Consider the following 57,671-nt stretch of genomic DNA (forward strand, 5'->3'; position numbering starts at 1 on the left):
ATTTTGGGCTCAATGGGGTAATGCGATTATTGCTATTGTGGTGCTATTGGCAGTTTTAATGATTGGTTCAAACGTATGGAGCGATTCAGTTCGTAAAAGCAAAGAAACGGTATCAGATGAATATCAATTAGTTGTTCAGTTATTAAGTGAAAATGCCCAATTAGATTCTGCTCAACAATTAGCGTTATCGGAACTTTCTAACGGTATGAAACACAAATACCCAGACAGCATTTATACTAATTTAGCAGCTTTAAATGTTGCTCAACAATCTGTAGTTGCTGGAAAATTAGATAACGCATTGATTGAGCTGGATTATGTAATTGCTAAAAGCGGTGATCAAAGCATGATTGAAATCGCAACTGAACGTAAAGCTAAAATTCTTCTTGAAAAAGGTGACTTTGATGCTGCATTAACCGCCATCTCCCTTAAAAAAGTAGAAACTATGACGGTTCAATTTTTAGAAACAAAAGGGGATATTTTAGTGAAACAAGGTAACGTTGAAGATGCGAAAGTTGCGTATCAATCGGCGATTGACCAATCTGTTGAATTAAGATTGAACTCTAAAAATATTAAACAAAAATTAAACGATATCACTATCGCTCAATAATTATTTTAAGGTAGAACATGAACATAAAAGTATTAGCATGGGTTTTCAGTTTTTTTGCATTTTTCTTGCTAATCAGCTCATGTTCTTCCGGTAAAGTGAAACGTAAACCTACACCATTAGCAGAAGTTTCGTTAATTGGTGCAAAGTTTAAACTTAATTGGTCTGTAGATTTGGGCTCAGAGTCCACCTTTCAAAGAATCCAACCTGATATACATGACAGTTATATATTAACCGTAGCTACAAATGGCGATATCAGTAAAATTGATCGTCAAACTGGTGATGTGATTGAGCGTTTTTGGTTGGAGCCAATTTCAACAGGTGTTAAACAAACCAGTCTTGGTTTCAGTTATGTCAATCAAGATGGGTTTTTGAAGCATCGTAAAAATAATCGTGAATTACTATGGTCAAGTGAATTAAAATCCTTAGCATTTCATGCTCCTATTGAAATTGATGGTCAGTTGGTCGTGCAAACCATTGATGGGCGTTTAAGTAGTTTTGATATTAAATCAGGGCAGTTGCAATGGGTTTACCAAATTGTACAGCCAGAATTAACCATTAAAGGACAGGCAGAGCCTTTAATTTATAAGAATAACATCGTTACCGCATTTGCTAATGGTCGTGTGGTTAGTGTTGATGCCGCAACAGGTGACGTGAATTGGGAGTATTCACTTAAAGGTGCTGTCAGTTCAAACGTATTAGAAAACTTGTTAGATATCGATGCGCCAATGCAAATTTTTGGAAATCAATTATTTGTGATGGGTAATCATGGAAACATGACAGTCTTAGATTTGGAAAGAGGTTCGCCACTTTGGGAAAAGGATGTTCAAAGTTTAAAAGCATATGCATTAGATACAACAACAAATCGTTTATATATCGTGTTAACTGATGGGTCAATTACTGCTATGAATATGGCAAGTGGAACCTATGAGTGGCATGAAAAATTCTTACTATATCGTAACCCAACGGGCATTATTTTAGTGAACGGTGTTTTGCTTGTAGGGGATTATGAAGGGTATTTGCATGTGATATCGACAAAAAATGGACAGCCATTAAATAGACGATTAATAGACAAAGCAGGCATCCAAACACAGTTAATTGAATATGACGAAACCGTTTATATTCAAGGTCAAAGCGGCCATATAATATCTTTAAACGTAAGCGAGCTTTAATCGCTTACGTCTCTATCTGGAAAAAAACATGTTACCCGTCATTGCCTTAGTTGGCCGCCCTAATGTGGGCAAATCTACATTATTTAACCGATTAACCAAAACCAGAGATGCGTTAGTAGCCGACTACCCCGGCTTAACACGTGATCGTAAATATGGTGATGGAAAAACAGGCGAAGTACCTTATATTGTTGTTGATACTGGTGGTATCAGTGGTATGGAAGAGGGGATCGACTATGAAATGGCCGAGCAATCTTTTGCTGCCATAGATGAGGCGGATATCATTTTATTTTTGGTAGATGCAAAAGCAGGCATGACTGCCTCAGACCAAATGATTGCCGAGTACCTTCGCAAAGAAAATAAAAAAACCTATTTAGTCGTTAATAAAACCGACGGATTAGATGCAGACATCGTTACTGCAGATTTCCATGCATTAAGTTTGGGTGTCCAGCCTATGCCAATTGCTGCATCACAAAATCGTGGTGTGACAAAGTTAATGGAATTGGTGTTAGAGCCGTATCTTGAAGCTTTTGCAGATTATCAAGAAGAGCAAAACAATCATAAAGGCATTAAAATTGCCGTGATCGGTCGTCCAAATGTGGGTAAATCTACATTAGTAAATCGTATGCTTGGAGAAGAGCGTGTTGTGGTTTATGACGAGGCTGGCACAACCCGTGATAGTATTTATATTCCTTTTGAGCGTGAAGGTGAAGACTACACATTAATTGATACAGCAGGTGTGCGTCGTCGCAAAAATATTGAAGAAGCGGTTGAGAAATTTTCTATTATTAAAGCGCTTCAAGCCATTCAAGATTGTAATGTAGCCATTTTGGTTGTGGATGCGCACGTTGGTTTGGTTGAACAAGATTTACATATGTTGGGGTTTGTGCTCAATTCAGGTCGTGCGTTAGTGGTTGCCATTAACAAGTGGGACGGCATGGAATTGTACGATAAAGAACGTGTAAAAACTGAATTAGATCGTCGTTTACCATATTTGGATTGGGCGGATAAACATTTTATCTCAGCAAAACATGGTACAAACGTAGGACACTTATATAAGTCGATTCATACAGCCTATGATTCAAGTACAGCAAAATGGTCAACGAATTATTTAACAGGTGTATTGCAAGGTGCGATTGAGACTCATCATCCTCCTTTAGTGCGTGGACGTCGAATCAAACTACGTATGGCGCATCAAGGTGGATCAAATCCACCAGTAGTTGTGATCCATGGTAATCAAACAAAAGAAGTCCCGGGTTCATACAAGCGGTATTTAGAAAATACGTTCCGTAAGGTATTGGGGATTCGTGGCACGCCAATTCAGTTTGAATTTAAAACCACCGTTAATCCATTTGCAGATAAAAAAGAAAAACTGCATTCAGGTCGTTATACTAAGCAAAAAGTGGATTATTCTTTAGAGGCTAAACCTAAAAAAGGTGAGGGTAAACAATCTAAGTCCATTTCTAAAAAGCGTTAAGTAGGATTGATTAGATTGAAAAAAATAAATGCGTCCCACCCATATGTTCAAGCATGGCACTTTATTTTATTATTAAGTGCGGTGCTAGCATTTTATATGTGGCCTCAAGCTATGATTGAGCATCGATTAAAATCTTTTTTTGCGGTTTTAATCGTATTGGGTATCTTTTTTGTGCATGTCGTGTTCGTTAATAACTATGATCTGTACAAAGCAAAAGAGCCGCTATTAAGTTTTGAAATCCCCATTCCCGGTTGGTTAAAAATTGTTTGGGAAATATTGTTGTTTGCAAGTGCGACTTGGATCTATGCTCAAAATCAATCGAGTTTATTTCTACAGTTTTATGTTTTTGCAATTGTATTGTTGTATCTATTAAGCTGGGATCGTACTTGGCATATGTTGATAGGAAAAAAGAAAAAAGGCAGTGAATAAGTGAAATATAAATTAATTACCACAATTGATAGGCCGATCAAGGAAATTTTTGATTTAATGATCAACCCTGAGTATTTTAATCAATGGCAAAAAACATTCATTGATTATGAGGTATTATCTGGAAAATTAGCTGAGCAGGGATGTCAGACACAATTAAATTATCGTTATGGAAAAAAAATATTACAAATGAAAGAAACGCTATTAACTATTGAGGCGCCACTTGCATATAGTGTGACATATGAAACCGACACAGTATGGAATCATGTGCAAAATCGATTTCATAAGTTGTCAGAAAATAAAACACAATGGACATTTGAAACCGAATTTAAATGCAAAGGTTGGTTGAAAATAATGGCTAAAATTATGCCGTTTATTTTTAAAGGTGAATCCAAAAAAGCGATGAAAAGTTTTAAAATTTTTGTCGAGTCTAAGCAAAATTAAATAGTATTTATTTAGAATGATAAAGCCAGTTTTAGCTGGTTTTTTTATATCTGTTGTCGCAGTTAATTAAAATTCAATTCAAAAAAAACCCAGCATGCGCTGGGTTTTTTGTGCTAATTAGAAAAACTAATTAACAGCTGTAGTACATATCAAATTCTACTGGGTGAGTAGTAGAGTTAACACGTTCTACTTCTTCCATTTTCAATGCGATGTAACCTTCGATCATATCCGCAGTGAATACATCACCTTGCATTAAGAATTCTTTATCCGCTTCTAATGCTTCTAAAGCTTGTTCTAAGCTAGATGCAACTGTTGGGATACCCGCAGCTTCTTCAGCAGAAAGATCATATAAATCTTTATCAGCAGCAGCGCCTGGGTGAATTTTGTTTTTGATACCGTCAATACCAGCCATCAACATTGCCGCAAAACATAAGTATGGGTTAGCTGTTGGATCAGCAAAACGCGCTTCAATACGCTTGCCTTTAGGAGACGCTACGTAAGGAATACGAATCGATGCAGAACGGTTACGTGCAGAGTACGCTAACATTACAGGTGCTTCAAAACCAGGAACTAAACGCTTGTAAGAGTTAGTTGATGCGTTAGCAAAAGCATTGATCGCGCGAGCGTGCTTGATGATACCGCCAATGTAGAACAAAGCCATTTCAGAAAGACCAGCATAATCATCGCCAGCGAATTGGTTTTCGCCATCTTTCCAGAAAGATTGGTGAACATGCATACCAGAACCGTTGTCACCAACAATTGGTTTAGGCATGAACGTAGCTGTTTTGCCATAAGCGTGAGCAACGTTATGTACGCAATACTTAAGTACTTGTACTTCATCGGCTTTTTTAACTAGCGTGTTAAATTTAATACCGATTTCGTTTTGGTTGGCTGTTGCTACTTCATGGTGATGCACTTCAATTTCTAAGCCCATTGCTTCCATTGCGTTACACATTTGTGCACGAATGTCATGTGAAGAGTCAACTGGTGGCACTGGGAAGTATCCGCCTTTAACGCCTGGACGGTGACCCATGTTGCCAGCTTCGTAAGCTTTGCCTGAGTTCCATGCTGCTTCTTCAGAATCGATCTTAACGAAACAACCTGACATATTTACGTCCCATTGAACGCTGTCAAAGATGAAAAATTCTGGTTCAGGACCGAAAAACGCAGTGTCGCCTAAGCCTGTTGTTTGTAAGAATGCTTCTGCACGTTTAGCAACAGAACGTGGGTCACGCTCGTAACCTTGCATTGTGTTTGGTTCAATGATGTCACAACGTACGTTAACAGTTGCATCTTCAGTAAACGGATCTAAAACCGCTGTTGAATCATCAGGCATCATGATCATGTCTGATTCGTTAATGCCTTTCCAACCTTCGATAGAAGAGCCATCGAACATTTGGCCGTTTTCAAAAAAGTCTTCATCTACAGTTTTCGCAGGAACAGTAACGTGATGCTCTTTACCACGAGTATCTGTAAAGCGAAGATCAACCCATTTCGCTTCAGTCTCTTTGATTAAATTTAATGTATTTTGTGACATTGTCGTCTCCAGTTTTAGATAGCCAATTAATTGGCCGATATACAAAGTGTAAAAGTTATAATTAAGCGCTCACTCATAAAATTAAGGCGAGTTTGAGCTAAAATAAACGGCGAATATAGTAACAAATAGAGCTTTAAAAGATAGCGTTATTTTGGTGCAATAAAAATTTTATTGGATTACGTGTTTTGAAAATGCAAAAAAAAGGAATATGGCACATATGTAGTGTGTCATATTCCTAAGTTGTTGAAAATTTGATCAAATTAATAGTCGTTTGATATAGTCGTTAAATATAGTAATTCAATATAGTTATTCAATAATAGTATCGCGACAAATTTTAAAACGTTCTTTAAGTGGTGCGCGCACTTCATCTGAAATAGGTCCCAGTGAATACCATTGTCTTGTCAGTTCATCTAATTGCTCGCGTACGGTATCAGACTGTCCAAAATCATTTTTTAAACGCTCAACCTGTAAATGCATTCTTAATGCTTGTTCAGCAGTTGGGGATTCAATATTGGCTAATATCTCCATACGTATGCAGATTTCATTTAACGTCGAGGCGCAGTGGTCAATTTCTGTGATGGAATTTTCTAAAACTCGATCCACACGAGACTGAAAACCAATAATATCATAAGGTAAATTTTGAATATTGTTGCTGTCTTGTTGTAGTTGTTCTTTTAAATGATCATAACTGGATTCATTTAGCCAAGCTTCTTCACAAGCTTCGACGTCTTTTGCCAGTTTTTCAAGATTGATCCATTTTTCTTCTTGTTTAGATAAACGTAATTGGCGATTCTTTTTAATGATTGCATCCGCTGCTGCTCGAAAGCGATTTTGTGTGGTTTCAATGGATGGTTTTGGAATCATTCCCACTTGCTTGTATTCTTCTTGTAGGGCTTCAGCTACATTTAAATCAAGAGTATCAGCGGCTAAAAGCGCTTCTAATTTGTCACAGATTTCGTTGGCTGCATTTAAATTGTCTTGTAGCTGTTTTTTAAATTCTTTTGATTGTGCATTACGTTTTTCAAATACAGCATCGCAATTTTTACGAAATTCTTCCCATAGTTTTTGTTCCGTTTTACGCTCAATTAACCCAACATTTTTCCATTGTTGTTGTAATGATTTAATGGTTTCAACAGATTCGCGTGCATTCTCGATTGTGATGGCTTCTTCGGCTTTTTTAATTAAATTTTCTTTAATTAATTGATTGTCTGCAAATTCCACGTCCAATTGTTTTTGAATATTTTGAATGCATTCATTAAATTGCTTTTGTACTTTTTGCGAAGCAGAGCGTTCAACAGGTGAGTAGGACTGCCATTGTTCTTTTGCTGCACGTAATAACTTAATAACCTGTTTGAAATCTGCACCTGACCAGTTCATACCAGCAATATATTCTTGTAACTGTAAAACCATCTGTTCGCGTTTTTCTAAATTGGTTTTACGTAATTGTCCAACTTCATCAAAAAATGATTTGCACGGAGCATAGGCTTTTTGTGCGTGTTCATTAAATTGCTCCCAAAGTTCTTGATGTTTATCAGAAGAGCCTTGGCTTAATTGTTTCCATTGAGTTTGTAGATCTTTTACTTTGTTGGCTAATAATTCTGGATTAATGCCGCAATTAATCAGTTTTTCCATTTTAGCAATTAACTCAAGCTTTTTAGGTTCGGTGGCGTATTCGTGCCAGTCCTGTAATTTAGCAAGCTTCTCATTAAATTCTTCAAGCTTTTTGTTTAACATAGCAGGGGCTTTATCAAGATCGATTTTTTCTAATTGATCTTCAATGCCTTTATTAATGCCAGCAGAACGACGAACTTGGCCGTTATTAATGGCAGAAAAGCCACGTCTAAATAAATTAAATAATTCATCAATTGCCGCTTTTTGTTCCGCTTTTTGCTCTTTGAAGGCTTTTTTGCGCTCAAAAATGGCATGTTGAGCTTTGACAATGCTTTCGTGGTTTGACTGTTTGATTTCAGCAGGTAAAGACTTAAACCAAGTTTCTAACTCGGCACTTGCTTGAGACTCATTAATGTTTTGTTCAACAAATTTTGAAACCAAACGAGAAAGTGTGTTTTCTGCTTCAGCAAAATTTTGCAAGCGTTGTAATTGTTTAACCGCCGATTCTGAAAGATTTTCTTTTAATGTGTCGACAAATAAATGTTGTAATGCTTCAAAAGCTTCGTCGTTTTGATTGTCTAATAAATCTAGGCAGGCGTTTTTGCATGTTTCAACTAATTGAGTTTCTTTTTCGTTATCCAAAGTCTCAACTTCTTCAATGACTAATTCAACAGGTTGTTGTGTTTGCTTGTCTTGTTTGGCTGTTTGTTTTTCTTCTAATTCAAAGATTGTATTTTCACAGATCAATTTAGCCTGTTCAAATTGTTCTAATTGTGAGGTGCTTGGATGAAAACGGGCATCACTATGATCGATATACTGCTGCCAAGTTTGAATTAATAATTCTAGTTTCGCTTCAAATTGAGGGGCATAAGTGCTGCTGGCTAATTTAGTTAGGGACTCTAAATTATGTGCAACTTGATTTTGTATTTCTAATAATGCTTGTTCAGCTTGAGTATGTAGGTTTACTTTTTCTTGAGCGGCACGGTAAATGGTTTTGTCTTTACCTTTAGTTGCGCTCAATAATGTTTCAAAGGATTTAATGTCAGTTAATTGATTAAACGCATGGGTTCTGGATTTTGCAGTCAATCCTTCTTGAGCAAATTGCAAAAATAATTTTTCATTGGCGTTCGGGCATAATTGGGTTAATGCCTCTTTGTTATCAAGTAATAATCCAATTTGTAATAATCGATCAATTTGAGAAATGTTTTGTTTGATGTCGCTGATGCTGATTTTGTCTTCATTGCATAATGTCACGATACGCAGGCATAATTGTTTTTCTTGTTGGGTGCTGCTTGCATGAATTAATTTAGAAAATAATTCCTCGCTGTTATCGATATCATTAATTGAAACTTCTTTAATAACAGGGGCTTTTTTTGCAGGGGTGTCTTTAGCGGTTTTACGTTTTCTAAAAAGTGAAAAAATCATGAAGATTGTCCTAAGTGTCCCAAGTCGTTAAACTGGAAATAATTTAAAATTAAATTGGCAGTGTTGCCATTGTTTTGAGTATTGAGCGTTGTTATAAATAAAAATATTCAAAATTAAGTATAAAAGTGCTTAAAAGCGCTTAAAAAATACTGAATGTCCCTAAAAACACAATAAATACGCAAGTAATCAAGTTTACCTTATTCCGATAAAAGGTAAAGACACCTGATGATAACTAAGTCTTTTTAGTGGGATATATTTAGTAAAACTAACTCATTTGGAGTATGCATGAACCAACCCACTATGTTGTGGTACGACTATGAAACCTTTGGTGCCAAAGTCAGACAAGATAAACCTGCACAAATCGCGATGATTCGCACCGATTTAGATTTAAATATTATTGAAGAACCGATTAATATTTTTTGCAAGCCCGACGCGGACATGGTGCCATCTCCAATGGCTTGTTTAATTACAGGTATTTCACCACAATTAGCCAAACAAAAAGGCGTTCCCGAGCCCGAATTTGCAAGACTGATTTACGAGCAAATGATGCGTCCACAAACCTGTGTGGTCGGTTATAACTCCATTCGTTTTGATGATGAAATCGGGCGATTTTTATTTTATCGTAATTTTTTTGATCCCTATGCACGCGAGTTTAAAAATGGTAATTCGCGCTGGGACTTATGATGCGGTAAGTGAGGTCAAAGGCACGATCGAATTTGCAAAAAAAATTAAACAAGCTCAGCCTAAATTATACGAGTTTGCATTTTCAAAACACAGCAAAGATAGCATTAGTGAATTATTAAATGTCGTAAGCTTAGAGCCAGTTGTGCATCTCTCTGGTATGTTTTTTCATCTTCTGCAAAGCTTTGTAAACTTTCAAGTTCTTTGATGGCTGAGTCTGATAAATTCTCTTTAAATGTCTCAACAAATAAAAGCTGCAGAGCTTCAAAAGCCTCGTCGTTTTGATTGTCTATTAAATCAAGGCAGGCATTTTTGCAGGTTTCAATTAATTGCGTTTCTTTATCGTTATCAAATTTGCTAACGGCTTCAGCTACCGGTTCATCTGGAGTATTGCTTGGTTGAATTGGTTGCGCTTCTTGTATTTCAAAAATGGTGTTTTCACAGGCTAATTTAGCTTGATCAAATTGTTTAAGCTGAGCTTGGCTTGGATGAAAACGAGTATCTTCGTGCTCAATATGTTGTTGCCAAGTTTGAATTAATAATTCCAGTTTCGCTTCATACTGAGGGGCATAGGTACTGGTTGCTAACTTGTTGATGGATTCTAAGCTGTGTGCAACTTGATTTTGAATGTCCAGTAAGGCTTCTTTTTCTTGATTATATTGATTGACTTTTTCTTGAGCGGCTCGGTAAATGGTTTTGTCTTTACCTTTGCTTTGGCTCATTAATGTTTCAAACGATTCAATTTGACTTAAACGATTAAACGATTGAGATCTGGATTTAGCCGTAAATCCTTCTTGGGCAAATTGTAAGAATAACTTTTCATTGGCAGTGGGGCATAATTGAGATAACGCGTCGGTATTTTCAATCAATAATGCAATTTGCAACACATGCTCGATTTGTGAAATGTTTTGCTTGATTTTAATGGTGCTGATTTTACCTTCATTGCATAACATAGCGATACGGATGCATAATTGTTTTTCTTGTTTCTGACTGTTTAAGTGAATTAATTTTGAAAATAATACATCGCTGTTTTCCATTTCATTTATGGATGGTTCAGCATTTATTGGTTTTTTTGCTGCTGCGATTTCTTTAGCTTGTTTAGGTTTTTTGAAAAGTGAAAAAATCATGTAGATTGTCCTAAGTGTCCCAAGTGGTTAAACTGGAAATAAAATTTAAATAATTTCCTTTAGTGCGTGTAAACTATTTCGATTTAATATTTGGCTAAAAAGCACTTAAAAGCTTTAAAAAACCACTGATTTTCCAATAAAATACACAAGATATCAAGTTTACCTTATTCCATTAAAAGGTACAGCTGAGACTGACTCTGTACAACTTTTTAGGCGGCAAAAACGCGCATTTCTAACTCAATTGGAGTATGTATGAACCAACCCACTATGTTGTGGTATGACTATGAAACCTTTGGTGCCAAAGTCAGACAAGATAAACCTGCACAAATCGCGATGATTCGCACCGATTTAGATTTAAATATTATTGAAGAACCGATTAATATTTTTTGCAAGCCCGACGCAGACATGGTGCCATCTCCAATGGCTTGTTTAATTACAGGTATTTCACCACAATTAGCCAAACAAAAAGGCGTACCCGAACCTGAATTTGCAAGACTGATTTACGAGCAAATGATGCGTCCCCAAACCTGTGTGGTGGGTTACAACTCCATTCGTTTTGATGATGAAATCGGGCGCTTTTTATTTTACCGTAACTTTTTTGATCCTTATTCACGTGAATTTAAAAACGGCAATTCACGTTGGGACTTATTAGATGTCACTAGATTGTGTTATGCACTTCGCCCAGAAGGCATCATATGGCCAAAAGGCGACAACGACTTAACGACATTCAAATTAGATCGTTTGTGTCCTGCTAATGGCATCGAGCACGAAAATGCCCATGACGCGGTAAGTGACGTAAAAGCCACTATCGAATTTGCCAAAAAAATCAAACAAGCTCAGCCCAAACTATACGACTTTGCCTTTTCAAAACGCAGCAAACATGCGGTAAGTGAATTATTAAATGTCGGCAGTTTTGAGCCAATTGTCCATGTTTCGGGTATGTTTCCTGTTGAAAATGGTTGTTTAAGTGTCATTGTGCCATTAGCGACGAATCCTAATAATCAAAACGAAGTGATTTGCTGGGACTTAACTAAAAACTGCGATGAATTAAAATCATTAACTATTTACGAATTAAAAGTGCGTCTGTTTCAAAAAACAAGTGAGTTGCAAGAAGGTGAGCAACGCATAGGTATAAAAGGTGTACACATAAATAAGTGTCCCATAATTGCGCCAATGAATGTGTTAAACGAACAATCGGCATTACGCCTAGGCCTAAATTTACCTGCTATAAAAGCAGAGCTAGAAAAATTAAAATCCTTAAAAATTCAAAAAAAGATCATTGAATTATATTCAACGCCAGCCAAATTTGATCCGTTAGAAGCGCAACAAGATTTGTATAACGGATTTATCTCTTATGCGGATCGCGCCAAATTAAATCAATGCTTGCAGTTTGACGAACACAACTTAGCCAATCCATTGTTTGAATTTGACGATCAACGCTTAACGGATTTATTATTGTTGTATCGAGGCAAACACTACCCAAACTCATTAAAACAAGACGAAGTGGTTAAATGGCGTAAGTACTTAATACAAGCATTTAACCAAAGTGACGTAGGCTCAAGTTTAAGTATTGAACAAGCCTTACAAGAAACCATCGAACTAAAAGCATTGCATCCTGACGTAACCGTTTTGGATGAAGTATTACAATATTTAGATACCTTGCAAATTCAACGAGCGGAAATTTTAAACCATGCAAACTAACCCTATTTTAACGATTCTGTGTGTCGCTCAACTTGTATTAGTAGGTTGTCAAACCACTCAAGTTCAACAAAAAGTAGAGCCTGAAATAGAAGCCATTACGCCAGATGTTCAAGAACCTCAAAAACCATTAGTGATTGTCACGCCAACAGTGGAACCCAAAACCATCACCCTAGGTTTTGTGGGTGACATTCTTTTAGCAGGCTCTGCAAAAAATACGTTAGTTAAAAATGGCTATGACTTTCCATTTGTGAATTTACAATCCACATTAGATCAAAGCGATATATTATTTGGAAACTTAGAAGGGCCGTTAACCAACTTTGATGAAATCTACATCGAAAAAACCTACGCCTTTCGCTCAGACCCACAACCAACTGCCCAAGCATTATCCAAAGCAGGCTTTGATGTCGTCAGCCTAGCCAACAACCATGCACTGGATTATGGCTGGCAAGGATTAAGTGACACACAAAACGTATTAGATGAAGTTAACATTCAATACGTAGGGGCAGGGGCAAATAAAACAGAAGCAAGAGCGCCGGTTATTATTGAAAAAGAAGGCATTAAAATAGGCTATTTAGCGTACAACAATACCTTCCCAAAAGAGTTCTGGGCAACCGATGAAAGCTTTGGTGTGGCATACGGTAAACAATCGGAATTTTTACAAGATATAAAAAAGCTTGCCTTAATCAGTGACATTCAAATCATATCGTTTCACTGGGGCGTAGAAGGCAGCACCAACTTACGCGGCTACCAAACCGACTTTGCTAGAGCCGCCATAGATGCAGGGGCCGACATAGTAGTAGGGCATCACCCTCATGTGTTACAAGCCATCGAAAAATACAACGATGGTTTAATTTTATATTCAATTGGTAACTTTACCTTTGGTACATACGGTCGATTGGCGCAAACATCGGGCATGTTTAATGTTGAAGTGACTAAAGAGGAAGTGGTTTCAATGAATATGACGGGTATTAATATTTATAATAAAGACGTGCATTTTCAGCCTACTTTGTTGGGTGAAGATGAGATGCAGAGTTTGTTTGATCAGTTGGATGGGTTGAGCTTGCCGCTGGGGACTGAGTTGGGGTTGGTTGAAGGGAAGTTGGTATTAGGGTTTTGATTTGAAATTATTAGAAGTTAAAACTTACTATTATTTATTTGGTCACTAAGTCTGATGGAATATTAGATTCTAAAGCCATTTTATAAATGAGAGTTTACTTTGTAAATTTATTAAAGGGTGACAATATATGGAAACTGAAAAAGACATTAACTTAGAATGTGATCTAGCTTTTTTAAAGCCAGGTACTACTAATTGGCAGGCGCTAACAGATGGAACTTTATTGTTTTTGAAGGAGCCCAAATTAGAGGCAACCAGAGAGCTTGATAGTGACGAAAAGAATCAAGTGAAAAAGAATAAACAACATTTAAATGACATACTTTTGAAATCCTTGCAGTTGCCTAATTTATCATTTTTTGCGGGTAGTGGCACTTCATTGGGGGAAGTGGGTGGTCCTAGTATGTGGGATCTTTGGGAAAAAGCAATGCTCGAAGTTAACTTTATTGATGATGCTATTGGCAATAAAAGAATTACGAAAGATGCTCAAGAAGTTTTAGATTTAGTTAAATACTCAGAAATGCAAAATCCAAATATTGAGCATTTTTTATCTAAATGTGATGCATACCTTTCATTTAATGAAGATGATCAAATCGTTAGTGCTTTTCTTAACAAGGTTAAAAAAATAATTTTGGATGAATGTTCCTCATTTTTAAGTTCGCAAACTAATGATATTTCTGCGTATCAAAGTTTATTGCAAAAATTAGCTCGCCGAAGAGTACGAGATCCCCGTCTTAAAGTATTTACAACTAATTACGATATGTGTTTTGAAACGGCCGCTTCTAATTTAGGAATGATGGTAGTTGATGGGTTTTCTTATACAAGAACTCGCCGTTTTGATGGGAGTTATTTTAATTATGATGTAGTAAGAAGGGAGAGCGAAGATCATGAATTTATTGAAGGTGTGATGCATTTATATAAACTTCATGGGTCAGTTAGTTGGGAACGAAAAGGCAATGATATTATAGAATCTAGTTCACCAGAACCTGATAAGGCTGTTTTGATTTATCCAGCCAAAGGTAAGTATCAACAAGCATTTGTTCAGCCTCATTTAGAGCTATTATCTCGATTTTTAGAGTCCCTTAGAAAGCCAAATACATGTTTAATATTGGCTGGATTTGGCTTTAATGATGATCATTTATCTGAACCTATAATTTCGGCAATAAAATCTAACCCTAGTTTGAAATTGATAATCGCTGATTTTAAAGCTTATGAAAATATTACATCTCCATCTTCAAAAGTAAGCCCATATTGGACAGAACTGTCGCAATTGGCTCAGCAAGGTTACGATATCCATTTTATTAATGGATCATTTAATAAGTTTGTTTCTTTAATACCTCATTTAAGGTCGCTTACACCAGCAGAACAACTAGCTAAAGCAGTGAAGCAACAGGTAAATAATTATGGATCTTAATAAACATTTTACAGATTCAGGGATATTACGAAATGAACTGAGAGTAGGTGTAGTATCAACTGTGACTGCTCAGGGTGTTAAAATTAACCTTGCTCATGCAGGTGATGTAAGTGGGAGTTATATTAATGGGGCAAGATATGGACGAGGTGAGGTGGGTGAGCTCCTTTTAATTGAAGGTCAACAAACAATATCTTTAGGAAGACTTACTGAGGTCTGTTTGCCAGATAGAGATAGGTCTGAACTTTCTCAAGACTTTAATGGTGCAAGTCAAATTGATGCGATTGGTTTTGTACAATTATTAGGTTCAATAAATATTGAACATTTAAAAATTCAAGCTGGAGTAAGCTCATACCCAAGGCTTGGTGATCGAGTTTTTTCTGCACCAAGTGAATTTATCAGTGCATTACCCGAGTTAATGAATGGTGGGATTACTGATGAAAATAATTCGAAAATAACTATTGAATTAGGAGAGGTAACAGGTGAAACGGGTAGTAAAATTCGTGTTACACCAGAAAAACTATTTGGACGACATTGTGCAATTCTAGGATCGACAGGTGGTGGTAAAAGTTGGACTACAGCAAAAATAATTGAAGAATGTTCTAAATATAAAAACTCTAAAGTGATTATTCTTGATGCAACGAGTGAGTATCGAAGTTTAAATTCTAAATATACAGAGCATTATCATTTAGGTGATCCTATTCATAAGCATCCGAAATCGAAAGAAGTTTGTATACCACCTACTGATTTTGTTGAGTCGGATTTTATTGCGATGTTTGATCCAGCAGGTAAAGTGCAGGGGCCAAAATTAAGAGAAGCAATTAAAAGTTTACGGCTTGTTATGTTGGCACCGGAAATATTTCCAGATGGGTACATTAAAAAAATAAATGAACCTAAAGAACATTACCGATTAGCATTGAGAAAAAATAATAATGCTAAACTAGTCGATGATCCATCACAACCATTTAATATTTCAATGTTAAATAAACAAATTCAAGAAGAATGCTGTTATCCAGAAGATTTTAAAAAAACTGGAAGATTATGGGGAGGGGAAGATGGTAGTGTTGCTTTTTGTTCTTCTTTGTTTACAAGGATTTTATCTGTTACACATTCGGAATCACTAAAATCTGTATTCAATGTAAAGCCTAGTGTTGAAAAATTAAGTGAGGTACTTGATAGTTTTTTTGAAGGTGAGCTAACTGTATTAAGATTGTGTTTAAGTGATGTAAGTTATCAATTTTATGCTAGGGAAGTGCTGGCTAATGTGGTTGGAAGGAAGCTCTTATCATTAGCGCGAAGTGAAAAATTTCGAGATAAGCCAGTTTTAGCAATAATCGACGAAGCGCATAATTTTTTAGGTAAAAGAATTGGATCTGAAGATCATTCAGCTAAACTTGACTCGTTTGAAATTATTGCTAAAGAAGGGCGTAAATATGGATTGAATATTTGTTTGGCTACGCAAAGACCACGAGATATCACTGAAGGAGTTCTTAGCCAAATGGGTACACTTTTAGTTCATCGATTGACAAATGACCGAGATAGAGAAGTTGTAGAGCGAGCTTGTGGTGAAATAGATCGTTCATCCGCATCTTTTTTACCCAATTTAAAACAAGGTGAAGTAGCGCTTATAGGTGTAGATTTTCCAATACCAATGACAATACAAATGGATAAACCATTAAATCCACCAGAATCAGACGGGCCAAGTTTTCAGAAAATTTGGGAATAAAATATAGTTATAAATATTTAATAATAATTACTAAGGTGGATTTATGGGTGTAATAATGACAGTTTTTCTAGGTGCGCTGGGTAGTGTACTTGCTTCCTTATTAATAATTTATTTTTTGTACAATATCAGGCCAAAAATTTCCATCTCACCTTTAATAGCTTGTAGCTCAAAAGAAAAAGGTGACACTACTTTTAAGATTAAAGTGATTAATAAAACTACAAGAAAAGTCATTGATTTAAAAGGTGAATTAACATTAGTTAAACCAATTAATAGACCTGAAGGTATTGGAAAGAGTTTGACTAATATACCATTGAAAACTGAAAGTTTATTAGAATTATCAGAATGCGGTGTTTCAGATGAATTTAGTGATTTTGCATTTCATTTTATGACGACTTGTGATTTACATAAAGTATGGGGTGATGATGCGGGTGAATATTTAAGATTTAGAATTAAAGCATCCGATTCTTTAAGTAATCATACATGTGTTTTTACAAAAGTTTATCATAATAAAAGTACATGCATAGTTAACGGTATTTCTTCTAAAGGAGATACATTGGAAGTGGCTGTTTATTAAAATAACAGTGTCGAGGGTTATGAGACCAATAGGGTAAGCGTAAAACCAAAATAATAAATCAAGCCAGTGCCGCTCAAGTTACTGGCTTTTTTTATGTCTAAATTCTATTTGTTTTTTCTGTGTCATACTGTCATCAACAAGGTGGCACGTTAGCAAACTAATCAAGACAGACACACAAGTGGCCTGATTTAGATTGTTATGAATGTCTAAGTTGGCTTGTTCTGGTTAATATTTTTTATTAACCGTAATTGGAATTACAATAAACGTTGATTCACAAGTTCTAAATCATCCTCAAATATCACAGCATACCCCATAGTCTTATAACTCTTTTCACGCTTTTTAAACATTCGATCTAACATAGGTAAATGACAATCCACATAGTCATGAATGGTCACTGATTCTTTACCTGCAATTTCCCTATGAATTCTACCCGCGTATTGAGCTAAAGTGCCTTTCCATGCAATAGGCATAGCTAAAAATAATGTATCGAGTCTGGGTAAGTCAAAACCTTCGCCTACGTATTTACCTGTAGCGACTACCACTTTTGCGGTTGCTAATTGCTCTTCTGCTTTTTTACGTTCGGCTACACGCATGGCGCCTTTTAATACAACACAGCTGATGCCTTGCTCTAAAAGCATAGTGTTAATAATTTCTGCATGCTCTCGTCGCTCAGTTAATACCAGTGGCTGTTTTGTTTGTTTTACACTTTCTAAAACATCTTGAACGATTTGTTCAGTACGATTTTTGTTTTCTAATATCCAACGATAAGCATCTGAAATTTTTGGGCGTTGTTCTGGGTCTAATAATGATTCTGGAGGTTGATCGTAAAGTTTGTGAATGATCACGTCTTGTTCGAACTTTTCATGATGGTCATTCTTAACTTTGTGTCGAATAGGACCTGCACACATGAATATTATTTTTTGCTGTCCATCTTGCCTTTCTGGGGTAGCGGTAAGGCCTAATACGTATTTTGCGCGTATTTCATTGATTACCATTTCAAAGCGTGGGGCGCTAATGTGGTGACACTCATCTATGATTACCTGTCCATAATCTTGCACAATATCTGAAATACTGTTGTCTTTTTTATTGATTAAACTTTGGTAGGTAGCAATATCGATAACACTACTTGGTTTTTTCTTGCCTCCACCAATGATACCAATTTGAATCTCAGGTAAAAACGTTTGGATGCGCTCTTGCCATTGATCAAGTAATTGTCGGCTATGAATCAATATTAATGTGTTTGTTTTTCGTTTTGCAATCAGTGCGATGGCGGTGACTGTTTTACCAAATGCAGTGGGTGCATGAAGAACTCCAGTGTCGTGTTTACTTATTATATTTACTGCATTTTGTTGATTTTTTCTCAGTGTGAATAATGGTTTTAGTGATTTAAGCGTGACACCACTGTTACGTTTATCATCGAATTCAATATCGATTTTATTTTCTGTTAATAATGCTATTGCTTCATCTAGGCAACCACGTGGAATGGATAAATAACCCTGTTCAATTCGTGCGCAAGAAATAATGCGTGGGATGCCATGAGTAGAAAACCGTAAAGCTTGAGTTTTAAAGAAAACTGGATTTGAGAAACTGGCTAAACGTCTTAATCTGGCAATAAGCGGGCTTGGCAGTTCATGGGTCTTAAAATAAATATGATTGGCTAATGTGATGGTTATTTTGTTTGGCGGGTTGTCCAGCAGTAATGGTTTTACTTTGGCTGTTAATTCCCAAGGTTCTCTTTTCTCGATCACCTGTTGTTCATTAAATAGTTTGGCTGTAGGTGAAATTTTAGTGAGTAATTCGGTTAATATTTGAGTTGAAATAGATTCTATTTGAGAGAGGTATTGCCATTGATTGCTTATTATTTGTAAATCTTGTGATACAAAAGTGCTGTTACTAGATAATCTTGCTTCTTTTTGCAACGGTAATGCAATCAAATTACCAAAACCGCCCTCGGGCATAATATCTTGGTTGGGAAATAATCGGTCATAGGAATCAAAAGATAAATTAGGGTAAATTTCCATCGCTTTATCAAGTAGTGCAAAACCCAATAGTCTCGCGGTTTTTGCAGGTACATTTTCTTGAAAAAACACCCAAAGGTGTGCGCCATTTCCTGAACGAGATATTTCAATGCAATGAGGTATAGAGTATTTGCTACAAGCTACTGATAGCGCCTTTACTTCGTCTTGCCAGCCATCTTTGTCAAAATCAGCGGCTAGAAAATAACATGAGTTGTCATGTAATAAGGGATAAATGCCGACAACTTTTTGGCCTGCTAAATGTTGGTAAATGATTTGTTCATCTAACTCTGAATATTGTCGATGGTTACAATCGGAGCATTTGACTCTTGGTTTATTGCAAATACCTTGAATCCATTCGTTATTGCAAGCTACTGAATAACCACTTCGACCTTGTTTGTTTTGCCAGCGAGTGGCGAAAATGTCGCTACGGCCACGAAACAAGTTTCTGAATATGGTGATTTTTTGATCTGTAGAAAATGATTCCGTACTTGGGATTATTTCATTTGTGTTGAGTAGATTTTCTTTGATGGCGAGTAATTGTTCTTGTTCTTTCTCCAATTGCTCTAAACGAATATTGATACTGTCGATGGTGTGATTCATATAGTATCCAGTCGAGAAATTGAAATAATGAATGGTTTGCAGATATTCTAATTATAAGGCAAACAGCTAAAACAGGCATTTACTTTTAATTATTCTTAATCGAAGACCAATGGGGGTCAGAGTAAAATCAAAATAATAAATCAGCCTGTACGTCTCAAGTTACTGGCTTTTTTGTGTCTAAATTCCATCGCTATTTTCTATGTCATACTGTCACCAATAGGATTTCTGGACTTGTAGAAAAACTAAAATTGTCGAAGGTTTTCTTAAAGTTGAAATTACACTCATAAATATAATTGAGGGCACCAACGACCCATTTGTATACAGTTGATCAAAAATATACCAATTATTAAATTACCTAACCCCACGAAAAAAACCAAACTACTCAGAATAAAACATTCAATTTCCACCTTATAAGTCACCCTTAAAAATCATGACTTCCAGCCAATTGTAAATCCAAAATAAAAACCAATACTATGCCTGTCATTAATCAAAAGTAGTAAAGTAAAAATGAACAGAATATTCTTATTTTTAGCCACAAACCTAGCGGTAATGTTTGTGTTTGGTATTTTTGCCAGTATTGTCATGCCTTTGTTGGGGATTCAAAGTGATGGTTTAGGCGGATTGTTTTTGATCTGTTTGTTGTTTGGAATGGGCGGCAGTTTTATTAGTTTGCAACTGTCTAAATGGTTGGCCAAACGCAGTGTAAATGGACAGGTTATTAATGATTCAAACGAACGCCAAGCACAAGATTTAGTTCGTCGAGTGCAAAAATTAGCAGATAACGCGGGTATTCCTATGCCTGAATTAATGGTGTATCACTCACAAGATGTAAACGCATTTGCAACTGGTCCTAGTAAAAACAATGCATTAGTGGCAGTAAGTTCTGGGTTGTTAAATAAAATGAGCGATCAAGAAGTGGATGCGGTGTTGGCCCATGAAATTAGCCACGTTGCTAATGGTGATATGGTGACACTGACATTAATTCAAGGGGTGATGAATACCTTTGTGATGTTCTTTGCGCATATTGTGACGGGCATTATTGATAACTTTTTTCGAAATTCACAGGGTGAGGGCGGGTTAGGATTTTTTGTAAGATTTATTGTTGTGTCTGTTTTACAAACGATCTTTGGTATTGGTGCGTCAATTATTGTGAATTGGTTTTCAAGAAAACGCGAATACGCTGCTGACAAAGGCGCAGCAAATTTAGTGGGCGCAGCGTCAATGATTGCTGCGCTTGAGCGATTAAAAGGTGGCGTTGAATCTGACCTTGAAGGTGAGATGGTGGCGTTTGGGATTAAAGGTAAGTTAGGTTTATTTGCTACTCACCCAAGTCTGGATGATCGTATTCAGGCGTTGCGTTAATTACGAATAGGAAAATCATTTAAGCCAGTCATTTTTTAGTGCTGGCTGTTTTATTTTTCACAATTTAAAAGGTTGTAATGAAAAGGAATGATATTTACATACTTTGAAAGATTGAACATAATATTGCAGAACATTATTAAATAAATTGGAAAAATCAATGAATAAAGCATTAAAAATAAGTGAAGGTAAATTCATCAATATGGATCATATCGTACAATGGGAAGTAAGCGATGACAGTATTAAATTACAATTAATAAATGAACAAATCTCCATATCTGAATTAAGTGGGTTTTCAAAACAAGATGTTGAGTCTATTCATAACGACATTTGTCAGTATATGGGGGCACAAATTAGTTCGGTGACGAATCAAAAACAACAAGTAGAAACACCAAATAATAATGAATTAAATTTAACCGTTACCCAGATGAATGATAACTGGCGACCAAATCAAGAGGTAAAAGATTTTTTGTTGGAAAATAAAATTCCTAAACCTTTTTCTGATGCACAATTATTAAAGTTTAAAAAATATTACATTGAAAATGGAAAATCAGCGATGTTTTGGGATGCGCGATTTATCAATTGGTTGCAACAAGCTCAAAATAAACTCGGTTAGAAACTCACAATCTCTGAATAGCTTAAATTTACAGTGAGTTATTCAGAGTTTGACTCAATCAAATAAATAGTCATTCCTCTCCATTTCTCCATTTCTCCATTTTGTGTAATTGTCAGTTAGATTTTATTTGTATCTAGTATTAATCAATATGGATTTTATTTAAATGAATATTAGCCCTTCCTAAATGATTGCGTTTGTTAAAACCAATACATATCTAAATATAAACAAGTTTCATTAAATAATTGTGTTATTCGGTTTCGAGAAAAATCAGAGAAAAATCAATGTAACTTGTTTGGTTAAAGTGAATAAGGATTAGACTCGATAAATATTGAATAAATAATGGTTAATGTCATAAATTCAACTTTAATAAACTGTCAATTTTTCATTATAAATGCATTAGATAGTAATAGACGGTTTTATGACATTTAAAAACGATATTTTTAAGCAAGTTAAAAATGTTCTGCTAACCTTTTAATCTTAATTTGTTTGTTAGTTAAATGTAATGAATGGATTAAAACCTCATATTTAAAGCAGAGTTTATCAGTCCTACTTTAATGTCTAAAATTTAACTTAAATAATTTGGAAAAAATTAATGTTAAAATCAAAACTATTAAAAAATGTTAGTGCGTTATGCGTATGTGCAACTGTATTAGTTGGGTGTAATTCAACCGATGACACCAACACCGCTACCCAAGTGACGTTTGAGCCTAAGTTCAATTCTTTAATATCAACAAATGGATTTGCTAGAGCAGCAGACATATCAAGTTTATATTCAGGGTCTATGGAGATTTTGGACTCGGATAATAATGTAGTAGATGTGCAAAATTGGTCAGTGTATTTAGAATCTGATGATGTCACCGGACAGTTTACTGCGGTTTCTAATAAATCATTGTCATTAACTCCTGGCCAATACACCTTTAATTTATCGTTAACAAAAGGCGAGCATGTATATTTTGGATCCACCATGGCAGATATTGACGATGGGAATTTTGATGTTGTACCCATGATCATCAAACCCATTTTAGGGGTTTCTAAAGTGAACGCCCAAGTGACAGAGCGAATTGCTGAATTAAAATTAAACTTCCCACAGGCACAACTTGTTCAAGTGGGGGCGACGCATTTAAATATTACCGTTAATGATGACATGACAACGAGCTTAATGCTTTTAGATCCTGTTACTGGAACATCCAGCTCAGTTTCTTTGTGGCATGTTGTTGAAACCGGTGAGCAAAATATTAAGCTTGAATTACTGAGAAATGGACAGGTCATTGCGCATTCAATTACAGAGCAAGAAACTCAGTCAATTTATTATGGTAAAAACATCAATATGGATTTAATTCCACTATATGGTGAAGTGGCATTTTCTGTTTCTGAGCATGCAGCGGATGCAGTATTTGATTTTACAGTGCCAAGTGAAGTCATGGCCGAAGCGGGCGGCGCGCATAATTTAGATGTACGTTTTCAAGTTACAGGGCAATTCAATCAAACCGATCAATTGCTTTCAACGTTAACAGAAGATGCAAACGGTAATGGCATTATTTCTGTGACGTTGGCTGACTTTCAATATGACACAATGGATGTGGTGCTCACTTTTATCGACAATATGCAAGATGAAATCATAGGAAACTGTGTAGCTGAAAACGTCGTGTTAAATCAAAATGTAACGGCATTAAATTGCGACATCACGCTTCGACGCAGAGGAGCAATAAGCGGATCTTTATTAGCAAATTATGCAATCAACACCTTCGATTACGATGGTAATATAGTTGAAAATGCATCTATTTTTGTTGATGGTGAGCTTGTCGGGATCACAGGAAATCATCAATCATTAAGTGCAGGATACTTAAATACATTAATTGCATCAGGTGAGCATACAATTGAAGCGCAAAGTGTCGGATTACAAGCGCAACAAGTGATCAATGTTACTCCTTTAAGCGTGAATAACATTGATATTATGATGCAATCTATTATCAATTCTAATATTCCTGTTGTGGTTCATATCGACAAAACTCAAGCACCCACGCCACCTGCTGGAATGAAAGTGACTTGTATGATGAGTGCTGATTCATTAGCTTCATCTTCTACCTGTCCTGTTATTCAATATAACGATATTGAGTACTGGGCATTTTCCTATACAGATAATCGATCCTCAATTGGTTTAGTGGGTTATGATGCGGGCATGGTTGTAAGCCAACAAGAATTGTCAGGCGTGCGTTATGTATGGGACATTACAGTTAATGAAAACAATGAAACTGTATCAATTTTTGGACAATCAACAGGACAGGCAACCATTGACTGGGCAGAGCTTGTTGATTCCACACCTGTGAATAATATTCCTGTTGTGGTTCATATCGACAAAACTCAAGCACCCACGCCACCTGCTGGAATGAAAGTGACTTGTATGATGAGTGCTGATTCATTAGCATCATCTTCTACCTGTCCTGTTATTCAATATAACGATGTTGAGTACTGGGCATTTTCCTATACAGATAACCGATCTTCAATTGGTTTGGTGGGTTATGCAGAGGGCATGGTTGTAAGCCAACAAGAATTGTCAGGCGTGCGTTATGTTTGGGATATTACAGTTAATGAAAACAATGAAACTGTATCAATTTTTGGACAATCAACAGGGCAGGCAACCATTGACTGGACAGAGCTTGTTGATTCCACTGCTGTGAATAATATTCCTGTTGTGGTTCATATTGACAAAACTCAATCACCCACGCCACCTGCTGGAATGAAAGTGACTTGTATGATGAGTGCTGATTCATTAGCATCATCTTCTACCTGTCCTGTTATTCAATATAACGATATTGAGTACTGGGCATTTTCCTATACAGATAACCGATCCTCTATTGGTTTGGTGGGTTATGATGCGGGCATGGTAGTAAGTCAGCAAGAATTGTCAGGCGTTCGTTATGTTTGGGATATTACAGTTAATGAAAGCAATGAAACTGTATCAATTTTTGGACAATCAACAGGACAGGCAACCATTGACTGGGCAGCGCTTGTTGATTCCACACCTGTGAATAATATTCCTGTTGTGGTTCATATTGACAAAACTCAAGCACCCACGCCACCGGCTGGAATGAAAGTGACTTGTATGATGAATGCTGATTCATTGGCATCATCTTCTACCTGTCCTGTTATTCAATATAACGATATTGAGTACTGGGCATTTTCCTATACGGATAACCGATCTTCAATTGGTTTGGTGGGTTATGCAGCGGGCATGGTTGTAAGCCAACAAGAATTGTCAGGCGTTCGTTATGTTTGGGATATTACAGTTAATGAAAACAATGAAACTGTTTCAATTTTTGGACAATCAACAGGTGTAGCAACTGTCAGTTGGTTGAATTTAGATTGATGGGTAATTGAGTATTTGGAATAATTAAAAAACCAAATATTTAAAGCTGGCTGATATTATCTTGATAATATCGGCCTTTTTTTTAAGGATTTTGATTTAGTTTATAGGTGTTAAAAAGTAGCTCAGTCATGAGCAATAAATACCTATTTGTTGGATTCTCAATATTTAAAGCAAATATAAATAATAATACTAATAAAAATCACCCAAGTGCTGTTTTATAAAGATCCAGTGTGATCAATCTTGCCTGTTTGTGATCAACAATAGGTGACGGGTAATTTATTTTTTTCTCACTAAATAACCCTAGTTCATCGAACTTATGGGGTTCATGAATATATTTATCTGGCACGTCTTTTAATTCTGGAATCCATTTTCTAATAAAATTCCCTCTGGCATCAAAACGTTTTGATTGTGTAGTTGGGTTGAAAACTCTAAAGTAGGGGGCGCTGTCAAACCCCGTTGATGCACACCATTGCCAACCGCCGTTGTTGCTTGCAAAGTCGCCATCGCACAAATTCTGCATAAAATACTGTTCGCCTAAGCGCCAATCGATGTGTAAATCTTTTATTAAAAAACTCGCGCTGATCATTCTTAAGCGATTATGCATCCAGCCTGTTTGGTTTAGTTGTCGCATGGCGGCGTCCACAATGGGAAATCCCGTTGTGCCATTACACCATTGTTTAAATACGTTTTTGTTTTGACTAAACGGGATGGATTCGTAATTTGGCTTTAGGCTTTTGCCTTTGCAAATATAATCAAAATGAAACACGGTATGTCGATAAAATTCTCGCCATATTAATTCATTTAGCCATGTGTTCGCGCCGGTTTCTGATTGCCAAATGGTGTTGGGTTGTTCTTGTAATAATCGAAAAAATGCCTGTTTAACACTTATAATACCGATGCTAAACGCAACTGATAATTCACTGGTGCCTCGTATCGACGGGGTGTCTCTATGCTCTAAATAATCTTCTGATTTATTTTTACAAAACGCTCTCAAGGTTTTAATAGTTTGTTTTTCTGTGATGGGTTTTGGCTGGTCGGTAATTAATTGTGTTACATCAATATTTTTATCGGTCAAGCTAAGCGTTAAATCTACAGTTGGAAAAGATTTAGGTTTAGCTAGGCAGCCAGGTAAATATTGAATCACGGGTTTTATTTTATTTTTAAATGCACTGAATACTTTAAAAGGTGTGTCTTGTCCTGTTTTGATTTCGTCGGGATGACAAAAAAGATTACCGTCGAATTGATGAGTATTTAAGAACGATGAAGATTGGTTGATAAACGACGCATCGCGTTTTATTTCATCCACCTCGTATTCATTATTTAAAAATAAATCCGTCGATTTTGATTGCTTGGTTAATTTTAATAAATGATGAACACTGTCTTTATAATTAGGCGTGTTAAAAATATATAATGGAATATTTAACTCATTTAATTCTTCAGTTAATCCAAGTAAACGTTGGTAAATAATATTCATTTTACGCAGGCTTAAATGGTGTGACTGCCATTGCTCTAAACAAATATAAAATACAGCGATAGTCGGTTGTTTGTTTTTTTGTGCATAAAAAATAGCTGGGTTATCTAATGTGCGCAGATCGTTTCGAAACCAAATAAAATTCATGGATTAAGGCATTTTTAATAAAAGTGGGTTGTAGGGTTTGAAATAACTTTGTTGCGCCAAGTATTCATTAGGGTACTTTCTGCAAAAATGAATCAGCAATGTTATCGGCGCTAAAATATCAATAATATCATTTTGATACTGTTCGATTAATGAACACATTTCTTGTTTTTCGTCTTTGTCTAAATCGTTTTTAAAATACCCTTGAATGTGATTCAACACATTACAATGTTGGCCCGCTGTTGGAATTATTTTCATGGCGTTCATGAAAATTGCGAAATATTCATAATAATCATCAGTTGAGTCTTTAGATACCTTTGCAGTTAACTGTCCAAGCTGTTTGTAGGCGACATTACTGTGAGCCATAATTTGGTATTTATATTGGCTATGAAATTTTATTAATTTGGCGGGTTTTGGATCTTCAAGCACGTCTTGTTTGAAGTTTTTATAGGCAAATAATCGTTCTAAAAAATTCTGTAAAATGGCTTTGTCTTGTAAGCGGCCATTTTCTTCGATTGGTATTAACGGATATTTTTGCATTAATTCATTGGTAAATACACCCACTGAATTTTTGTGAATTAACATGCCGTTTTCACCGTATAGTTTTACTCGCTCCATACCACAACTTGGTGAGTTAACAGTGACGATGATGCCGTCTTTGTCTTTGAAATTATTTTGTGTTTTTTCAAACAAGTCTTTCATTTTACCGCTTAAGTCATCGTCACTTTCAGCGTTTGTTTTAAGTTGGATTTGATTGTTTACATCAATTAAACGAATGGTTTTGCGAGGGGCGGGCAAGCCAATTTCCATTTCTGGACAGTAAGGATGAAACTGGGCGTATTCAGACAAAACCGTGGTGGCCCATTTAAAGGTTTTGGAGCCCCCGTCGTATCTGACTTTATTACCAATTAAGCAGCTGCTGATTGCGATGTTAAATTTTTTCATGTTGTAAGCCAATTAATGATGTCTATTTAACTTTACGCTACATTTGGAAAATCGGATTAAAAAATTATTTTTAGGGTGAAATGAGTTTGTTAAGTTGTTCGGTGCTCAATATTCCATTTCCAAATATAACTTTGCCTGTGTGTTGGTCAATAAAAAACCAAGAAGGTGTGGACGAAAGTTTCAAAGAGGACGTTTGGTTTGAAAATGCATTTAATTGGTTTTGATAATCTTTATTAAAATTACATTGCATTAATTTTTGAGTATCCCAACCTTGTTTGGAGGCCAATAACCAAAGTGATTGTTGGAAGTTGATGCGCTCGGATGTTTTTAACGCTTTTGCAAATAATAGATCACTAAATTGCCAAAACTGATTTTGACCAAGGGTTTGTAACACGCAGATTGCCGTTTGAGATTGTAATAAAGAGCGTTCGCCTAAAATTGGAAATTGACGATATACCCATTTAACATTGAGGGTTTTAGCGTCTTGGGTTTGGATCCAATTGGATAATGTTTGGTGAAATTTTTGGCAATAAGGACATTGGTAGTCTGCATATTCAATGAATACGTAACGTGCATCAGGATTGCCTTGAAATGCGTCGTTAGTAAAATCTGTAAAAAAAGTCGGGTCAGTTGATTTAAGGTCGGCAAAACTGATACAGCTTAACAGACATAAAAAAAGCCCAATAAATATTGGGCCTTTTGTTTTAGTTAATGATTTAACTAAATTAAGCATCTTGCTCTGAAGACGCTGCTTCAATCATTGTTTTTAATTCGCCAGACTCATGTAACTCAGTGATGATGTCACAACCGCCTACTAATTCGCCTTTGATCCAAAGCTGTGGAAACGTTGGCCAGTTAGCGTATGCAGGCAATTCAGCACGAATATCTGGATTAGATAAAATGTCAACAAACGCAAAACGCTGCCCACATTCCATAATTGCTTGAACAGAACGCCCAGAGAAACCACACATAGGTTGATTAGGTGAACCTTTCATGTAAAGCAAAATGTCGTTTTGCTCAATTTGTTGCTTAATCGTATCAATAGTTAATGACATATAAACCTCGGTTGGTAATTATAAATTGGTAAGTAATTAATGTACTGTAAAAAATTGCGCGAATTCTAGCATTTAATCTTTATAAATTCGATATGACTTTAGTATTCATATTTGAAATTTACTTCCAAGCGGCTCCAACCAGCCCTAGAGACTCCATTTACATTCGTTTACACTTGTCGTTTATGAGTTATCGGCAGTTATAATCAATGAAAAACAAGCAGTTTACCCAGCAAGAATCCGATTTATTAGCGTCAATTATGCAATCAAGGCGAGATGTTAGGGGCAATCATTTTATTGATAAACCATTAGAGGATACCGTGATTAATCAGATTTTAAACGCCGCTCAACTTGCTCCCTCAGTGGGATTTTCTCAGCCTTGGGAATTTGTGTTGATACAAGATCAATCCACCAAAGATCAAGTAGTTGAATCCTTTAACCAAGAAAATCAAAAAGCCCAGCGTCAATTTGAAGCGCAGCAACAATCAAAATACACGAAATTAAAATTAGAAGGCATCAAAGAATCTGCTTTAAATATTGCGGTGTTTTATTCTCCATCCAATGAGCCTGTGTTAGGGCAAACCAGCATGCCTGAAATGGGTAAGTATTCTGTGGTGTGCGCCATTCAAAATATGTGGCTGATGGCAAGATCCTTAAATGTGGGAATGGGCTGGGTGAGTATTTTAAATCCTCAAACTGTAAAATCGCTTTTAAATGCACCGGATCATTTAGAGTTGGTGGCGTATTTGTGTGTGGGGTATGTGGATGAGTTTTTAGAAAAACCTGAGCTTGAACAATTAAATTGGAAAACCCGTAAAGACATAGAAGGCTTGATTCGTTTTGAGTGTTTTGATGATGTCTAAAAACAAATTATCCATAAGATTGTGTCACTTTCAGCACGGTTGCAATCGAAATTTTCAGCCCAAATTACACTGCATATTTTAATAAAGTTGCATGACTATGATTCCCTTTTCAATTCTTGATTTAGCCCCGATTACTCAGGGTAATACAGTGGCCGATTCATTAGATATGAGTCGTAAAATGGCCATTGCTGCAGAGAAACATAATTACTTGAGGTTTTGGTTAGCAGAACATCACGGCATGAAAGGGGTGGCAAGTTCGGCTACATCGGTGTTGTTAGCGAATATTGGCGCGGCGACTTCTAAAATTCGTATTGGCTCAGGAGGGGTGATGTTACCTAATCACTCTGCTTTGGTTATTGCCGAACAATTCGGTACGTTAGCTCAGTTATACCCCAATCGAGTTGATTTAGGTTTGGGCCGAGCACCAGGAACTGACAGTAAAACCGCTCTAGCACTTCGTCGTAATATGCAAACGGGTGCTGAAAATTATCCTAACGACGTTTTAGAATTACAAAGTTATTTAGCTAATGGTGTGGATTCTATTGAAGCAGTACCTGGTAATCAAACTTTTGTGCCGTTATGGCTTTTGGGCTCTAGTCTTTACAGTGCAAAGTTAGCAGCACAATTTGGTTTGCCATATTCCTTTGCTTCACATTTTGCGCCGGATCAATTAATGCAAGCATTGCAAACCTACCGAGCGGATTTTAAACCTTCTGTACAATTACAAACATCACATTCAATGGCTGGCATTATGGCGGTAGTTGCCGACACCGATGCTGAAGCTCAGTATTTATTTACTTCAGTTCAACAACAATTTGTGAATATGTTTCGTAATGTGAATCAAGCATTTGCGCATCCTGTCGATTCAATGAACGGGATATGGAGTGCAGGGGAGAAACATCATATTGAACATATGTTGCAGTACGCAATTGTTGGTTCGAAAAAAACCGTCGCGTTTCAATTATCACGGTTTATTAAAGCTACTGAAATTGATGAATTAATTGTGTCTATGCCTATTTATGATGCCGATGCAAGGTTGAAATCTTTAAAATTAATGGCGCAAGTAAGAGATGAAATGGTTGGCTGATGCATTTATTGTTAGCGCTTTTGAATAGTAAGTTTTAAATGGCTGACCCCGACTTTAAATAGACATTTTGATCATCAATTTTATTGCGCTTTTTAATTTAATACTCGATTCATAAATAAATAGCAAAATTAATTTTCTATCACATTAAACAGACTAACAATGTATGAACAGCGCCCGCAGTGGCGTGTATCAAAACACTGGAAAATAAGTTTTTAAAATTTTAAAAAATCATTCAAAAATCCCTTGTAATTATTTGTAGTCTAAAAAATAGATGCTATACCTATAGTTACGAACAGATAAATTTGTTTACAAAGCAAAAATAGATCTTTAGAAATATAAAAATTCTAGGGATGACAAAAAATTGGGGTAAAGTCATGACAAATCACATTTTAATCTTAGTCGCAGTAATGTTGCTCTCCGGCGTGTTTGGGGGGTTAGTTACGTTCTATTTGCATGGACAACATGATCCAGATAGTGCGAATTTACCGCGTTGTTTAGTGGTGGGAATCGGTGCGTCGTTTTTAGTGCCGGTTGTGCTGGACTTAGTGAACAGTGAAATCATCATTGAAAGTCAGGGGGATCCATCTCAGCTACTGATTTTCACAGGTTTCTGTTTGATAGCTGCGATCTTGTCTCGATTCTTTATAGTAAATATGTCGGATCGAATTTTGTCCGAAGCCCATACTGCTCGTGAGCGTTCTGAGTCTGTGCAACATGATCTGAAACTCATCAAACATGAATTATTACCATTAATTGATACTGAGACCGAACAAGACGTGATGACTCAAAATGCATCTGAACCATTGGATATCACACAAGATGAAATCGATGTGACGTCTTCAATGGTATTAAGAACGTTATCAAGCGGACGATATATTTTCCGATCCTTAGCAGGGTTATGTCAAGAGACCGAAACAGAAGAAACCTCAATGGTGAAAACATTGAACTTTATGGTTGCTCGAGATTTAGCTGGAAAAGTGACAGGCAAAAAAGGTGTGCGCTGGCACATTACTGAAAAAGGAAAGCGTTTGTTGGAGTTGGGTATTTAATTTTGAAACTTACCCAACAATAAATGTGAATAACACGTCAATTCAAAACAAATCCTCTGAAAAAGAGGATTTTTTTTGCCTAGTGTAATCAGATATTTAACAAAGTTAAGAAATGTAATCTATTCTTGTTACAGACCCTAAATTAATCTCACAGCCAATTAGGTAAGTATTATGAATCGATGGGCAATATTCAGAATTAAAAGTATTGCACTGTGTTTGTTTTTATATATGTCCTGTATAGGTATCTCTGCAGCGGCTGAAAATGATAACAAGCAACCTCTGGATGTCAGGATATTAATTGATATCTCTGGGAGCATGAAACAAAACGACCCAAATAATCTGCGTCAACCTGCATTAGAGTTGCTGATTGATTTATTACCGGATAATTCTAAAGTTGGGGTTTGGAGTTTTGGCACCTACGTCAATATGTTGGTAAAACCCGATAGCGTCGATGCAAATTGGCGTGAGCAAGCTAAAAAACAAATCAGTAATATTCATAATTTAGGGCAACGTACGAATTTAACTCAAGCTTTAAAGACCTCTGCCTATGATTTTGGCTTTTCAACATTTAAACCTGATACACATTTTATTTTATTAACCGATGGGATGGTGGATGTCAGTCGGGACCCAAAACAAAATCAACAAGCCCGAGACGATATACTACAAAATATTTTGCCTAATTTTGTGTCTAAACAGGCCGTTATTCATACCGTGGCACTTTCTGATCAGGCAGATACTTCTTTGCTTCAACAATTATCCATTCAAACTCAGGGCGTGGCGGATACCGCTTATGTGGCGGATGATTTAACCCCTATATTTTTGAAAGCTTTTGATCGATTGGTTTCTCAAGAGCAGGTTTCATTGGTTGAAAATAACTTTTTAATTGATAAAAGTGTCGAAGAATTTACTGCGCTGATTTTTCATGAAAAAGATAAAAGTATTCAATTTAAATCACCTAATGCGCAAATTATTGCAAAAGACACAACAAGAAACGATGTTAAATGGAAAAGTTTAGCTACCTACGACATCATCACAATCGAACAACCGAAGTTTGGGCAGTGGGAGATAGTTGGGCAAGTGGATGCTTTGTCTCGAGTCAGTGTCATTAGTGATTTGTCCTTGAATATGACGGATATGCCAAATAATTTATTTAGCCATCAAATACCTGAATTTGCAGCTTGGTTAACAGGTGAATATATCACAGGCAATACCAATTCAGAGCAAGATAGCGACCGCATTATGGACGAATCATTGTTGTCTTTAGTGGATGTAACAGTGATGGTTGAGCAACAGGGTGATATGATTTTTAAAGATCAATTAAATAGAGAACTGGATGAATTTCAGTTTAATGAAGAACATATTTTAAGACAGGGTGAATATAAATTAACCCTCAATTTAAAAGCCCCCACTTTTGAGCGAACTTTAATAAAAAATATCATGTTGCGCTCCGCTTTTAGTGTTGAGAGTTTAGGGATTTCAAAACCAGAAGAATTTTACTTAATACGGATTTATAAAAATGATCGAAATATAGATTCCAATTCGGTGATGATTTCAGGTGAGGTTAATGGAAATACCGTTGATTTTGTTATGACGGATCATGGGTATTGGGAATATAAACAATTTCCTATGGAAGGAATCAACACCATTACAATGACAGTGAAAGCCAGCTATAAACGTGGCGTTTTACAAAACAACGATGAAAAAATTGCCAATTTAACGCTGAATTTTCCGGTTAACAGCCTCGCACCTATAGTGCACAGTCAGTCGGTTGAACCAGTTGAAGAAAACAAACAAGACAAAATGCCTGAGCCTGAATCCATGCAAAGTGAAGACCCCGCTGAATTACAGCTTGGGAGTCCTGATATGGTGTTGGGCTTTAATAAACTGGTGATGCCTAAAATTCAATTAAGTGATCAGAAAATTGAAAAAATGGATCCTGAACCGAAAGACACAGAGACAGAATTGAATGTTGAACCTTCGGATCCAATCGATTCGATTGAGGATGAATGGGGGGATGACATTGTGATTGCTGTTGCTGATGACTCTTTAAATGCGCTCACAATACTATTATCAACATTGCCTTTGATTTTGATATTAGGTGGTGGTTTTTGGATTTATAAAAAACTCACATCTGATTTAGATGAACACGAATCTCAAGAGGATTACACGCCAGAAGAAAAGGCAGCATTAGAATCTTTAGAAAATAATGAGTCAGTTGATGAAGTAGTTGTACAAAATGAGCAAATAGATGAAATAGAAATTGATGATGTTGAATTGGAAAAAGAACTGACACCGCTTGAAAATGAAACTCCTATTGATGTGAAAGAGATAGATCGCTTTGATAAACCTGATGAACCAGATCTAGACATTGAGGCTGAACTCGATGCTGATTTAAGTATAGATATAGAAGATGAAGAATCTGAATTAGACAATCAGGTGATTGATGAATTTGCCATTGATGATCCTATTGATGCTGATTTAGAAAGTGATCCAGTTGAAGATGCAATTGATGAATTTGAAAAACAAACCTCACAAATGGACGATTTTGATTCCGATGACCCCATTGGCGCTTTAGACCAAGCTGAAGAACAGGCATTAGAAAGCTTAGAACAAGCCATAGACGATGATCCGTTTGAAGATATGCCACTAGAAACATCTGAAGATGCCAATGAACAAGAGCTAGAAGAAATAATTCAAGATCCAGGTAGTGATACATCCGCATTAGATGACTTAATTGATTCTGATCCAGATTTTGATATTGATGTTGATTCTTTAGATTCAGGTGGGCTGGATGATATGGAATTTGATCAAGATGATGATCCATTTGAAAATGATAAAGATCCAAAATGATCTAAAACAATAAATTTAAAGCATTAAAATTAAAGCGCATCTTTTGAAAAAATAGATTTTTCGAAAAGTGAATGAAAAAATGGTTGTAATTAGTGTATCTTACGCCGCTAAAATTGAAATGAGGAATGAAATAATGAGCCAAACGTATTTTTTAAAAGAATACCCAGCAGGGATGAAGGCCACAATTGACCCGGAAAGTTACCAATCGGTTGTGCAGTTGTTCGATCAAAGTGTTAAAAAGTTTGCGTTAAATTCTCACAGTACCTGTATGGGACAAACATTAACCTATGAGCAATTGGATGAAAAAAGTGCTGCATTTGCCTCATATTTACAACATCACACTGATTTAAAGCCAGGCGATCGCATTGCGATTCAATTGCCAAATTTGCTTCAGTTTCCTGTTGTGGCCTTCGGTGCATTACGTGCTGGATTGGTTTTAGTGAATACCAATCCCCTTTACACCGCTCGTGAATTGGAATATCAATTTAAAGATTCTGGCGCTAAGGCTTTAGTTGTTTATGAAGGTATGGCCCAAACCGCATTATCTATCATCGATAAAACGGATATTGAACATGTGATTGTGACTAAAATTGCGGACTTTCACAGCCCAGCAAAACGTATATTGATTAACTCAATTGTTAAATATGTGAAAAAAATGGTGCCGAAGTATGATTCAACAGGCGTTCACTTTTTAAATCATGTGCTTGAGTTAGGTAGGCAAAAAGCGTATCAAAAGGTTGAGCGAAGCCCAGATGATTTGATACTTTTGCAATATACCGGCGGTACAACTGGTGTTGCAAAAGGAGCGATGTTAACGAATCGAAATATGATCGCTAATATGTTGCAGTCTGATGAGTTTTTTAAAGTTGAATTAGAAAACGAAAAAGAAGTAATAATTGCTCCTCTACCTTTGTACCATTGTTATGCATTTACAGTGAATTGTTTATTAATTACACAAACGGGCAATCACAACGTGTTGATTCCAAACCCTAGAGATATTAACGGGTATATTAAAACACTTCGAAATACTAAATTTACTGCAATGACAGGTTTGAATACGTTATTTATCGCAATGATGCGACATCCAGATTTTAAAAAAATCGATTTCAATAATTTACATTTCACTCTAAGTGGTGGTATGGCATTGATGCATGAAACCGCGATTAAATGGCAACAAATGACGGGTTGTCCAATTTATGAAGGGTATGGAATGACTGAAACATCACCTGTTGTATCTTTTAATCCTCCAGGATTTCATCGTTTAGGTACTATTGGTATCCCTGCACCGAGTACTGAAGTGAAAGTGATTGACGATGATAATAATCCACTAGAAGCGGATCAAGTAGGAGAGTTATGTATTCGTGGTCCACAAGTTATGAAAGGTTATTGGAATAAACCTGATGAAACTGAAAAAGTACTCAGTATTAATGGTTGGTTAAAAAGTGGTGATATGGCCAAAATCAGTGAAGATGGTTACATCACTATTGTAGATCGTAAAAAAGATATGATCATTGTGTCTGGATTTAATGTGTATCCAAATGAAGTTGAAGACATTGTTACCCAATATGATGGTGTGGTTGAATGTGCTGCAATTGGTGTATTTAACGAAGACACTGGTGAAGCTGTAAAAGTGTTTATTGTGGCAACCAAACCTGTTAATGAAGCGCAATTAATAGCATTTTGTCGCGAAAGATTAACTGCCTATAAAGTACCAAGACTATTTGAGTTTAGGGATGAACTGCCTAAAACTCCAGTGGGAAAAGTTTTGAGAAGAGCACTTAGATGACGTTTGGCTGACTTAATAAGAGATTACAATTATGGCTATCTGAAAAGATGGCCATTTTTTTTGTCTTGGATTTTAGTTAATACTATCAGACTAGCCCTAAATCGATTACCTGAATAACCAGGGGTCGGATCCATAATCAATAGAATGCTTGTAAAGTGGTAAAAATTGTATAAGGGGTGTATATAAAGGGGTCGGATCCAAATCCGATATCTCACTATCAAGTTTAGGATCCGACCCCAAATTAAAAACTTGAGCTCTTATATTTCGTACCATTTCATCTCTTATTGAATTCCTAATATAATGGTTCAGAAGAAAAGCATCGATAAATATAAACGCTATGCTTCCACTAATAAGTAGTAAAACTATGCCAAGAATTAAGGTTGACCAGCGTAGTTGTAGGCATTGAAGCTAGTAAACAATATTGTAATGATCGCAATTATCATCCCTAAGAACACCACAGCACTAAATAGCAGTTTTAAAGTTAATAATGACAGTAGTATTTTCTTTTTTAAAAGTGTTTTCCTTTTTGGTTAGATGATTGTTTTAAGTGTTATGGGGTAGAGCGTTTCTAAACATCAATTCGGGGGTCGGATCCAGTTTTTCTAATTAATTATAAATGCAGGGTATGTAAAAATGGATCTGACCCCAATCTCAAAAATGTACTGATTTGGAACGGACATTTAGCCGAGGGTCAGATCCAAAAAATTAACGAATCAAAGAACGAGATAACAATAAAATGGATCCGACCCCAGGATCCAGATCATCTGAATTCCAGCTGGTTAAATAATTGGTTTATTTATCAAAATCAAAAGAAGCCCAAATTGGCGCATGATCTGATGGTTTATCCATGCCTCTAATATCGTAATCAATGCCTACGTCTGTTAAATAAGGCACTAACGATTCACTGATTAGCACGCCATCAATACGTAAACCACGCTTGGGCGTATCTTCAAATCCTTTAGATCGATAATCAAACCACGAAAATTCGGAATTATCACCAGGACGTTTAATGCGGTAGCTGTCTTGAAAGCCCCAATCTAATAATCGTTTGAACCATTCACGTTCAATGGGCTGGAAACTGCATTTGCCAGTTTTTAACCAGCGTTTTGCATTGACTGGCCCAATGCCAATATCGCAATCTTCTGGGGAGATATTAAAATCGCCTAATACCACTATGTGTGATTGTTTATCTTGCTTGTCTAACCAATCCATTAAATCTTCGTAGAATTTTTGTTTAGCTGGAAACTTCGTTTCGTGTTTTAAACTGTCACCCTGTGGGAAATACCCGTTAACTACGGTTAATAATTCACCATTAGGTAGTGTGTGCTGTGTCATTAAAAATCTACGTTGAGACTCTTCATCATCGTGTTCATACCCGTGCTGGCTATGGAAAATCTCTGTTTTAGATAAAGTAGCCACGCCGTGATAGCCTTTTTGGCCGTGGGTTTTTACGTCTTTAAATCCACAATTTAATACGTCTTCAGTAGGGAATTGACTGTCGTGCACTTTAATTTCTTGCAAGCATAAAATGTCGTTGGTTTGTTCACCTGTTTTATCGCCTAGGGCGGTTAATTGGTGCAATCGAGCGCGAATGCCGTTGCAGTTAAATGAGACAATTTTCATAAATAAACCATTTTGAGACCATAAAAGTACGAAGATTTTAGCATGGCAATTGCAATTCTACTATCAGCCCCTATATTAGGAGGCTTGACACCTTTTTATAGAGACAATGTATGAGTCACCCCGCATTTAAATTATTGCAAACAAGCCCAATCGAATCGTTAAATCTGACATTAGAACATTACGAACATATCAACACTGGGGCTCATCATTATCATTTAGCCTGTGACAACCCAGAAAACGTATTTTTGGTGGGTCTTAAAACCGTACCGACCGACTCAAAAGGCGTGGCGCATATTTTGGAACACACGGCATTGTGTGGATCTAAAAAATATCCCGTTCGTGACCCGTTTTTTATGATGATTCGTCGCTCATTAAATACCTTCATGAATGCGTTTACCTCAAGTGATTGGACGGCGTATCCGTTTGCATCTGAGAATAAAAAAGATTTTAATAATTTAATGGATGTGTATTTAGACGCTGTTTTCTTTTCGCGTTTAGATGAATTGGATTTTATGCAAGAAGGCCACAGAGTCGAGTTCAGTGAAGAGGGCAACCCTGAGTCTGATCTAGAATTTAAAGGCATTGTATTTAACGAAATGAAAGGCGCCATGAGCTCACCCGTTAGCCAATTATGGCAAACATTAACTAAGTATATATTTCCAACGTCGACGTATCATTTCAACTCTGGGGGTGAACCTTCAGACATCGTTGATTTGACTTACCAAGAGTTAAAAGACTTTTACAAAGTGCATTATCATCCAACCAATGCCATTTTCATGACTTTTGGTGATATTGACGCCCAAACGCATCAAGCTAAATTTGAAGAACAAGCTTTGAAGCACTTTGAACGTAACCCAATCGCGATTGATGTATCGTTAGAAAAACGCTATCCAAGCCCAATTCGTGTTCAAGAAAGCTATCCATGTGAAGACGAAGACTTAAGTGATAAAACGCACATGGTAATGAGCTGGTTGTTGGGGGAGTCCGACAATACATTCAAGCAGTTAGAGGCCCATTTATTAGCTGACGTATTGTTAGACAATTCAGCGTCACCGCTTCGTAAAGCATTAGAAGAAACCAAACTAGCGCAATCGCCATCTAACCTTTGTGGATTAGAAGATTCAAATCGTGAAATGTTATTTGCCTGTGGTATTGAAGGCACTAATAGTGAACACGTTACTGAATTTGAAAACCTTGTGTTAGACGAATTAAAAGCCGTCGTTGAAAATGGCGTAGATATTGAAAAAGTAGAGGCGGTTTTACATCAATTAGAATTGTCTCAACGTGAAGTAAGTGGTGACGGTTACCCTTATGGATTGCAAATCATTCAGTCTTCTTTGAGTGTGGCGGTTCATGGGGGCGATGTGTTAAATCATTTAGATATTGATGACGCGTTAAAACAATTACGAATCAATATCCAAGATCCTAAATACATACCGTCATTAATCACTTCGTTGTTAATTGATAACCCACATCGTGTGACGTTAACGTTGATTCCTGACGCTAATATGTCTGATCAAAAACAAGCATTAGAAAAAGCCCAGTTACAAAAAATTCAAGATGCTTTGACTGATGCTGACAAACAGAACATCATTAAAAAAACAGCCGAGTTAAAAGATCGTCAAGAACAAGAAGACGACATGGGCTGTTTGCCAAAAGTAGGCTTAGAAGATGTGAGCGCCGATATTAAATTGTCTCCTGAATTTATCAAAGAAGGTGGGTTAATTCGTTATAACCAGCCAACTAACGGTTTGATTTACGTTCAAAAAGTCTTTCCAATCAGTGGCTTAAGCATTGATCAATTAGAAAATATGCCATTAATGTGTGCGTTGATTACTGAATTAGGCGCGGGTGAATTTGATTACCTGTCTATGCAAGAAAAAGAATCGGCTGTTACCGGTGGCGTGCATTGTTTTACTCAGTATAAATGCGACTTACACGATGAAAGTAAGATTCAAGGGTATTTGTTCTTTACAGGTAAGGCTTTAAACGAGAATCAAAAAGCATTAGTGGATGTAATGCAGTTGTTTATCAATACGCCTTGTTTTACAGAATACGATCGAGTGAAAGAACTGATGGCGCAAATTGTGTCGCGTAAGGTTCAATCTATTGTGTCATCTGGTCATTCGTTAGCAATGAGTCATTGTGCGTCGTACTACACACCTATGGCACGCTTGAGTAATCATTTAGGCGGATTAGAAAGTGTTCAACGTGTTAAAAAATTAGAAAGTGACATTAAAAAAGACGAATCGGCGCTTATTGCATTGTGTGAAACCTTAGCGTCTTTGCATCGTCATATTTGTGTTGAGATATCTAGTGAACTTAAAACACAAGGTTGGGTTCAAGTAGGCGAAGCTGAAAAACTAGATAGCCAAATTGCCGATCTAAAATCTGTGTCTAACTTCAGTGAAAAAGGCGACGTGTCTTTAGCCTCTAATATTGATATTCAATTAGAAAAAGAACCTAAAGACATCGCTTGGGTCACTAACTCACAAGTTGCGTTTTGTGCCATGGCATTTAAAACGGTTTTAGGCGATCACGAAGACGCGCCAGCGCTAACGGTGCTTTCAAGTGTGTTACGTAATGGTTTCTTACATAGAGCCATTCGTGAACAAGGTGGTGCTTATGGTGGGGGTGCTTCACAAGACTCAGCAAAAGCAGTATTTGAATTTTATAGTTACCGAGATCCGCGTTTAGCGCAAACCTATGAAGACTTTGCTAATAGTATTACTTGGGTGTTAGAACATGACATTCAATTTGATGCGATCGAAGAAGCCATTTTGTCTGTTGTCAGTTCATTAGACAAACCTAACTCACCAGCAGGTGGCGCTAAGCAAGATTATCAAAATACGTTATTTGGTCGCGATGACGAATACCGTCAACGTTTTCGTCAACGCTTATTAAACGTGTCGATTGCGGATATTAAACGCGTGGCTAAAACCTACTTAAGCGGTGATGTAAAAGTCATTAAGTCCTGTGTGATTGGTCATGCACATTTAGAAGAAGCGAAATCTATGCAATTTGAAATTGAGGAAGTGTAAATGATCTATTCAACTACCGAACAACTAGCAGGCAAAACCATTGAAACTACCTTAGGCGTTGTGTCTGGATCGGTGGTTCAGTCAAAGCATTTAGGGCGTGACATTATGGCGGGTCTTAAAACGTTGATTGGTGGTGAATTGGTCGGCATGACTGAAATGCTAAATGAAGCTCGTGAAAAAGCCGTTCAACGAATGTTGGCTCAAGCTAAGCATTTAAATGCCGATGCTGTGGTTTCGGTAAGATTCACAACCAGTACCATTATGCCCGGTTCGTCTGAAATCTTGGCATTTGGTACTGCGGTTAAATTTAGCTAATGGCGTTTGATATTGAACAAAAATTAGTAGTGGGGGTGGCATCAAGCGCATTGTTTGATTTAACCGCGCCTCATGATATTTTTGTGAATCAAGGTCCTAAAGCCTACAAACAACACCAAAAAGACAATATCAATGAAGTCTTACAGCCAGGTGTTGCGTTCAGTTTTATTCAGCGATTATTAAAAATCAATCAACATTTCAGTGAGCAAATGCCCGTTGAAGTGGTGTTGTTATCTAGAAACTCCCCCGCTACGGGAGAGCGAGTATTTCGCTCAATTTCACATTACGGTTTAGATATTTCACGAGCAGCATTCATAGAAGGGCAATCGCCATTTAAATATTTACCGACATTTAATGTAGCGCTGTTTTTATCGGCCCATCAACAAGATGTGCAAAATGCCATAGATGCTGGATTTGCCGCAGGTTTAGTATTAAGCGGGCAGGGGCAAGACGATGAATCTGAAGAATTACGCATCGCTTTTGATTTTGACGGCGTCATTGCCGATGACGAAGCAGAAAGCGTATTCAAAAAAGGCGATTTAGAATCGTTTATACAACATGAGTCGTCTCGTTCACACATTCCTCATAACCCTGGACCATTAGCTGACTTCTTTAAAAAAATCGCCTTAATTCAAAAACTTGAAGACGCCAAACAAGAAAACGACAGAAGCTATCAACGTATATTAAGAACCTCAATTGTCACCGCAAGAAATGCCCCCGCACATGAACGAATGATTACAACCCTAGAGAACTGGGGCGTCAGTCCAAACGAAACCTTCTTTTTAGGCGGCATGAACAAAAACCGAGTGTTACAAACCTTAAAACCGCATATTTTCTTCGATGACCAGCTTACCCATTTACAAGCAAATGAAGCCGAAATACCCATGGTGCATATTCCATTTGGTATCGCGAATGCATAATAAATATGTTTGGTTGATGTGTTTGATTATAGGGTTGTCAGGATTGATAGTTGTAAAATATGGGATGGCCAAAATGACATCAGAACGATCGATTAAAGCGTTTGAGCAAAATGCACCCGCTTTAAAAGAGCAATTACAAGCTAAAAACTTGGAATTTGGTGCTCCGATATTCATCAGAATATTTAAGTCAGAATCGATTTTAGAATTATGGATTGAAAACAAACAAGGCAAATTTGAATTATTCAAACACTATCCGATTTGTAAATTTTCCGGCAAGTTAGGTCCTAAACTTAAAGAAGGCGACAGACAAAGCCCTGAAGGGTTTTATTTCGTTAAACCCAATCAACTCAACCCTAATAGCCGTTTTCACTTGTCATTTAATATCGGTTTTCCAAATGCCTATGATCGGTTCCACCAAAGAACGGGCAGTGCGTTAATGGTACACGGAAACTGCGTATCAATTGGCTGTTACGCAATGGGCGATGACGCAATAGAAGAAATTTACACATTAATTACCGCAGCCTTTGAAAACAAACAACCCTTTTTTAGAATTCATATTTTTCCTTTTTACATGGATGCGACTAATATGAATCAGTATAAAAATAACAACTGGTATGATTTTTGGTTAAATTTAAAACAAGGGTACGATGCCTTTGAAAACAACCATCAAGTGCCTAACGTTGAAGTTAAAAATGGACAATATATTTTCGAGTGATTATGAATAACCAACTTACCTTTAATATAAATATCCCCTATGAGGATTTTGAAGCCGTATACCGAGGCGCTGCAAAAAGCGTTTTGGCCAATTCTGAACAAGGCAAATCCGTGCGCTTTCCTGCAGACATATTAAGGCCGTTTTTAACCCGTGATGGCATAGTTGGCCGTTTTTGTGTGCAATTTGACGCAAATCATAAGTTTTCTGGTATTAAACGTATGTGAGCTTTTTTGACAATCTATGCTACTTTCGATCAAAAAATTAGAAAGGGGTCGGATCCAATATTTAAAAAACTTACCTTTAAAAGCTACTATCTTAACCTAGGGTCGGATCCAAAAAATTTCCATTCCAGTCTATCCTTTCATTATTGGCCTAGCTAAATAACAATATTAAGTGGCAATAAATTTCCTAAAAGGATCTGACCCCCTCATAGAAATGGACTACTCTGAATATATTACTAATATTTGGAGCGCATTATGCCTCGAGCACCAAGAGTCAATTTACCCGATATTGCACAACACGTTGTTCAACGTGGCAACAATAAACAAGCCTGTTTTTTTTCAGAAGAGGACTATGTTTTATACCTTTCTAAAGCAAAAGAGTATGCCCTAAAATTTGAAGTGGATATTCATTCTTATGTTTTGATGACTAATCATGTGCATTTTTTATTAACCCCGAGAAAAAACAATGGCGTGAGTTTGTTTATGCAGGCATTGGGGCGATTTTACGTGCAATATATAAACAGAACGTATGAGCGAACAGGAACATTGTGGGAAGGACGTTATCGATCAACGATTGTGGGTACGGATGCTTATTTTCTACAAGTAAGCCGCTATATTGAAATGAATCCTGTGCGAGCAAAAATGGTCTTAAAGGCCTCAGATTACAAATGGTCAAGTTATCAGCATAATGCGTTAGACAAAAATATTGAGTTAATAACGCCTCATGCATGTTATATGGCATTGGGCAAAACCGATGAAGAGCGAAAGTTTTGTTATTGCCAGTTTGTAAATAAAGCAATACCTGAAAAGCTACTCACTCAAATACGCGATTCCACTAAAAAATCATGGGCTTTAGGTGATAAAGATTTTATTTTCAAAATTGAAGAAAAACTAAATCGAAGGCTTTCAGCGGTGCATGATTACCAGCAAGCTCATAATCATTAGTATACCTCGAATATTTATACCGTTATCTATTTTGAGGCTATTGTTTTGAAGGTGACTCTGTTAGCTTGATAAAAGTGAACGATTAAGCGTGTGAGAACAGTCCGTTAAATGTGGAATGTTTATCAAGTGCCTAATCAAGAATGAGTAAATTTAAGCTCTCAATGAAACTAGCCTGGGGTCGGATCCAGAAATTAAGCGAACCTTAATTTACAAGACTAATAGTTAGATAATGACAATTTGGATCCGACCCTAGGCTAAAATCAAAACAATACAAACAACTAAAAAAGGATCTGACCCCAGGCTAAATTTCAATTGCTTAAACGATCACTTACGAATTTGGCATAATTTTGCTATGATGCGCGCGATTTTAATTAGGGGCTAAATATGTACGATCTTCTTCGCAATGCAATGTTTTTACTTTCTCCAGAAACTTCTCATGAACTTGGTTTAGATGCATTGGGTGCAATGAATCGTTTACATATGTCTGGGCTTTTGGCCGCTAAAAATGTAGATGAGCCTAAAGAATTTTTAGGCATGAATCTAAAAAATGCAGTCGGCATAGCAGCCGGCCTTGATAAAAACGGCGATTATATCGACGCGTTAGATGCATTAGGTTTTGGTTTTGTAGAAGTAGGGACGGTGACGCCACTTGCTCAAGCTGGAAACGATAAGCCTCGTTTATTTCGTTTACCTGAAAAACAAGCCATTATTAATCGTATGGGCTTTAACAATAAAGGCATCGATCATTTAGTCGCTCAAGTTAAAAAACGTAAATCTAATGGTATTGTCGGTATTAACATCGGTAAAAATAAAAACACACCCGCAGAAGAGGCGGTAAACGATTATTTAATTTGTTTAGAAAAAGCTTACGAAGTAGCCGATTACATTACAGTGAATTTGTCTTCGCCTAATACGCCAGGTCTTCGTGATTTACAGTTTGGTGAACCTTTAAATAGACTATTAGGCCAGTTAAAAGAAAAACAAACACAATTAAATAATCAAACTGGTTTATATCGTCCTATCTTGGTAAAAGTGGCGCCAGATATGGAGCCTAGTGATATTGAGCAAGTAGGTGCGTCGTTTGTTAAATATGGCATCGATGGTGCCATTACAACCAATACAACGATCAAACGAGATGCTGTGCAAGGTTTGAAGCATTGTGATGAAATGGGCGGTTTAAGTGGTGAAATATTATTAGAAGACTCTACAACGGCACTTCGATTATTTAAAGAAGTGGTAGGGGACAATCTGCCAATTATTGGTGTGGGTGGTATTACTAAAGGTGAAGATGCTGCGCTTAAAATTAATAATGGCGCCGATGTGGTTCAGGTTTATAGTGGATTTATTTACAAAGGCCCGAAACTGATTTCAGATTGTGTTGAAGCGATTAAACGTAATAAATTGTAAAAACTGTTCATAGAGTATTATGAGATGTTCACTTTTTTTGTAAAAGTGAACAAATTTTCAAATATCATTCAAACGATTGTTTTGCTTTTAAATACGCTTTTTCATATAGATCTGGCAAAACGTCTTCTTTTCCAAAACTATTTTTAAACCACTGCCAATTCAATTTATCCCATTGCCCTTCAACATAGGTCAGACAAAAAATCATAAGTTGTCCCAAATCCCCTGATTTTTTTAAAATTGCATCTTTGATATGTGTTTCAAACGGCATTTTTTCTAAAATCGCTTCAAATGGTAAATCCATAATAGATTCTAAATGTACGCATATTCCGATAGTAAATGCTTCGTTTGGGTCAATTTTGTCACATTTTTTGGCTATTTCTTTCATTAATAGTGCACATAATAATGATTGAAAATGAAACATATCAGGGCGTTGATCAAATTTGGCGAAACTTAATAATTGCACCCAATTTCTTAGCTCTGCAAGTCCAATAATAATGCACGCCTGTTGAATGCTATTTACGTTGGATTGCCTTTTGAATAATGAGCTATTAACTAGCTTTAATAAACCTACACATAGCTGTGGATCTTGGCTAATTAATACGCTGATTTGATCCAGTGAAATATCCACTTTGTGTATTTGGGCCATCAGTTTTAGTAAAGACGATTGATTTTGAGTCATTTTTTGACCCTTAATCAATTGTGGTTTGCTAAAGAAAAAACCTTGAAATAATGAGAATCCCAACTGTAAACACAAATCAAACATTTCTTGATTTTCAACTTTTTCTGCTAGTAATTTACATTTATAAGGATTTAATTTAGAAACTAAATTGATTAATTCACTGTTATTTAGCCCTAAAACTTCCACTTTAATGATGTCCATTAACGGTAAAAGTTTTTCATATTTGCTATGCCCTTGGTAATCATCAAGGGCAAGTTTGTAGCCTGATTTTTTTAAAACGTTAACTTGATCTATCAATGCGTCATCTACAGACACTGTTTCAAGAATTTCAATCACAATATTGTCCGTCATTTCTAACGGAGGAGGGCTAAAAAGAAGGTCTTTGGGGAAATTTATAAATATTAATTCATTGTTTTCTGGCAAAACATATTCACTAAATGCATTGATCAGTACATTTGCAGTTGCATGATTGTCGTCAATTAATTCGGACAGGTCACTTATTTGGTTGCCAGATCGATACAACAGTTCATGGGCAACTGTCTGTTGTTTTCGATCTAAAATTGATTGTTTTGCAAAAAGAATTTGATCCATGGTTGGCTTACTTCAATCATTGTCTACACTAACAATATAGTTGCTTTGAACCATTTGTTTTGAGAATGAGGAAAAAATGTCAAATATTTTACAAAACGTAGATAGTCGCACGAACTTAGTTGGGCAAAACCGCCTTGAATTACTGATGTTTCGACTACTTTCGAATCAGACTTACGCAATAAATGTGTTTAAAGTACAAGAAGTGCTGACATTGCCTAAATTAACGACTATGCCTGGTTCAAGTCCAGTAGTTATCGGAGTGATTTATTTAAGAGGTCGGCCCATACCTGTGCTTGATTTAAGTATTGCCATTGGTGGGCGGCCACAAAAGGTGGATGTGACTTCTAATATTATCGTGACGGAATATAATTCTACCGTTCAGGCATTTTTAGTTACTGGTATTCGACGTATTGTGAATTTAAATTGGGAGGAAATTCTTCCGGTCCCATCCGGATCTGGAGGATTGCATTACCTAACTGCTGTTTCTCGTTATGAAGATGAAATTATTGAAATTATAGATGTTGAAAAAGTACTCGCAGAGGTTCAGCCATTTAAAATGGAAATTAGCGCTGGGATTTTAGATGAGACAATTAAGTTAGAGCTACAGAATAAAGAAGTGTTAATTATTGATGATTCCGCCACAGCTAGAACACAAGTTCAAACCATAATGAAAGCATTAGGCTTGAAAGTACATGTTGCTACAAACGGGTTAGAAGGACTAAGAATGCTTCAAGCTTGGCTTGATGAAGGAGTTAATATTTATGAAAAATTACTTCTAGTTGTAACCGATGCGGAAATGCCAACAATGGATGGATATCGCTTGACCACTGAAATACGTCAAGATTCTAGGATGAGTAAGTTATTTGTGGCTTTGCATACATCTTTAAGTGGAAACTTTAATGAAGCGATGGTGAAAAAAGTTGGCTGTGATGCGTTTTTAAGTAAGTTTGAACCTGACGCATTGGCAACACTGGTTCAAAATCGTTTGAAAAACTTGAAAGTTGATGGGTGAAAAGTGTAAAAATATCTCATTTTCAATTTGAATGGACAGAGTTATAGTCAGATAATTACCTTCATGATAATGTTGCACATTTTCATATGGTAAATTCATGACAACTCTGGCCAAAATTCAATCATCTTTTCAACGAGTTGAAAAAAGTCGCTTTTTTCAACTCGGTATTATCTTTGTTATTCTGCTTAGTGCTTTATCTGTTGGCGCGAACACCCATGATATTAATTGGCCGAAAATTACTGTCGGCTACAGCTTGCTCGATCTTTTTGATCATCTCATTACTCTATTTTTTGTCATTGAAATTATTATTCGTTTCTTGGCAAATAAACATAAATTGCACTTTTTTAAATCAGGTTGGAATATTTTCGATTTGTTGATTGTCATTGGCAGTTTAATTCCTGATGACGGTAGTGCAGTGTTATTGGCTCGTTTATTACGTGTTTTTCGTGTATTACGTTTAGTTTCTATGGTGCCTGAATTACGTTTGTTAGTGAATGCATTATTAAAAGCCATTCCAAGAATGGGTTATATTGCACTTTTAATGTTTGTTATTTTTTACATTTACGCTGCAGCAGGCAGTTTAATGTTTGAGCATGTTAATCCAGTGCTTTGGGGGGATGTCTCCATTTCATTGTTAACCTTGTTTCGCGTGGCAACATTTGAAGATTGGACAGATGTGATGTATGAAACCATGGCGTTTTATCCTATTAGTTGGATGTTTTACCTATCATTTATTTTCCTTTCAACTTTTATTTTCTTAAATATGATGGTCGGAACCGTTTTAGATGTTATGAATCTAGAGCATGAAAAGGCGCGAGCGACTTCCCATGGTGAATCATTAGAAGAAGCAGAGCCTTCTAGTCGTGCCCAAGTGGATCATCTAGAAAGTGAAATAGAAGAATTAAAACAAATGATTTTGGAATTGAGCACGAAACAAAAATAGAAAAAAATAGCAGATCAAATCAACTATTAATCGCTCTTAACTCCGTGTTTTTCGAAGTATTTATATGAGCGATCTGCTATAGTTCGCGCCTTTTTAAATTTAACCAAATAGACCTTCCATGACTGAAATCGAAAATTCCCCTGAAACTGTTTACGAATTATTTGTTACCTGCCCAAAAGGCTTAGAGCATTTAGTTGACTTAGAGCTTGAAAGCTTTGGTTGTCAGACTCGTAAAATTCAATTTGCAGGGGTTGCTGTTGAAGCCACTTTAGATCAAATGTATCACATTTGCCTGTATTCTCGTGTGGCTAACCGAGTGTTATTAAAGCTTAATCAAGGCAAAGTATTATCTAAAGACTACCTGTATGAGTTAGTTAAAAGTATTGATTGGCAACAGCATATGCGCACAACCAGTACCTTTAAAATAACATTTAATGGTCAAGTGCAGGGCATTAATAACAGTTTGTACGGTATGCAGTTAATTAAAGATGCAGTGTGTGATTATTTTCGCGATCTATATGGTGTGCGTCCAAACGTAGCTAAAAGCCAGCCCGATCTGCATATTAATGTTCATGTGCATAAAGATTTAGCAAACGTCTATTTGGATTTGTCAGGAGATAGTTTACATCGTCGCGGATACAAAAAAGACAGCGGTAAAGCACCGTTAAAAGAAAACTTAGCGGCCTCTTTATTATTAAAAGCAAAATGGCCAGAGCTTGCTAAAAAAGGCGCGGCTTTAATTGATCCTACATGTGGTTCAGGAACGTTTTTAACTGAAGCTATTTTGATGGCAACGGATACTGCACCTGGTTTGTATCGTACCTATTGGGGGTTTGAACGTTGGTTACAACATGATCCTGTCTTATGGAATAACCAATTAATAGATGCGCGTAAACGTCGCTCAATTGGTGAAAAAACAACCTGTAAGTTCTATGGTTTTGACAGTGATGGCGGTGCAATTAGCTACACAGAACGCAACATCGCTAGTCTTAATTTGAATGTAAATGTGACGTTAAATCAACAACCATTAGCAAAATTAGTGCGTACAGACGATATGCCAGATGTTGGTTTGTTAATTGCCAATCCACCGTATGGTGAACGTATGAGTGATAAAGCGCATTTAACCAATTTGTATCAATTTATTGGTCAAAGTATTCATCAGCATTTCAACGATTATAACAGTGCTATTTTAACCAATGACGCGCAGTTAGGTTTTGCATTGAATATGCGTTTAGGTCATAAATTCCAATGTTTAAATGGTAAATTAGAGTGTGTATTTTTACAGTTTCAACCAGATAGCTTTAAAGCTGATCGCGTTATTGGTTACAATAAAACAGAATCCGATTCACCTGTCGTTGAAAAAGCGATTGAATCAAGTCCGGTTATGACCGCAAGTTATGATGATGAAGTGACAACAAGCGTAGAAACGACTGCGGTACCAAAAGTGGAGAGTTTTGAGCCAACGGGTCCTGTTGTTGATTTTGTTAACCGAGTGAAAAAGAATCAAAAACGCTTGAAAAGCTGGATTAAGAAAAACAATCTTGAAGCGTATCGTTTGTATGATGCGGATTTACCAGAATACAGTGTGGCCATTGATATTTATCAAAACAAAGCATTAGTACAAGAATACCGCGCTCCAAAAACCATCGATGAGCAAAAAGCCCATTCCCGCATGATGGATATTATTCAAGTTTTGCCGTCTACATTGGGTTTTGCACCTGAACATATTTACTACAAAGAGCGTGAGCGTCAACGTGGTAAAAGCCAATACGAAAAACAACAAGATTCACAAGCGTGTTTTCATGTAAACGAATACCAAGCGAAATTGGAAGTGAATTTAAGTGATTACTTAGATTCAGGTTTATTCTTGGATCATCGCCCAATTCGTAAGTGGGTGTTTGAAAACTCGCAAGGTAAGTCATTCTTAAACTTATTTTGTTACACCGCAAGTGTCAGTGTGCATGCCGCGTTAGGTGGTGCAACACGTACAACCAGTGTGGATTTGTCCAACACTTACACAAAATGGGGGCAACGTAATATTGCTCAAAACGGTTTGTCTGATTTTCAACATCGTTGCGTGGCAAGTGACTGTTTTGAGTTTTTAAAAGAAGATGAGAAATTCTACGATTTGATATTCATGGATCCACCGACATTCAGTAACTCTAAAAAGTTAAAAGATGTGATGGACATCCAGCGAGATCATTCAGATTTAATTGACTTATCTATGAGGCGATTGAATGATGGCGGTACGTTAATTTTTTCTAATAATTTCAAAAAATTTAAATTAGATGATCAATTATCCCAAATGTATGACGTGAAAGAAATTACAAAACAAACCATCGATTTGGATTTTGCGCGTCATAATAATATTCACAGATGTTGGATGATTAAGGCGAAATAAGGTTGAAAATGAGTCAATTTAAACATGTTGGAATCATTGGTCGATTACAGAGTAATCAAGTATTAGGTACGATTCATCGATTACTTTCTTTGCTGAGTGATCAGCAAGTAGAGGTCAAAGTGGATCAACGGCTAAAAGCGCATTTGCGAGATAAAGATGTGGATTTTACTTCCGTTCAATCCTTAGGTAAGTGGTCTGATTTAATTATTTGTGTTGGTGGAGATGGTACACTTTTAGGTGTCGCTCGAGAAATGCTAGGGTTTAATGTTCCTGTTCTTGGAATTAACCGAGGTCGGTTAGGGTTTTTGACTGATGTGATGCCTGAAGCCATGCAAAGACAAGTCGTTGACGTTTTAAATGGCAAATACATCATGGAAGAGCGGTTCTTATTAACCGCTCAATTGGTTCGTGATGGTAAAGTGATACAAACGTATCCGGCGCTTAATGATGTGGTTTTGCACCCTGGTCAATCCATTCGAATGATTGAATTTGAATTATATATTGATCAGAAATTTGTATATTCTCAGCGTTCAGATGGTTTAATTGTGTCAACTCCAACGGGTTCAACTGCTTATGCGCTCTCAGCTGGAGGGCCGATGATGCACCCAAGTATGCAAGGAATCGTATTGGTTCCAATGTTTCCTCATTCTTTAACTTATCGACCATTAGTGGTCAGTGCAAACAGTGAAATCAGAATTGTACCAAGTGAAGAAAATCCGTTGCCGCCTCAAATAAGTTGTGATGCACACAATCATTTAGTCACACAACCAGGTGATGAAGTCATTATTAAAAAGCTGGAACAGACTTTGCATTTGCTTCATCCTGTCGAGCATAATTATTATGATATTTGTCGCCAAAAACTGGGCTGGGGTAGCCGGTTAGGAGAAGACTAAAATCTTTTAATTGTTGTAAAAAATTGTTAAAAATTGATATTAATCGACATATTAAAAATTCTAAGTAATTATTTTTTGCTATGTTTAAAAGGGAAGGTTTAAAACACTTCAGTTTGGGGAAGTGTTTTAGTTTTACGATTAATACCCTCATGCATTGATTAACAAGGTAGGTTAATTTTGTACGAAAACCAGATGCAATTACGATTAGAAAGTGACCGAGCCGAGCAGTCTCTAAATGATACTGTTGAGTCTGTCATCAAACAATTTCGTAATGAATACGATTCTAAAAATGTTGAGTTGATTTACCTTAAAGGCGAAAATGTGCCTGCATGGATAAACATTAATTCAAGTATATTAGCGTCATGTTTAAAGTCTTTAGTGGGAAATGCGTTACAGCATACTGTTAAAGGTGAAGTGTTAATTTTGATTCATTTGGATCAAGGTACTACGCAAGAATCCAAAATTCGAATTAATGTTTCTGATACAGGCGAGGGCATAGAGTCAAATAAATTAAGGCACATAGAAAATATGATGCTTAATCCCAATCCACCAGTTAAAAAGAAAGTGCTAGCTAAATGTACAAAAGAAGCAAGGCATCTTGGTGGGCATATTGGCATTCGTAGTACAATAAATCGTGGAACTACAATCTGGTTTGATGTACCTATTCGTATGAGTGAGTCTATGATGGCCGCAGAAAAGCTGCGATTTTTGATCAAGGTGTTGTTTTTGCAAGCCATAGTATGAATCAAACTGCTTTATTAAGGTATATTTCACCGATTTGTAAAAAGAGTAAAATTGCAAGAACACAACATGATATTTCTATTATGAATAATCAAGGACCAATTGATTTATTAGTGATTCAAGGAAAAGTGCCCGATCTAAGCAATTTGAAAGTTAAAAAAATAGTCTATGTTGGAGATATTGAGCCCAAATCGACAGACGAATTTGTATTGCCAAACGGGACGCAATTTATGAGTAAACCTGTATTACCTAGTGACTTTGAACACATCAGTCAATCCAGTGAAAATGATCAAGATTTTGAAATGGCGCAAACTATCTAGCTCAATTGGTGCGCAGTTGTTATTATTGGCGCTTTTACCATTTTGAGTGTGATATGAGCTTTACTGACGTTGCGAAAAATCTTGATTTACCTACCTATAAAAAATTAAAAACCGCTATTGAACTTGGCAAATGGCCAACTGGAATTGCATTAACCCAAGAGCAAAAAGCGATTTGCCTTGAGGCAACGTTGACTTATGAAGCGGCAAATATGCCACCAGAATCTCGAACGGGTTATATGGATTCAGCCTGTAAAAGCAAGTCGAATGATGATTTAATCATTAAACAATAATCAAACTATATCCAAACTCTAACCAAATAAGAATTATTATGAATGATTTATTCGATACTGCGAATTTTCAAAATAGCTATAGTGGAGTGGTTGAAAAAATGCTCAATCGCCAGCAAAACCCTATTCAATATCAATTTGTAATTGGGCAATCTAATATTCCATTAAACGCATTAATTGGCAAAGAAATTCGACTCAGCCATCAAGGTGTGATTCGGTGTTTACATTGCAAAAAACAAATCAATAAAAGCTATGGTCAAGGATATTGTTATGATCATTTTATGCAATTAGCCTCTAATGATTCGTGTATGATGAGTCCTGAAAAATGTCATTTTGAGCAAGGCACTTGTCGCGATAATCGATTTGCTGAAAGTGTGTGTAATCAAGGGCATTACGTGTATTTAGCCAATACATCCGAGGTGAAAGTGGGGATCACACGTAGCTCTCAAATTCCTACGAGGTGGATGGATCAAGGTGCTAAGCAAGCAATGGTCATTGCTCGAGTAAGTACAAGACATTTAGCCGGTTGTGTTGAGGTAATATTTAAACAATTTATTGCAGATAAAACCAACTGGCGAAATATGTTAAAAGGCGATGCACAGTTAATGGATTTAAACGCTATTCGTGATGAGTGTCTTTTCAAATCGAGAGAGCAAGTACAAAGCTTACAAGAAAAATACGGGTTGGTTGCCATACAAATGTTTGAGCATGGAGAGGTTGTCGAGTTTAATTTTCCAGTCAATCAATATCCTGAAAAGATCACAAGTTTAAACTTAGACAAAAATCCAGAAATTCAAGGTTGTTTAAAAGGTATAAAAGGCCAGTATTTAATTTTTGATACTGGTGTCATTAATATTCGTAAATATTCCGGTTATGAATTAACAATAGAATATTAACATGTTGATTTACGATCAGGATCAAATCACACATCAAATTAATAATGAGCATAGCAAGGGAAAATCATGAGTGAACTTAATACTATTTATTTAAAAGATTACACAGCACCATCTTTTTTGATTGAAAAAACGACATTAACGTTTGAAATTTTTCCAGAATATACGTTAGTTCGCTCTCATATTCTATTTTCACAAAATCCATTGCGAACAGATCTTCCTACACAATTGGATCTTTTTGGAGTCGATTTAGAGATTGTCAGTTTAAGCATCGACTCTATCGAATTATCTGATAAACACTACACTTGGGTTGACGAAGTGTTGTGTATTAAAAATGTGCCTACGAACTTCTTATTTGAGGCGGTAACTAAAATATACCCTGATAAAAATACATCGCTGGAGGGGTTGTACCTTTCTAATGGAATGTATTGCACGCAATGTGAAGCAGAGGGGTTTCGTAAAATCACATTTTATCCAGATCGACCAGATGTCATGAGTGAATTCGAAACGCGTATTGAGGCGGATTTAAACGATTATCCTACATTACTTTCTAATGGAAACTTATTGGATTCTGGTGAGCTTGAAAATAATCGTCATTTTGCAGTTTGGCAAGATCCTTTTAAAAAACCCTGTTATTTATTTGCATTAGTTGCTGGTGATTTAGATGTGAAAGAAGATGTTTTCACAACAGTTGAAGGAAAAAAAGTAGAATTAAAAATTTTTGTTGAATCGCACAATATGCATAAAACAGAGTTTGCTATGCAATCTTTGATTCGTTCTATGAAATGGGATGAAGAGCGTTTTGGCCGTGTTTATGATTTAGATTTATTTATGATTGTTGCTGTCGATCATTTCAATATGGGGGCCATGGAAAATAAAGGCTTGAATATTTTTAATTCAGCATTGGTTTTAGCGGATGAAGCAACCACAACCGATGCTGGATTTGAGCGAATTGAAAGTGTGATAGGGCATGAGTATTTTCATAATTGGTCGGGTAATCGTGTCACTTGCCGTGATTGGTTCCAATTAAGTTTGAAAGAAGGTTTTACTGTATTTCGTGATTCTGAATTTACAGCCGATTTACATGATCGAGCAGTGAAGCGTATTGACGATGTGAAATTGCTCAAAACCATGCAATTTGCAGAAGATGCTGGCCCAATGGCGCATCCAATTCGTCCATCTTCTTATGTTGAGATTAATAACTTTTATACATTAACAGTCTATGAAAAAGGCGCAGAAGTAGTACGAATGCTGCATACCTTATTAGGTGAAACTACTTTTAGAAAAGGAAGTGATTTATATTTTGATCGTTTTGACGGGCAGGCAGTAACCACAGAAGATTTTGTGGTCTGTATGCAGGAAGTCAGTGGGTTGAATTTAGATCAATTTCAGCGTTGGTATAATCAAGCGGGCACACCAATTGTTGAGGTGTTTGAGCACTTTGACCAGGCAAGTGGTAAATACACACTTAAATTCAAGCAATCTTGTCCACCATCTATTAATCAACCAGAAAAACTTGCGTTTCATATCCCAATAAAAATGGCGTTAATGAATAAGGCAGATCAGACGCATTTGGATTTAACTGCTATTGATGAATTTGATATGGACACACAGGTTTATCATTTAACTCAAGATGAACAGATGATCACTTTTGAAAACCTAACTAGCAAACCGGTTGCTAGTTTGTTACGTGATTTCTCAGCACCAGTGAAGTTAGTTTTTGATCGTCCAAAAGTAGAATTCGCGTATTTGCTAGCTAATGACGATAACAGCTTTAATCAATTTGAAGCAGGCCAATCTTTAATGCAGTCGCATTTATTAGAACAATATTCAATACTTGCAAAAGGTGGTGAGTATCAAATGGACAGTGATTTGATTGATGCTATGCAGTCTGTGTTAGCTCATGATGAATTAAGCGATGCTAAAAAAGCAGCCATTTTAACTTTGCCGAACTTTAGCTACTTGTCTGACCAGATCGATCAAGTGGATGTGGATGTTTTATTAAACTTGCTAAAACAATGCAAAACTCAAATTGCAAAAGCGTTAGAGCAACAATGGTTGGATAACTTCAATGCATTAAATGATTCTGTTGAATACGCGTTTGTAGCCAGTCAGGTAGGTAAGCGCAGCTTTAAAGCGTTGTGTTTAAGCTATCTAAGTTATTTGGGGCAATATTCAGGCTTGATTACAAGTTTGTATGAGAGTGCTTCAAATATGACGGACCGTTCACTTGCTTTAAATTTGATTGCTAATAGTAATAATAAAAATCAAAAACAAGCTATTAATGCTGGATTTTATGAAAAATGGAAGCAAGATACTCAGATGGTTGAGCAGTGGTTGTCGATTCAATCACGTGGCGAAAGCACCTCAATTGCTGACATTAAAGCATTGATGCAACATGAATCATTTGATATCAAAACACCGAATAAAGTACGCAGTGTGATTGGATCGTTTGCAATGGGAAACCCATTACATTTTCATGCAAAAGATGGGTCGGGCTATGAGTTTTTAGCGGATCAAATCTTAGTATTAAATGAATTAAATCCACAGATTGCCAGTCGATTATGCGCAGCTTTGACTCACTTTAAACGCTACGATGAAAACCGTAAGCTTAAGATGATTGATCAATTACACAGAATTGATCAATGTAAAAGTTTAAGCAAGGACGTAAAAGAAATCGTGACACGTTCTTTGCAAACGGTATAACTTTTAGGAGTATTTCTTAGAATAAGCTATTAATTAATTGCATAGCAGTGGATTGGTTACCATTAACCATCCACTCAATGCCAAGTGCAATCGGTGCAAGGGCAATTGCGTGAATAAAGTACATTGGAAGAGCGTGTCGCCCCATTATAGCTAATATCTTAAATATCGCGATGTTAGGTAAACTTGGTAGTTTATAAGGCAAACTTCCAATAAAAATACCGATTAAAACCAATCCAAACCATGGCACAAAATACGATATATCAAATGTGTATTTTGGTAAGTTTAAATAGGGTTGTAAAAAGTTAAAAAGGAATTGAAAGCTGAAATAATATTGAAGATTACTAATATTATAAGTTGAAATTAAATACTCGCTAATGGTAGAAAATATTTGCCCTGTCACAAAAAAATGACCAGTAATAATGAGTATTCCCATAACTAATGAGATTTTAGGAATAAACGAAAAAAGCACGCCGACAAAAGTAGACACAAACAAAAACTGCAAAATACCAAAATATATCCAATTGTTTGGTACAAACATATAAGATGCAACGCTAATAAATAACGCGCAAATCCCTAAAAGCCCCGTTCGCTTTAAAAAACTAGGCCAGCGATAACCGCGTTTAGCTTGCAAGGCTAAACCAATGCCTGCACATCCCAAAAACAACGTCATCACTAATAAGCGTAAAAGAAAAACCTTTGGATCGTCGTATCTAAAAGACCAATCAAATAAACGGCTTAAATAATACCAAAAATGAAAAACAGCCATAAAAACGATGGCACTGCCGCG

Annotated in this window: 46 protein-coding genes (2 of these 46 only partly in view); 35 read left to right on the forward strand and 11 right to left on the reverse strand. The window is 36.5% G+C overall.

The window, feature by feature from the left end:
- The 5 genes in view from TYM08_RS08815 to TYM08_RS08835 are tightly spaced (at most 28 nt apart) and all read left to right on the forward strand, a layout consistent with a single transcriptional unit that may run on beyond the window.
- Positions 1-607: the 3' portion of a YfgM family protein gene (locus tag TYM08_RS08815; RefSeq protein WP_422382604.1), read on the forward strand. 41 nt of this gene lie to the left of the window's left edge; the window shows 607 of its 648 coding nt (coding positions 42-648); the start codon falls outside the window, past its left edge; it ends in the stop codon at positions 605-607.
- Between the two features lie 17 nt (positions 608-624).
- Positions 625-1,776 (forward strand): PQQ-binding-like beta-propeller repeat protein, encoded by a 1,152-nt coding sequence (locus tag TYM08_RS08820; protein WP_422382605.1) that lies wholly within the window; start codon positions 625-627, stop codon positions 1,774-1,776.
- Positions 1,777-1,804: 28 nt separating this feature from the next.
- Positions 1,805-3,250 (forward strand): ribosome biogenesis GTPase Der, encoded by a 1,446-nt coding sequence (der, locus tag TYM08_RS08825; protein ID WP_422382606.1) that lies wholly within the window; start codon positions 1,805-1,807, stop codon positions 3,248-3,250.
- Positions 3,251-3,265: 15 nt separating this feature from the next.
- Positions 3,266-3,679 (forward strand): hypothetical protein, encoded by a 414-nt coding sequence (locus TYM08_RS08830; RefSeq protein WP_422382607.1) that lies wholly within the window; start codon positions 3,266-3,268, stop codon positions 3,677-3,679.
- The gene (locus TYM08_RS08835) at positions 3,680-4,120 is read left to right on the forward strand and encodes an SRPBCC family protein (protein ID WP_422382608.1); all 441 of its coding nucleotides are present in this window, start codon (positions 3,680-3,682) and stop codon (positions 4,118-4,120) included.
- Positions 4,121-4,250: 130 nt separating this feature from the next.
- Here TYM08_RS08835 and glnA read toward each other — a convergent pair whose 3' ends face one another.
- Both glnA and TYM08_RS08845 read right to left on the reverse strand, forming a co-directional pair.
- Positions 4,251-5,657 (reverse strand): glutamate--ammonia ligase, encoded by a 1,407-nt coding sequence (gene glnA / locus TYM08_RS08840; protein WP_422382609.1) that lies wholly within the window; start codon positions 5,655-5,657, stop codon positions 4,251-4,253.
- A 306-nt stretch (positions 5,658-5,963) separates the two neighbouring features.
- Positions 5,964-8,693 carry a DUF349 domain-containing protein gene (locus TYM08_RS08845; protein WP_422382610.1) on the reverse strand — a complete coding sequence of 910 codons (2,730 nt, stop codon included), beginning with the start codon at positions 8,691-8,693 and terminating at the stop codon, positions 5,964-5,966.
- 285 nt (positions 8,694-8,978) lie between these two features.
- Here TYM08_RS08845 and TYM08_RS08850 point away from each other — a divergent pair, with 285 nt between their 5' ends.
- Entirely contained in the window at positions 8,979-9,377 is a 399-nt protein-coding gene (locus tag TYM08_RS08850) for an exonuclease domain-containing protein (protein WP_422382611.1), read from the forward strand.
- A 104-nt stretch (positions 9,378-9,481) separates the two neighbouring features.
- Here TYM08_RS08850 and TYM08_RS08855 read toward each other — a convergent pair whose 3' ends face one another.
- Positions 9,482-10,501 (reverse strand): hypothetical protein, encoded by a 1,020-nt coding sequence (locus tag TYM08_RS08855; RefSeq protein WP_422382612.1) that lies wholly within the window; start codon positions 10,499-10,501, stop codon positions 9,482-9,484.
- A gap of 252 nt (positions 10,502-10,753) precedes the next feature.
- On the opposite strand from TYM08_RS08855, the gene sbcB reads away from it, so the two are divergent.
- From sbcB to TYM08_RS08880, 5 genes are all read left to right on the forward strand, one after another.
- The gene (sbcB, locus tag TYM08_RS08860) at positions 10,754-12,202 is read left to right on the forward strand and encodes an exodeoxyribonuclease I (protein WP_422382613.1); all 1,449 of its coding nucleotides are present in this window, start codon (positions 10,754-10,756) and stop codon (positions 12,200-12,202) included.
- Positions 12,192-13,319, forward strand: coding sequence for a CapA family protein (locus TYM08_RS08865; RefSeq protein ID WP_422382614.1), 1,128 nt, complete (start codon positions 12,192-12,194; stop codon positions 13,317-13,319). Before sbcB ends, TYM08_RS08865 begins: the two co-directional genes overlap by 11 nt.
- 127 nt (positions 13,320-13,446) lie before the next feature.
- Entirely contained in the window at positions 13,447-14,727 is a 1,281-nt protein-coding gene (locus tag TYM08_RS08870) for an SIR2 family protein (RefSeq protein WP_422382615.1), read from the forward strand.
- Positions 14,717-16,450, forward strand: coding sequence for an ATP-binding protein (locus tag TYM08_RS08875; RefSeq protein ID WP_422382616.1), 1,734 nt, complete (start codon positions 14,717-14,719; stop codon positions 16,448-16,450). The genes TYM08_RS08870 and TYM08_RS08875 overlap by 11 nt, the downstream gene beginning before the upstream one ends.
- Positions 16,451-16,493: 43 nt before the next feature.
- Entirely contained in the window at positions 16,494-17,024 is a 531-nt protein-coding gene (locus tag TYM08_RS08880; protein ID WP_422382617.1) for a hypothetical protein, read from the forward strand.
- A 254-nt stretch (positions 17,025-17,278) separates the two neighbouring features.
- Here the strand turns inward: TYM08_RS08880 and TYM08_RS08885 are convergent, their stop codons facing one another.
- Positions 17,279-19,642, reverse strand: a complete 2,364-nt coding sequence (locus tag TYM08_RS08885) for a TOTE conflict system archaeo-eukaryotic primase domain-containing protein (RefSeq protein WP_422382618.1) — start codon at positions 19,640-19,642, stop codon at positions 17,279-17,281.
- A 507-nt stretch (positions 19,643-20,149) separates the two neighbouring features.
- Here TYM08_RS08885 and htpX point away from each other — a divergent pair.
- The 3 genes from htpX to TYM08_RS08900 all read left to right on the forward strand — a co-directional run bounded on the left by htpX (position 20,150) and on the right by TYM08_RS08900 (position 24,984).
- Positions 20,150-21,004: a protease HtpX gene (htpX, locus tag TYM08_RS08890; protein WP_422382619.1), complete on the forward strand. Its 855-nt coding sequence runs from the start codon at positions 20,150-20,152 to the stop codon at positions 21,002-21,004.
- Positions 21,005-21,161: 157 nt separating this feature from the next.
- Positions 21,162-21,617: a DnaT-like ssDNA-binding domain-containing protein gene (locus TYM08_RS08895; protein WP_422382620.1), complete on the forward strand. Its 456-nt coding sequence runs from the start codon at positions 21,162-21,164 to the stop codon at positions 21,615-21,617.
- Between the two features lie 592 nt (positions 21,618-22,209).
- The gene (locus TYM08_RS08900; protein ID WP_422382621.1) at positions 22,210-24,984 is read left to right on the forward strand and encodes a hypothetical protein; all 2,775 of its coding nucleotides are present in this window, start codon (positions 22,210-22,212) and stop codon (positions 24,982-24,984) included.
- Between the two features lie 199 nt (positions 24,985-25,183).
- Here the strand turns inward: TYM08_RS08900 and phrB are convergent, their stop codons facing one another.
- From phrB to grxD, 4 genes are all read right to left on the reverse strand, one after another.
- Entirely contained in the window at positions 25,184-26,602 is a 1,419-nt protein-coding gene (gene phrB, locus TYM08_RS08905; RefSeq protein ID WP_422382622.1) for a deoxyribodipyrimidine photo-lyase, read from the reverse strand.
- A 3-nt stretch (positions 26,603-26,605) separates the two neighbouring features.
- Positions 26,606-27,544 carry a YbgA family protein gene (locus TYM08_RS08910; RefSeq protein WP_422382623.1) on the reverse strand — a complete coding sequence of 313 codons (939 nt, stop codon included), beginning with the start codon at positions 27,542-27,544 and terminating at the stop codon, positions 26,606-26,608.
- A 70-nt stretch (positions 27,545-27,614) separates the two neighbouring features.
- Positions 27,615-28,277: a thioredoxin domain-containing protein gene (locus tag TYM08_RS08915; protein ID WP_422382624.1), complete on the reverse strand. Its 663-nt coding sequence runs from the start codon at positions 28,275-28,277 to the stop codon at positions 27,615-27,617.
- Positions 28,270-28,599 (reverse strand): Grx4 family monothiol glutaredoxin, encoded by a 330-nt coding sequence (gene grxD, locus TYM08_RS08920; protein ID WP_422382625.1) that lies wholly within the window; start codon positions 28,597-28,599, stop codon positions 28,270-28,272. Before grxD ends, TYM08_RS08915 begins: the two co-directional genes overlap by 8 nt.
- A 206-nt stretch (positions 28,600-28,805) precedes the next feature.
- Between grxD and bluB the strand changes: the two genes are divergently transcribed.
- The 5 genes from bluB (at position 28,806) to TYM08_RS08945 (ending at position 36,231) form a co-directional block, all read left to right on the forward strand.
- Positions 28,806-29,459: a 5,6-dimethylbenzimidazole synthase gene (gene bluB / locus TYM08_RS08925; RefSeq protein ID WP_422382626.1), complete on the forward strand. Its 654-nt coding sequence runs from the start codon at positions 28,806-28,808 to the stop codon at positions 29,457-29,459.
- A 97-nt stretch (positions 29,460-29,556) separates the two neighbouring features.
- Positions 29,557-30,546, forward strand: coding sequence for an LLM class flavin-dependent oxidoreductase (locus TYM08_RS08930; protein ID WP_422382627.1), 990 nt, complete (start codon positions 29,557-29,559; stop codon positions 30,544-30,546).
- Between the two features lie 374 nt (positions 30,547-30,920).
- Positions 30,921-31,595, forward strand: a complete 675-nt coding sequence (locus tag TYM08_RS08935; protein WP_422382628.1) for a YEATS-associated helix-containing protein — start codon at positions 30,921-30,923, stop codon at positions 31,593-31,595.
- A 171-nt stretch (positions 31,596-31,766) separates the two neighbouring features.
- Complete coding sequence (locus TYM08_RS08940; protein ID WP_422382629.1) at positions 31,767-34,445, forward strand: VWA domain-containing protein; 2,679 nt, start codon at positions 31,767-31,769, stop codon at positions 34,443-34,445.
- Between the two features lie 133 nt (positions 34,446-34,578).
- Positions 34,579-36,231: an AMP-binding protein gene (locus tag TYM08_RS08945; protein ID WP_422382630.1), complete on the forward strand. Its 1,653-nt coding sequence runs from the start codon at positions 34,579-34,581 to the stop codon at positions 36,229-36,231.
- 792 nt (positions 36,232-37,023) lie between these two features.
- Here the strand turns inward: TYM08_RS08945 and xthA are convergent.
- Positions 37,024-37,854, reverse strand: coding sequence for an exodeoxyribonuclease III (gene xthA / locus TYM08_RS08950; RefSeq protein WP_422382631.1), 831 nt, complete (start codon positions 37,852-37,854; stop codon positions 37,024-37,026).
- A 110-nt stretch (positions 37,855-37,964) separates the two neighbouring features.
- Here xthA and TYM08_RS08955 point away from each other — a divergent pair, with 110 nt between their 5' ends.
- The 7 genes from TYM08_RS08955 to TYM08_RS08985 all read left to right on the forward strand — a co-directional run bounded on the left by TYM08_RS08955 (position 37,965) and on the right by TYM08_RS08985 (position 45,418).
- Complete coding sequence (locus tag TYM08_RS08955; RefSeq protein ID WP_422382632.1) at positions 37,965-40,895, forward strand: insulinase family protein; 2,931 nt, start codon at positions 37,965-37,967, stop codon at positions 40,893-40,895.
- Positions 40,896-41,210: a YbjQ family protein gene (locus TYM08_RS08960; RefSeq protein ID WP_422382633.1), complete on the forward strand. Its 315-nt coding sequence runs from the start codon at positions 40,896-40,898 to the stop codon at positions 41,208-41,210.
- A complete protein-coding gene (locus TYM08_RS08965) occupies positions 41,210-42,130 on the forward strand; it encodes a 5'-nucleotidase (RefSeq protein WP_422382634.1) in 921 nt (306 codons plus the stop codon). The genes TYM08_RS08960 and TYM08_RS08965 overlap by 1 nt, the downstream gene beginning before the upstream one ends.
- On the forward strand, positions 42,123-42,845 hold the full coding sequence (locus TYM08_RS08970; RefSeq protein ID WP_422382635.1) for a L,D-transpeptidase family protein: 723 nt from the start codon (positions 42,123-42,125) through the stop codon (positions 42,843-42,845). Before TYM08_RS08965 ends, TYM08_RS08970 begins: the two co-directional genes overlap by 8 nt.
- A 2-nt stretch (positions 42,846-42,847) precedes the next feature.
- Positions 42,848-43,069: a DUF2835 domain-containing protein gene (locus tag TYM08_RS08975; RefSeq protein WP_422382636.1), complete on the forward strand. Its 222-nt coding sequence runs from the start codon at positions 42,848-42,850 to the stop codon at positions 43,067-43,069.
- Positions 43,070-43,321: 252 nt separating this feature from the next.
- Positions 43,322-44,011, forward strand: coding sequence for a transposase (locus tag TYM08_RS08980; protein WP_422382637.1), 690 nt, complete (start codon positions 43,322-43,324; stop codon positions 44,009-44,011).
- A gap of 384 nt (positions 44,012-44,395) precedes the next feature.
- Complete coding sequence (locus TYM08_RS08985) at positions 44,396-45,418, forward strand: quinone-dependent dihydroorotate dehydrogenase (protein WP_422382638.1); 1,023 nt, start codon at positions 44,396-44,398, stop codon at positions 45,416-45,418.
- Between the two features lie 64 nt (positions 45,419-45,482).
- Here TYM08_RS08985 and TYM08_RS08990 read toward each other — a convergent pair whose 3' ends face one another.
- Positions 45,483-46,688 (reverse strand): EAL and HDOD domain-containing protein, encoded by a 1,206-nt coding sequence (locus TYM08_RS08990; protein WP_422382639.1) that lies wholly within the window; start codon positions 46,686-46,688, stop codon positions 45,483-45,485.
- A gap of 76 nt (positions 46,689-46,764) precedes the next feature.
- Between TYM08_RS08990 and TYM08_RS08995 the strand changes: the two genes are divergently transcribed.
- The 9 genes from TYM08_RS08995 to pepN all read left to right on the forward strand — a co-directional run bounded on the left by TYM08_RS08995 (position 46,765) and on the right by pepN (position 56,884).
- Entirely contained in the window at positions 46,765-47,700 is a 936-nt protein-coding gene (locus TYM08_RS08995; RefSeq protein WP_422382640.1) for a chemotaxis protein CheV, read from the forward strand.
- A 97-nt stretch (positions 47,701-47,797) separates the two neighbouring features.
- Positions 47,798-48,643: an ion transporter gene (locus tag TYM08_RS09000; RefSeq protein ID WP_422382641.1), complete on the forward strand. Its 846-nt coding sequence runs from the start codon at positions 47,798-47,800 to the stop codon at positions 48,641-48,643.
- A gap of 118 nt (positions 48,644-48,761) precedes the next feature.
- A complete protein-coding gene (gene rlmKL, locus TYM08_RS09005; RefSeq protein WP_422382642.1) occupies positions 48,762-51,044 on the forward strand; it encodes a bifunctional 23S rRNA (guanine(2069)-N(7))-methyltransferase RlmK/23S rRNA (guanine(2445)-N(2))-methyltransferase RlmL in 2,283 nt (760 codons plus the stop codon).
- A gap of 8 nt (positions 51,045-51,052) precedes the next feature.
- On the forward strand, positions 51,053-51,937 hold the full coding sequence (locus TYM08_RS09010) for an NAD(+) kinase (RefSeq protein ID WP_422382643.1): 885 nt from the start codon (positions 51,053-51,055) through the stop codon (positions 51,935-51,937).
- 192 nt (positions 51,938-52,129) lie between these two features.
- The gene (locus TYM08_RS09015) at positions 52,130-52,681 is read left to right on the forward strand and encodes a sensor histidine kinase (protein WP_422382644.1); all 552 of its coding nucleotides are present in this window, start codon (positions 52,130-52,132) and stop codon (positions 52,679-52,681) included.
- Positions 52,678-52,998, forward strand: a complete 321-nt coding sequence (locus tag TYM08_RS09020) for a hypothetical protein (protein WP_422382645.1) — start codon at positions 52,678-52,680, stop codon at positions 52,996-52,998. The genes TYM08_RS09015 and TYM08_RS09020 overlap by 4 nt, the downstream gene beginning before the upstream one ends.
- A gap of 53 nt (positions 52,999-53,051) precedes the next feature.
- Positions 53,052-53,288, forward strand: a complete 237-nt coding sequence (locus tag TYM08_RS09025; RefSeq protein WP_422382646.1) for a DUF1315 family protein — start codon at positions 53,052-53,054, stop codon at positions 53,286-53,288.
- Between the two features lie 38 nt (positions 53,289-53,326).
- A complete protein-coding gene (locus TYM08_RS09030; protein ID WP_422382647.1) occupies positions 53,327-54,181 on the forward strand; it encodes a DUF2797 domain-containing protein in 855 nt (284 codons plus the stop codon).
- Positions 54,182-54,247: 66 nt separating this feature from the next.
- The gene (gene pepN / locus TYM08_RS09035) at positions 54,248-56,884 is read left to right on the forward strand and encodes an aminopeptidase N (RefSeq protein WP_422382648.1); all 2,637 of its coding nucleotides are present in this window, start codon (positions 54,248-54,250) and stop codon (positions 56,882-56,884) included.
- A 16-nt stretch (positions 56,885-56,900) separates the two neighbouring features.
- On the opposite strand, the gene TYM08_RS09040 is transcribed toward pepN, so the two are convergent.
- Positions 56,901-57,671: the 3' portion of a heparan-alpha-glucosaminide N-acetyltransferase gene (locus TYM08_RS09040; RefSeq protein ID WP_422382649.1), read on the reverse strand. Its footprint extends 39 nt past the window's final position; 771 of the gene's 810 nt are visible here — the last part of the coding sequence; its start codon lies beyond the right edge, outside the window; its stop codon occupies positions 56,901-56,903.

Source organism: Marinicellulosiphila megalodicopiae, assembly GCF_045862395.1.
GTDB classification, from domain to species: Bacteria; Pseudomonadota; Gammaproteobacteria; order Pseudomonadales; family Natronospirillaceae; genus Marinicellulosiphila; species Marinicellulosiphila megalodicopiae.

Coding starts and splice junctions, on each gene's coding strand:
- TYM08_RS08820 (WP_422382605.1), top strand. CDS start 625: ATGAACATAAAAGTATTAGCATGGGTTTTCAGTTTTTTTGCATTTTTC.
- der (WP_422382606.1), top strand. CDS start 1,805: ATGTTACCCGTCATTGCCTTAGTTGGCCGCCCTAATGTGGGCAAATCT.
- glnA (WP_422382609.1), bottom strand. CDS start 5,657: ATGTCACAAAATACATTAAATTTAATCAAAGAGACTGAAGCGAAATGG.
- TYM08_RS08845 (WP_422382610.1), bottom strand. CDS start 8,693: ATGATTTTTTCACTTTTTAGAAAACGTAAAACCGCTAAAGACACCCCT.
- TYM08_RS08850 (WP_422382611.1), top strand. CDS start 8,979: ATGAACCAACCCACTATGTTGTGGTACGACTATGAAACCTTTGGTGCC.
- TYM08_RS08855 (WP_422382612.1), bottom strand. CDS start 10,501: ATGATTTTTTCACTTTTCAAAAAACCTAAACAAGCTAAAGAAATCGCA.
- sbcB (WP_422382613.1), top strand. CDS start 10,754: ATGAACCAACCCACTATGTTGTGGTATGACTATGAAACCTTTGGTGCC.
- TYM08_RS08865 (WP_422382614.1), top strand. CDS start 12,192: ATGCAAACTAACCCTATTTTAACGATTCTGTGTGTCGCTCAACTTGTA.
- TYM08_RS08870 (WP_422382615.1), top strand. CDS start 13,447: ATGGAAACTGAAAAAGACATTAACTTAGAATGTGATCTAGCTTTTTTA.
- TYM08_RS08875 (WP_422382616.1), top strand. CDS start 14,717: ATGGATCTTAATAAACATTTTACAGATTCAGGGATATTACGAAATGAA.
- TYM08_RS08880 (WP_422382617.1), top strand. CDS start 16,494: ATGGGTGTAATAATGACAGTTTTTCTAGGTGCGCTGGGTAGTGTACTT.
- TYM08_RS08885 (WP_422382618.1), bottom strand. CDS start 19,642: ATGAATCACACCATCGACAGTATCAATATTCGTTTAGAGCAATTGGAG.
- htpX (WP_422382619.1), top strand. CDS start 20,150: ATGAACAGAATATTCTTATTTTTAGCCACAAACCTAGCGGTAATGTTT.
- TYM08_RS08895 (WP_422382620.1), top strand. CDS start 21,162: ATGAATAAAGCATTAAAAATAAGTGAAGGTAAATTCATCAATATGGAT.
- TYM08_RS08900 (WP_422382621.1), top strand. CDS start 22,210: ATGTTAAAATCAAAACTATTAAAAAATGTTAGTGCGTTATGCGTATGT.
- phrB (WP_422382622.1), bottom strand. CDS start 26,602: ATGAATTTTATTTGGTTTCGAAACGATCTGCGCACATTAGATAACCCA.
- TYM08_RS08910 (WP_422382623.1), bottom strand. CDS start 27,544: ATGAAAAAATTTAACATCGCAATCAGCAGCTGCTTAATTGGTAATAAA.
- TYM08_RS08915 (WP_422382624.1), bottom strand. CDS start 28,277: ATGCTTAATTTAGTTAAATCATTAACTAAAACAAAAGGCCCAATATTT.
- grxD (WP_422382625.1), bottom strand. CDS start 28,599: ATGTCATTAACTATTGATACGATTAAGCAACAAATTGAGCAAAACGAC.
- bluB (WP_422382626.1), top strand. CDS start 28,806: ATGAAAAACAAGCAGTTTACCCAGCAAGAATCCGATTTATTAGCGTCA.
- TYM08_RS08930 (WP_422382627.1), top strand. CDS start 29,557: ATGATTCCCTTTTCAATTCTTGATTTAGCCCCGATTACTCAGGGTAAT.
- TYM08_RS08935 (WP_422382628.1), top strand. CDS start 30,921: ATGACAAATCACATTTTAATCTTAGTCGCAGTAATGTTGCTCTCCGGC.
- TYM08_RS08940 (WP_422382629.1), top strand. CDS start 31,767: ATGAATCGATGGGCAATATTCAGAATTAAAAGTATTGCACTGTGTTTG.
- TYM08_RS08945 (WP_422382630.1), top strand. CDS start 34,579: ATGAGCCAAACGTATTTTTTAAAAGAATACCCAGCAGGGATGAAGGCC.
- xthA (WP_422382631.1), bottom strand. CDS start 37,854: ATGAAAATTGTCTCATTTAACTGCAACGGCATTCGCGCTCGATTGCAC.
- TYM08_RS08955 (WP_422382632.1), top strand. CDS start 37,965: ATGAGTCACCCCGCATTTAAATTATTGCAAACAAGCCCAATCGAATCG.
- TYM08_RS08960 (WP_422382633.1), top strand. CDS start 40,896: ATGATCTATTCAACTACCGAACAACTAGCAGGCAAAACCATTGAAACT.
- TYM08_RS08965 (WP_422382634.1), top strand. CDS start 41,210: ATGGCGTTTGATATTGAACAAAAATTAGTAGTGGGGGTGGCATCAAGC.
- TYM08_RS08970 (WP_422382635.1), top strand. CDS start 42,123: ATGCATAATAAATATGTTTGGTTGATGTGTTTGATTATAGGGTTGTCA.
- TYM08_RS08975 (WP_422382636.1), top strand. CDS start 42,848: ATGAATAACCAACTTACCTTTAATATAAATATCCCCTATGAGGATTTT.
- TYM08_RS08980 (WP_422382637.1), top strand. CDS start 43,322: ATGCCTCGAGCACCAAGAGTCAATTTACCCGATATTGCACAACACGTT.
- TYM08_RS08985 (WP_422382638.1), top strand. CDS start 44,396: ATGTACGATCTTCTTCGCAATGCAATGTTTTTACTTTCTCCAGAAACT.
- TYM08_RS08990 (WP_422382639.1), bottom strand. CDS start 46,688: ATGGATCAAATTCTTTTTGCAAAACAATCAATTTTAGATCGAAAACAA.
- TYM08_RS08995 (WP_422382640.1), top strand. CDS start 46,765: ATGTCAAATATTTTACAAAACGTAGATAGTCGCACGAACTTAGTTGGG.
- TYM08_RS09000 (WP_422382641.1), top strand. CDS start 47,798: ATGACAACTCTGGCCAAAATTCAATCATCTTTTCAACGAGTTGAAAAA.
- rlmKL (WP_422382642.1), top strand. CDS start 48,762: ATGACTGAAATCGAAAATTCCCCTGAAACTGTTTACGAATTATTTGTT.
- TYM08_RS09010 (WP_422382643.1), top strand. CDS start 51,053: ATGAGTCAATTTAAACATGTTGGAATCATTGGTCGATTACAGAGTAAT.
- TYM08_RS09015 (WP_422382644.1), top strand. CDS start 52,130: ATGCAATTACGATTAGAAAGTGACCGAGCCGAGCAGTCTCTAAATGAT.
- TYM08_RS09020 (WP_422382645.1), top strand. CDS start 52,678: ATGAATCAAACTGCTTTATTAAGGTATATTTCACCGATTTGTAAAAAG.
- TYM08_RS09025 (WP_422382646.1), top strand. CDS start 53,052: ATGAGCTTTACTGACGTTGCGAAAAATCTTGATTTACCTACCTATAAA.
- TYM08_RS09030 (WP_422382647.1), top strand. CDS start 53,327: ATGAATGATTTATTCGATACTGCGAATTTTCAAAATAGCTATAGTGGA.
- pepN (WP_422382648.1), top strand. CDS start 54,248: ATGAGTGAACTTAATACTATTTATTTAAAAGATTACACAGCACCATCT.